General features: G+C 42.9%; 35 protein-coding genes and 8 pseudogenes. 20 read left to right on the top strand and 23 right to left on the bottom strand.

Annotation, left to right across the window (positions count from 1 at the left end):
• From ACYRY3_RS06260 to ACYRY3_RS06250, 3 genes are all read left to right on the top strand, one after another.
• A partial coding sequence (locus ACYRY3_RS06260) for a hypothetical protein (RefSeq protein ID WP_460200847.1) occupies positions 1–210 on the top strand: 210 nt, incomplete at its 5' end.
• A 633-nt stretch (positions 211–843) separates the two neighbouring features.
• A complete protein-coding gene (locus ACYRY3_RS06255; protein ID WP_460200846.1) occupies positions 844–1,611 on the top strand; it encodes an LEVG family PEP-CTERM protein in 768 nt (255 codons plus the stop codon).
• Positions 1,612–2,236: 625 nt separating this feature from the next.
• Entirely contained in the window at positions 2,237–3,016 is a 780-nt protein-coding gene (locus ACYRY3_RS06250; protein WP_460200845.1) for an LEVG family PEP-CTERM protein, read from the top strand.
• Positions 3,017–3,128: 112 nt separating this feature from the next.
• On the opposite strand, the gene ACYRY3_RS06245 is transcribed toward ACYRY3_RS06250, so the two are convergent.
• The 9 genes and pseudogenes from ACYRY3_RS06245 to ACYRY3_RS06205 all read right to left on the bottom strand — a co-directional run bounded on the left by ACYRY3_RS06245 (position 3,129) and on the right by ACYRY3_RS06205 (position 15,604).
• Positions 3,129–3,644, bottom strand: coding sequence for a DUF456 domain-containing protein (locus ACYRY3_RS06245; RefSeq protein ID WP_460200844.1), 516 nt, complete (start codon positions 3,642–3,644; stop codon positions 3,129–3,131).
• Between the two features lie 100 nt (positions 3,645–3,744).
• On the bottom strand, positions 3,745–4,371 hold the full coding sequence (locus ACYRY3_RS06240; RefSeq protein WP_460200843.1) for a cofactor assembly of complex C subunit B: 627 nt from the start codon (positions 4,369–4,371) through the stop codon (positions 3,745–3,747).
• A 121-nt stretch (positions 4,372–4,492) separates the two neighbouring features.
• Entirely contained in the window at positions 4,493–5,239 is a 747-nt protein-coding gene (rpaB, locus tag ACYRY3_RS06235) for a response regulator transcription factor RpaB (RefSeq protein WP_460200842.1), read from the bottom strand.
• A pseudogene (locus ACYRY3_RS06230) lies at positions 5,214–6,539 on the bottom strand (CHASE2 domain-containing protein); the annotation flags it as partial. The pseudogene ACYRY3_RS06230 and the gene rpaB, both read right to left, overlap by 26 nt.
• A gap of 102 nt (positions 6,540–6,641) precedes the next feature.
• On the bottom strand, positions 6,642–7,496 hold the full coding sequence (locus tag ACYRY3_RS06225) for a DUF928 domain-containing protein (protein WP_460200841.1): 855 nt from the start codon (positions 7,494–7,496) through the stop codon (positions 6,642–6,644).
• A 183-nt stretch (positions 7,497–7,679) separates the two neighbouring features.
• Complete coding sequence (locus ACYRY3_RS06220) at positions 7,680–10,229, bottom strand: CHAT domain-containing protein (protein WP_460200850.1); 2,550 nt, start codon at positions 10,227–10,229, stop codon at positions 7,680–7,682.
• 128 nt (positions 10,230–10,357) lie between these two features.
• A complete protein-coding gene (locus ACYRY3_RS06215) occupies positions 10,358–10,489 on the bottom strand; it encodes a hypothetical protein (RefSeq protein WP_460200840.1) in 132 nt (43 codons plus the stop codon).
• A gap of 245 nt (positions 10,490–10,734) precedes the next feature.
• The gene (locus ACYRY3_RS06210; RefSeq protein WP_460200839.1) at positions 10,735–12,021 is read right to left on the bottom strand and encodes an MFS transporter; all 1,287 of its coding nucleotides are present in this window, start codon (positions 12,019–12,021) and stop codon (positions 10,735–10,737) included.
• A gap of 94 nt (positions 12,022–12,115) precedes the next feature.
• Positions 12,116–15,604 (bottom strand): amino acid adenylation domain-containing protein, encoded by a 3,489-nt coding sequence (locus tag ACYRY3_RS06205; RefSeq protein ID WP_460200838.1) that lies wholly within the window; start codon positions 15,602–15,604, stop codon positions 12,116–12,118.
• A 20-nt stretch (positions 15,605–15,624) separates the two neighbouring features.
• On the opposite strand from ACYRY3_RS06205, the pseudogene ACYRY3_RS06200 reads away from it, so the two are divergent.
• From ACYRY3_RS06200 to ACYRY3_RS06190, 3 genes and pseudogenes are all read left to right on the top strand, one after another.
• Positions 15,625–15,783: pseudogene (locus tag ACYRY3_RS06200) on the top strand (30S ribosomal protein S5 alanine N-acetyltransferase); the annotation flags it as partial.
• A 165-nt stretch (positions 15,784–15,948) separates the two neighbouring features.
• Positions 15,949–16,383: a hypothetical protein gene (locus ACYRY3_RS06195; RefSeq protein ID WP_460200837.1), complete on the top strand. Its 435-nt coding sequence runs from the start codon at positions 15,949–15,951 to the stop codon at positions 16,381–16,383.
• Between the two features lie 368 nt (positions 16,384–16,751).
• Positions 16,752–18,209 (top strand): protein adenylyltransferase SelO, encoded by a 1,458-nt coding sequence (locus ACYRY3_RS06190; RefSeq protein WP_460200836.1) that lies wholly within the window; start codon positions 16,752–16,754, stop codon positions 18,207–18,209.
• A gap of 134 nt (positions 18,210–18,343) precedes the next feature.
• On the opposite strand, the gene ACYRY3_RS06185 is transcribed toward ACYRY3_RS06190, so the two are convergent.
• Positions 18,344–19,411 (bottom strand): glycerate kinase, encoded by a 1,068-nt coding sequence (locus tag ACYRY3_RS06185; RefSeq protein WP_460200835.1) that lies wholly within the window; start codon positions 19,409–19,411, stop codon positions 18,344–18,346.
• Between the two features lie 118 nt (positions 19,412–19,529).
• Positions 19,530–19,862 (bottom strand): DUF565 domain-containing protein, encoded by a 333-nt coding sequence (locus ACYRY3_RS06180; RefSeq protein WP_460200834.1) that lies wholly within the window; start codon positions 19,860–19,862, stop codon positions 19,530–19,532.
• Between the two features lie 306 nt (positions 19,863–20,168).
• Between ACYRY3_RS06180 and ACYRY3_RS06175 the strand changes: the two genes are divergently transcribed.
• Positions 20,169–20,783 carry a hypothetical protein gene (locus ACYRY3_RS06175; protein ID WP_460200833.1) on the top strand — a complete coding sequence of 205 codons (615 nt, stop codon included), beginning with the start codon at positions 20,169–20,171 and terminating at the stop codon, positions 20,781–20,783.
• An 86-nt stretch (positions 20,784–20,869) separates the two neighbouring features.
• On the opposite strand, the gene ACYRY3_RS06170 is transcribed toward ACYRY3_RS06175, so the two are convergent.
• The 3 genes from ACYRY3_RS06170 to ACYRY3_RS06160 all read right to left on the bottom strand — a co-directional run bounded on the left by ACYRY3_RS06170 (position 20,870) and on the right by ACYRY3_RS06160 (position 24,576).
• Positions 20,870–21,460, bottom strand: coding sequence for an SRPBCC family protein (locus tag ACYRY3_RS06170; RefSeq protein ID WP_460200832.1), 591 nt, complete (start codon positions 21,458–21,460; stop codon positions 20,870–20,872).
• 10 nt (positions 21,461–21,470) lie between these two features.
• Positions 21,471–23,486, bottom strand: a complete 2,016-nt coding sequence (locus ACYRY3_RS06165; RefSeq protein WP_460200831.1) for a sensor histidine kinase — start codon at positions 23,484–23,486, stop codon at positions 21,471–21,473.
• A 751-nt stretch (positions 23,487–24,237) separates the two neighbouring features.
• Positions 24,238–24,576: a ribbon-helix-helix domain-containing protein gene (locus ACYRY3_RS06160; protein ID WP_460200849.1), complete on the bottom strand. Its 339-nt coding sequence runs from the start codon at positions 24,574–24,576 to the stop codon at positions 24,238–24,240.
• A 91-nt stretch (positions 24,577–24,667) separates the two neighbouring features.
• On the opposite strand from ACYRY3_RS06160, the gene ACYRY3_RS06155 reads away from it, so the two are divergent.
• The 3 genes from ACYRY3_RS06155 (at position 24,668) to ACYRY3_RS06145 (ending at position 25,929) form a co-directional block, all read left to right on the top strand.
• The gene (locus ACYRY3_RS06155) at positions 24,668–24,913 is read left to right on the top strand and encodes a hypothetical protein (RefSeq protein WP_460200830.1); all 246 of its coding nucleotides are present in this window, start codon (positions 24,668–24,670) and stop codon (positions 24,911–24,913) included.
• Between the two features lie 90 nt (positions 24,914–25,003).
• Positions 25,004–25,522, top strand: coding sequence for an HNH endonuclease (locus ACYRY3_RS06150; RefSeq protein ID WP_460200829.1), 519 nt, complete (start codon positions 25,004–25,006; stop codon positions 25,520–25,522).
• A 17-nt stretch (positions 25,523–25,539) separates the two neighbouring features.
• On the top strand, positions 25,540–25,929 hold the full coding sequence (locus ACYRY3_RS06145) for an alr0857 family protein (RefSeq protein WP_460200828.1): 390 nt from the start codon (positions 25,540–25,542) through the stop codon (positions 25,927–25,929).
• 428 nt (positions 25,930–26,357) lie between these two features.
• Here the strand turns inward: ACYRY3_RS06145 and ACYRY3_RS06140 are convergent.
• The 3 genes and pseudogenes from ACYRY3_RS06140 to ACYRY3_RS06130 form a co-directional block, all read right to left on the bottom strand.
• A pseudogene (locus tag ACYRY3_RS06140) lies at positions 26,358–26,979 on the bottom strand (IS1634 family transposase); the annotation flags it as partial.
• Positions 26,980–27,328: 349 nt separating this feature from the next.
• Complete coding sequence (locus tag ACYRY3_RS06135) at positions 27,329–27,568, bottom strand: hypothetical protein (RefSeq protein WP_460200827.1); 240 nt, start codon at positions 27,566–27,568, stop codon at positions 27,329–27,331.
• A 258-nt stretch (positions 27,569–27,826) separates the two neighbouring features.
• Positions 27,827–28,649 (bottom strand): annotated as a pseudogene (locus tag ACYRY3_RS06130) (IS982 family transposase); the annotation flags it as partial.
• On the opposite strand from ACYRY3_RS06130, the gene ACYRY3_RS06125 reads away from it, so the two are divergent.
• From ACYRY3_RS06125 to ACYRY3_RS06105, 5 genes are all read left to right on the top strand, one after another.
• Positions 28,634–29,542 (top strand): hypothetical protein, encoded by a 909-nt coding sequence (locus tag ACYRY3_RS06125; RefSeq protein ID WP_460200826.1) that lies wholly within the window; start codon positions 28,634–28,636, stop codon positions 29,540–29,542. The pseudogene ACYRY3_RS06130 and the gene ACYRY3_RS06125 sit on opposite strands and share 16 nt — an antisense overlap.
• A gap of 192 nt (positions 29,543–29,734) precedes the next feature.
• Positions 29,735–30,892 (top strand): 3'-5' exonuclease, encoded by a 1,158-nt coding sequence (locus ACYRY3_RS06120; RefSeq protein ID WP_460200825.1) that lies wholly within the window; start codon positions 29,735–29,737, stop codon positions 30,890–30,892.
• Positions 30,837–31,037, top strand: a complete 201-nt coding sequence (locus ACYRY3_RS06115) for a DNA polymerase domain-containing protein (RefSeq protein WP_460200824.1) — start codon at positions 30,837–30,839, stop codon at positions 31,035–31,037. Before ACYRY3_RS06120 ends, ACYRY3_RS06115 begins: the two co-directional genes overlap by 56 nt.
• Before the next feature lie 545 nt (positions 31,038–31,582).
• Positions 31,583–33,940, top strand: a complete 2,358-nt coding sequence (locus tag ACYRY3_RS06110; RefSeq protein WP_460200848.1) for a GAF domain-containing hybrid sensor histidine kinase/response regulator — start codon at positions 31,583–31,585, stop codon at positions 33,938–33,940.
• Positions 33,941–33,958: 18 nt separating this feature from the next.
• A complete protein-coding gene (locus ACYRY3_RS06105; protein WP_460200823.1) occupies positions 33,959–36,226 on the top strand; it encodes a hybrid sensor histidine kinase/response regulator in 2,268 nt (755 codons plus the stop codon).
• Here the strand turns inward: ACYRY3_RS06105 and ACYRY3_RS06100 are convergent.
• Together ACYRY3_RS06100 and ACYRY3_RS06095 are read right to left on the bottom strand one after the other, a co-directional pair.
• Positions 36,192–36,404, bottom strand: a pseudogene (locus ACYRY3_RS06100) (ABC transporter permease); the annotation flags it as partial. The gene ACYRY3_RS06105 and the pseudogene ACYRY3_RS06100 sit on opposite strands and share 35 nt — an antisense overlap.
• 103 nt (positions 36,405–36,507) lie before the next feature.
• Complete coding sequence (locus ACYRY3_RS06095) at positions 36,508–37,527, bottom strand: ABC transporter ATP-binding protein (RefSeq protein WP_460200822.1); 1,020 nt, start codon at positions 37,525–37,527, stop codon at positions 36,508–36,510.
• 118 nt (positions 37,528–37,645) lie between these two features.
• On the opposite strand from ACYRY3_RS06095, the gene ACYRY3_RS06090 reads away from it, so the two are divergent.
• A complete protein-coding gene (locus ACYRY3_RS06090) occupies positions 37,646–37,786 on the top strand; it encodes a hypothetical protein (protein ID WP_460200821.1) in 141 nt (46 codons plus the stop codon).
• A gap of 45 nt (positions 37,787–37,831) precedes the next feature.
• Here ACYRY3_RS06090 and ACYRY3_RS06085 read toward each other — a convergent pair whose 3' ends face one another.
• Positions 37,832–39,241 carry an AAA-like domain-containing protein gene (locus ACYRY3_RS06085; protein WP_460200820.1) on the bottom strand — a complete coding sequence of 470 codons (1,410 nt, stop codon included), beginning with the start codon at positions 39,239–39,241 and terminating at the stop codon, positions 37,832–37,834.
• 761 nt (positions 39,242–40,002) lie between these two features.
• Here ACYRY3_RS06085 and ACYRY3_RS06080 point away from each other — a divergent pair.
• A pseudogene (locus ACYRY3_RS06080) lies at positions 40,003–41,256 on the top strand (HAMP domain-containing protein); the annotation flags it as partial.
• On the opposite strand, the pseudogene ACYRY3_RS06075 reads toward ACYRY3_RS06080, so the two are convergent.
• Together ACYRY3_RS06075 and ACYRY3_RS06070 are read right to left on the bottom strand one after the other, a co-directional pair.
• Positions 41,242–42,840, bottom strand: a pseudogene (locus tag ACYRY3_RS06075) (tetratricopeptide repeat protein); the annotation flags it as partial. The pseudogenes ACYRY3_RS06080 and ACYRY3_RS06075 overlap by 15 nt on opposite strands.
• A gap of 93 nt (positions 42,841–42,933) precedes the next feature.
• Positions 42,934–44,265: a P-loop NTPase fold protein gene (locus ACYRY3_RS06070; RefSeq protein WP_460200819.1), complete on the bottom strand. Its 1,332-nt coding sequence runs from the start codon at positions 44,263–44,265 to the stop codon at positions 42,934–42,936.
• A 990-nt stretch (positions 44,266–45,255) separates the two neighbouring features.
• Here ACYRY3_RS06070 and ACYRY3_RS06065 point away from each other — a divergent pair.
• Positions 45,256–46,095 carry a cell division protein FtsQ/DivIB gene (locus ACYRY3_RS06065; RefSeq protein ID WP_460200818.1) on the top strand — a complete coding sequence of 280 codons (840 nt, stop codon included), beginning with the start codon at positions 45,256–45,258 and terminating at the stop codon, positions 46,093–46,095.
• A 200-nt stretch (positions 46,096–46,295) separates the two neighbouring features.
• Here ACYRY3_RS06065 and ACYRY3_RS06060 read toward each other — a convergent pair.
• Positions 46,296–47,150 (bottom strand): annotated as a pseudogene (locus tag ACYRY3_RS06060) (iron uptake porin); the annotation flags it as partial.
• Between the two features lie 474 nt (positions 47,151–47,624).
• Between ACYRY3_RS06060 and glyS the strand changes: the two are divergent.
• Both glyS and murD read left to right on the top strand, forming a co-directional pair.
• On the top strand, positions 47,625–49,796 hold the full coding sequence (glyS, locus tag ACYRY3_RS06055) for a glycine--tRNA ligase subunit beta (RefSeq protein ID WP_460200817.1): 2,172 nt from the start codon (positions 47,625–47,627) through the stop codon (positions 49,794–49,796).
• 84 nt (positions 49,797–49,880) lie between these two features.
• A complete protein-coding gene (murD, locus tag ACYRY3_RS06050; RefSeq protein ID WP_460200816.1) occupies positions 49,881–51,257 on the top strand; it encodes a UDP-N-acetylmuramoyl-L-alanine--D-glutamate ligase in 1,377 nt (458 codons plus the stop codon).
• The last annotated feature ends 77 nt before the right edge of the window (positions 51,258–51,334 follow it).

The following is a 51,334-nucleotide window of genomic DNA, read 5'->3' as shown; positions in this document are numbered from 1 at the left end:
TCTGATTGCATAAGGGTTAATTGGGCATCAATTTTGGGGGAAAAATTTAGTACACTTGAACGCGTTGAAAGGGCTGGGTGGGCACTGCCCACCATTCCCTTATTAAGAAGGTGCAAGATGTCAGGAGAAATTGTAGGTTGGGTTTACCGTGTGCGAAACCCAACAAATGCCGATCGATGTTGGGTTTCGTTCCTCAACCCAACCTCGTAATTGCGTGTTTTTATGCTTAACCTATGCTGTTGGGTTTCGTTCCTCAACCCAACCTCGTAATTGCGTGTTTTTATGCTTAACCTACGCAGTATTGGAAGTTATGTATTGAAATCAAAGATGAGAGAAATTTTTTGAATTAATTGTGTATCAGATATACATTAATCGCTAATTTATTACGTGTATTATACGCGAACTATTTGTTTTATTTTGTTATGAATGTTCAAACTTTAGTCTGCTAATAGCTTATTTTGAGTCAGGGGTTGCTTGGAAAGTGGAATGTAATAGCTGTAATACAATATAGTATAATTTATTACTCTTGTCTAAGTAGTAACTTCGGTTGCTACTTAATTTTATTTGAGTTTCATAAAAATATGAAAAATTAATTATTAAAGTTTCTTGTAGCTCAGTAAAAATAACAAATTTATTCCGTAGATTCTTGTAAAAAAAGAATTATATATTTCATGAGTTTTGCTGAAATTTAATGCAATCATAAACGGCAACATCAAGATTACATCAATTCTGATTTTTAGACTTCTCGAATTTATAAATACTGTCTAAATTAGTGAAAGAAGCGAGATGCAAAACAAATTTTTACAACAACCTTATTAGGCAGAAATAAACTGGGAGTAAGTTATGCAAAGGTTCAACTTTATAGCAAAAACAATTGTAGGAGCAAGTTTGAGTCTAGGTATAGCTGCCGTAATACCAACCGCTCAGGCTGCTTCTCTAATTCCTCAAGAAGAAGGTGAAATTCAACTTACAAATATAGGTTGTGTTGCCAGCAAATGTTTGGACACAACGACTTTTGGTTATAAAGTAACAAGTTTGCCTTATGATTTTGATGGAACATCCCCTCAGTATGGATTAAGCCGTTTATTCGTTGATATGAATGGTACGGAAAACAATTGGGGCTCTGGAATTAAATTCGATGCACAAGATGAAGGAACTAATCCTCTAAAAGGATTCTGGCTTCGTCCTGTCGCTTATCTAGGTGCATCACCAGATTCTCTTCCTACAGGAATGCCAGCCGAACAATCTCGTGCGGAAGTGGGTCGGTTCTTGTTTGAATTTGACAAAGTTATTAATGAAGTCAAACTAGACTTCTTGGATGTTGAAGAAGCTAACTTTAGCGGTATTTTAAAGGTGAATGGAAATCCATTCAATGATTTTATATCAGCTCAAGGTGATGGAAATATCCAATCAAGAACATTGAAGAATGTGAAATCTTTGGTGCTTCAGTTGGGTAAACCTGCCCCTACCGCGAGATTTGGTCAATTTGGCGATGGTGTCAGGCTAACAGTATCAGTACCTGAACCAGGAACAACTGTAAGTTTGGGTGCTTTGGCGGTAGTTGGTTTATTTGGCTTGCATCAACGTAAAAAGTTTTCACAACTAAAGTAGTTTACTGCTGTGCTCACTATTTTCATAGGGTGGGTTTCACCGTATGCTTTGGTGGAACCCACCCTATGTCTTTGGATCGTCTTTTGGCGGGAAGGGAGTAGTTATAAAAATAACCTCACTATTGCAACACAAATATTTGTATCCCAATATTACTTAGTATTTAAATATACATTTTGTTTTTAAGTGTACTAAAACTCAGTACAGATTCTTCAAGCGACCTACTGTAAAACTACAGTAGTAGAAAATTTATTATTTAGTCCTTAATAATAGCTTAAAGCTTTGACAGTCAATGCTATCAAACAGAGCTTAGCTATCCCAGATTTTCACTTGTTATTATATTTTTATTTTTAACTAAAAACTATCACATATGAAATTACCTACGTAATTAATAGTATTTTTAGGATAATTAGCAAAATTATCATTGTATTTACAGTAAAAGTAACCATAGATAATTAGCATTTTTACTGATAAAAACATCATAAAAACTATCTAAATTAAGATCGCATCAAGACTTTTTTTTTAGACTGACATTTCTGGAAAATGCATATAAATTGATGAAGGACACAGTGAGTCAAAAAAATTAAGATTTTTACCCTAATAGGTAAGAGCAAACCAGGAGCAAATTATGCAAAGGTTCAATTTTGTAGCGGCAACAATTCTAGGAACTAGTTTGAGCATAGGTCTAGCTGCTGCCATGCCCGCTGCTCATGCTATGTCTCTCATTCCTCAGCAAGAGGGTGAAATTGACCTGACAAATATGAACTGTATTGTCGAGGCTAAAGACTGTATTCAGACAGAGCCAATGGGCTTTACAGTGACAAGCCAGGCATTTGATTCTCAGTTCGGACTGAGCCGTTTGTTTGTTGATAGAAATGCCACAGAAAATACTTGGGGACCTCAAGGTACAATAAAATTTACCTTTAAAGATGAAGGAACAAACCCAATTTCACAAGAATATTGGTACCGCCCTGTGGCTTATCTGGCTAATGGTACAGTAGTTGAAGATGGTCGCCTAGAAGTTGGTCGCTTCTTGTTTGACCTCCAGAAAGCATACTCAGCTGTAGAACTTAATTTCTATGATGTAGAAGACAATTATTTCTCTGGCGTTTTAGAAGTCAATGGAACCGAGGTTAGTAACCTGCTTCCAGGACAAGGAAAAGAAGATAACAGTTCAACTAAAACTTTAGTATTGAACAATGTAAGCTCTTTTGTTGTTCAAATGGGTAATCCTGGTACTGCTTTCGGTAATAATAGCAGTATCTTTACCACTGGAGATGGCGTGAGGCTATCGGGTCTAGCAGCGAAGACAGCAATACCGGAACCAACAACCACTTTGGGTTTAGGTCTTATGACAGTCGCAGGTTTATTCGGTTTAAGTCGTAAAAAGTTATCAAAGGTAGGTTAGTTCATTATTTTCTACTAACTCACCGACGCTAAACTTATTGATTTCTGTAGGGTGGGCACTGCCCATCCTACTGTTTTAGGTTTTTTGTTGATTTGTTTCCGAGAGTTCTCTATCAACCAAAAACCTGGGACCAAGTTGTGAAAAGGAAAGTGACAACAGCCCCAATTGCCAACACTCCCTGAATCAAGTTGCCAATTACCGTACCTACTACAATTCCAATACCAGCTTTGGTAGCAAGGAGTAAGTCACGTCTGTAAAGGTATTCACCGATAATTGCTCCCACAAGAGGTCCAAATAACATTCCTAATAATGGTCCACCTAAGGGCAAAGCTGGTAATAATCCCAAAAATCCCAGAACTAAACCAACAAACGCTCCAATTTGTCCCCACTTGCTAGCACCCGCTTGTTGTGCTCCTATGTAGCCTGCTAAAAAATCAATTCCTATACTTAAAAGCAAAACTATAATGGTTACAATGAGTGGTATTTTTATGGCTGCAAGGGAACCACTGATAAAGCCCCAAATGATAATTCCAATTAAAATTAAGCTCGCTCCCGGAAGCGCGGGAACTACAGCACCCACAATACCTACAAGCATTAGGGCAATCAGTAACAAATAGATAATTTGCATACAGCTAATTGTTAGTGGTTAGTGGTCAGTGGTCAGTGGTCAGTAGTCAGTGGTTAGTGGTTTTTCTCTTAACTACTAACTACTAACTATTAGCTGCTAACTACTCTTTGAGAGTAACAGCTAACTTATCTGCTATTCCAGCAATCCAGTTTTCATCTTGTTTAGTGTAGCTTCGAGGAGCATTTGCACCCAAGATAAGGGCTCCTTCTTGACCTATAGGTTGACAAATGACACCTTGAGTATTCTCTGGCAAATAATCAAATTCGATTCTTCCAGGATAAACTTTTAAGTCTACCAAATACACTGGTTTTTGCTTTTCTAGCACCCTCTTGAGTATGGCTCCAGGTATCACTTCTGATTTCTTACCCAAAACTCCCCTTCGTAATAAAACTTTACCTTGATAGTAAACGACTAGCGATCGCGTCACCGTATTAGTTAGCAACAAATGGGATGCCCAAGCAAGTTCTGTTTTTATGGTTTCTGGCAAATCTGGGTCTAGAACAAAACCTTGTTCGCCAACGAGTTGCACCGCGTCAGGCATTCGCGGTTGAACCTGCTGCCAAATTAAACCTATCAAAATTAACACTGCACTTAAAATGACACCCAGCACATCAGCACGTGCTTGAGAATCAGTTATTTCAGGTGTTTGTAGACGATTAATAAACAAAAGCACAGCGCCTAGACCACCAACTACAATGGGTAGACGCCGCAAAACATCATTGGTCATTAGTCATTGGTCATCAGTCATTGGTCATTAGTCAAGAGCCCAGGGTCAAGAGTCAAGAGTCATCAATTATTCTCCCCTCACTCAGACACTCCCTCATTCCCTCCCTCCCTCCTTCACTCCTTTATTCCTCTCCTGGTTCGATAATCCTTTGGAATAAATACCCAGTGCCACGTGCTGTCAAAATCAACTCTGGGTTGCTCGGATCGTCTTCCAACTTTGCCCGCAAACGAGAAATATGGACATCCACTACACGGGTGTCCACATGGCGTTCTGGTGTGTATCCCCAAACCTCTTGCAAAATTTCCGAACGGGAAAAAGCTTCTCCAGAACGACTCACTAGTAGTTCGAGCAGGCTAAACTCCATGCCTGTTAAACGAATACGTTCATCGCCTTTGTAGACTTGGCGCTTGTTGGTGTCAATTTTGATATTAGCTACATGGATAACACCAGAACTGGGAATCCCTGAAGCACCAGTTTTGTCTACCCGACGCAAAACTGAGCGAATCCGGGCTTCTAACTCCTTAGGGGAGAAGGGCTTAACTACGTAGTCATCCGCACCCAGTTCTAAACCAGTAATTCTATCAGCCACGTCGCCCAGGGCTGTTAACATAATGATAGGCACATCCGATTCCTTACGTAATTCTTGGCATACACCGTAGCCATCTAGCTTCGGCATCATCACGTCTAGAACTACTAAATCTGGATCGGCTTTGCGAAATGTTTCCAAAGCTTCTTCGCCGTCACCTGCTGTAACTACATCATAACCGATCATAGAAAGGCGGGTTTCTAGAATTCGGCGAATGCTGGCTTCGTCATCTACTACCAGAATTTTTTCTTTATGACAGTAGCTCGCGAGTTCGCTCTTCAACTTTGAACTCCAGGGTTTTGGAATAATCTACTAGTTTACTATTGGCAATTTCTAATTGCCGATTCGCTTCTTCTAACTTCTGCTGTTTATAAGCATTCGTTGTGGCAATGACACTACTGATAAAGGCGGCTAAGGCGGGTGTGACGGGAATCAAAACACCTTGCAAAAACACCCCGTAGCCACCCCCCATGAATGCCCCACTGATGCCTACAGTTGCCCAAAGAATTTTTCCACCCGGTATCTGCTGCCCAGTACGCGTACTGGCTAACCACCAACTACCACCAGAACCGATAACAGACCACAAAATAATCCAGAACGCCGCAGCTATACCAGAAAACCCGTGCAGATTTGCGTTCCCTGTTTTTGCCCCTTGCACGAGTTGATGGGCAATATTGGCATGGATAACAACACCAGGTGTCGGTTTTTGGGCAGAAATCAAGGAGGAACTAAAGGGTGTGCTAAAGAAGTCATTGGTACTGGCCGCAGCTGACCCAATAAAGACCATGCGATCGCGCATTAAATCTGCCGGAATTTTGCCAGCCAACACATCCCGCATAGCAATCTTAAGAAACCCCGCTTCTGAAGCATACCAGTTGAGCAGAATTTGATAGCCGCCTAAATCGGTATCGGAATAACCCGCTTCGTGATTTTGTAGTGGTAGGTGGATTTGATTGCCCAATCGAAACTTTTGCTGCTTTTCGTCAACAGATTCTAACGTTATTTTTTCGGCTTCTAGGTACTTAAGTGCCACAAGGGTAGCTAGCCCCGCCTTGATTTTGCCTTTTTCCTGGGCATCCACTGCTGTAAGTAAGATACGACGCACGTGGCGGTCGCCATCCAACACCAAATCTGCTAATCCTACGCGGTCGAGTTTTTTCAATTCTGGTGGCGGATTGACACGCTCCCCAATAATTTTCTCAACACCAATCAAATTAGCAGTGTTGCGAAAGATTTTTACAAGTTCCTCATGTCCCTTGCCTTCCGGTAAATCCCGATAGAGATCCAAGCCGATGACGCGGGGTTGTTGCGCCCGGATTTTTTCCAGTAATTGTGCTAGTGACCAATCTGGAACTGGCCATTTACCAACTAATTGGATATCGTGTTCATCAACGGTGACAATAACAATCTCCTGTGCTATTGTCTGGTGCGAGCGCAAGCGAACCCATTTATCACGAAGTTTCCACTCAGGCAAATTGAAAAGTCCTAACAACTGCCCAATAGTAACCGTTAGGGCAACACTGGGAGTAATAATAAAAACACTACGAGTCTCTTGAATAAAGGCTTGGAATTTGCGCCACATATAATGCGCCATACATTTATAAGAATTATGTAGGGTGGGCACTGCCCACCATTCTACGTATTTAGGTAATCTATCTGGGGGTAAGATAACCCCTGTTCCCTTTTACTTGCCAGAGACGACGAATGGAGCTTTTGCAACCTCCGTCAAGCTCACTGAGGAAAGAAGCTCTTCCCATTGCTTGGCAAGGATGGGATTGGTGGATTCTTTGGCGTGTAGAGCAGCAAGTTTTGCCACACAGTCATACCAAACTCCGTTTGTACCTAAAGCAACCGCCTGCTGAAGAGCATCTTTCTGTTGCATTGCTGCTGTCAGTTCGGGGCTGGGTTGAATACGCTGAATCCAACCATCGACATAAGGCGTACTCGGACTAAGTTGCCCATCCACTTTCAATGCCAGGAACCATTGGTAATTTTTCCCAACAGCCAAAGCAGGTGCATTTGGTGGCAATTTCACGGCGATTACCCCAGTTTGTCCGGCAACTGGGATAATCATTTGGTGCTGCATCTTGCCAGCTTCATCCTTAAGACTGAACACGGCTTCTTCTGCATTAGAAGCAGGGATATAGACGAGAATCGTAGGACGTTCAGACACTGTTGTGCCATAGAAGTTTTGAGGCAGGAGTGCGATTACCCCTGCCAGACCTTCTGTCCCGACCGTTGAAGGATTTAAGTAGTAAGTGCCAACGCGAGAACCCCCTCCTGTTGCTTGACTGGGAGTACCCTTTCCAGAAGCCGGTGTAAACAAACGACCACGGGAAGCCCCTCCTGTTGCTTGACTGGGAGTGCCCTTTCCAGAAACCGGTGTAAACAAACGACCACGGGAAGCCCCTCCTGTTGCTTGACTTGGAGCGCCGTTGTTGGGGGGTGGTGTAAATGTAATGGCGTGGGCACGAGTCCATCCACTGCTAGCGATGAGAGCAACAACGCTCAACGTACTCGCTAAATATTGACGTTTCACAAAGTTTTACCTCATGAATATCTGTAATATTAAAGACATTTTGACTGTGACAAGAAGCGTGTTAAATTCTTCTAATCACAAGTCTTAAAGGGAACACATTACGACTAATATAAGCATTTTTTGTAAAAAGTGTTATAAATTAGTACACAGCTAATGAGATTGAATTTCAGTAATATCACTTAACTAGTACCAGTTTCCGACCAAAACGAAGGCAGACCAAAAGAAGGGATCGTGGAAATCAGTCTGACGAATCAGGTTTATTTGTGACTGTCGTAGTGCTTCAGCTTTAGTGATTTTGGGTTGTCGCAGCTGGTTATAAAAACTAGTCATTAGTATCTCGGCTGCCTTATCTTTGACGGGCCATAGGGTTGCGATGGTTGAGCGAGCACCGGATTTGACAGCTAAACCTGCTAGTCCAAGGACAGCGCGATCGTCGCCAGCTGCCGTATCACAAGCACTCAATACCAATAACTCGATCGCTTTCGATGGATCGCTACTTCGATTTTTCACAAGAGCCGACAACTCCTGAATATTGAGTCTTCCATCCCAAGTCAGCAAGAAAGTATCTTCAAGTCGGGAGCTAAATTGTCCGTGAGTCGCTAGGTGGATCGCACTGATACGACTAGATTTCAAGCCATCGGCAAGAGCTTTACTGGTAAATGCTTGATTGAGCAAGAGATGGGACGGCACTGCCTTTGATATTTGTTTCACCTCCGATTCCACAGCTGGCAAAGCACTAAAACCTGCGCGAGATTGGCTGATACCAGCTACAACAGCAGTAATATTGTTTTGTTGGGCTCTGGCAGCCATGAGTTGCAATCCTGGTGAAAGTGCAACAGCATATTTCTCAATGAGATATTGCTTCCCGTCATATAAGGCTGCCATTGGAATATTCCGTAACCGACCATCTAAAACAAAGACTAGGGTCTTAGTATTTTTGAAAACTCCATCTACTTCTGCTGGACGAATTAGCCAATCATAAATTTGTTCGGAGAATCGATCCCTGTCTTTGGAGTTTGAAACTGGGTTCAAAGCACTTAACAAATTATTTAGAGTCTGCTCAATTTCAATTTGAGTTTTGTCAGTGACATAATAACGGAGTGGTTGTCCAGCTTGAGAGAAAATGACTGCCAGACGGTCGGGCAGAATGATGGGGTAAATAACCGTTGCAGTGGGGTCTACCCGATCGATTTGCTGAACTTTATCTAAACAAGCTTCTCGGAAAAAGTTATCGAGTTCTGCGATTTGGAGTGATTCAATTAATTCACGGGCTTGTACTAATGCAGCTTGACTCGGTTGCCCATCCAGCAATAAACCGACCAGTTCCCGGTATACAGGCTCTACACTTTGGCGGAAAGAGAACTGGACATCGGGGTTAATCGCAACTAAATCCCCCCGCAGTGCCTTTAAAGCCTTGACTGCTTCAGTATAGGCAGTTATTGCTTGCTGTCGATCGCCTTTTTGCCTGTGCAATTGTCCTACCTGCCAAGCTGATTGAGCAATGATATCTTCAGCTTGAATTTGACGGGCAAGATTGAGGGATTTTTCAGCTAATTCCTGCGCCTCAGACCACTGCTGCGTGCGCCGATAAAGTTGTCCCCATTGATACAGTGCATGGGCTTGTGCCCGAACATTTTGAATTTGCTGGGCGGATTGAACTGTAGCCGCCATCAGTTGAGCTAGTTCTTTGAGTGGTAGGATTTGAGACGTATTTGACTGACGATTGAGGGTGGCAACAAAATTAATAACTGCGTCAAGAGAAGTTTGATTGGTCGGCAGTTCTCTCAGTTGTTGTAGCAGTTGAGGTGCAAGTGGGGTAGCAAGCTCAAGCTTGTCGTAGTCGAGGAAAAGTTTGAAACGAGCTAAACTCGCTAGCAAGCTATCGCCTGGGTTCGTTGCTATTTTTTCTGCCCGTTCAAAATAATCCAATGCCGCCTCCGGGTTTTGCAAGGTAACAGCAGTTTGTCCGAGGTTGAGAAGGATAGAACTTAAGTGGGGTTTGGCTTCAATATGGCGAGCGATCGCTAAACTTTGTTCCAACACCTCTTGACTTTTGCTAAAATCACCAATCAACTGCAGGGTTAAGCCAAGCGATCGCAACCCACTCACTTTAACATCAGAATCCGGTATCCCTTTCAGGTTTTGAGCGATATCCTCTAACTTCTGCCTAGAGCGTCGGTAAAGCCCCAAACGTTGTAACGCTTGTGCCTGGTTAATTTGACTGCCCAAACTTCCCGTGATATCACCTGCCTGCTCGTAAAATTTTTGAGCTTGTTGCCAAATTTCGAGGGCGGTTTCGGCTTTCCCAGTGTGCAGTTGCAAATTCGCCTGAGTATTAAGTACTTGAGCCCAGAGAATTGCATCGGCGGAGGGTTTAGCTGTATTTAACAGTTTTAAGCTTTGCTCAATAGACTGGCGGGCGGTTTCCCACTGGTTCAGTTCTTGTTGCGCCAGTGAAAGATAGCTCAAACTCAGGGCTTCGTTAAGGCGATCGCCCTGGTTCTGGTATTCTTGTACTGCTTTTTGCCAAGCTGTTACGGCTTCTGGAAAGCGCCCAGAACGATAGAAACTCCGTCCTTTTTCTAGCCAGTTGGTGGGCTGGGAAGATAATAGGGTAGGGGTTGTCGGTATTTGCAGCCATGCCCTTGCAGGTGCGATCGTGACTGCTAAGCACAGACTTAATATACTGAGGCTGATATACAGCCAACGGCATTGTTTGATTTGGAAATTCATACCATTTTGAACTTTTGCGTTATAACTGCAGATATACTCTGGTAAAACAGACAATTATCCTCCTACATCTGCATATATCTGCGGTGACAACTTGGATTTTTGATTCTGCTCAAAAATAGAGGTTGCTTTCATCTCTCAGTTTCCACGCTTATATCATGTCCGGGTAAAGACTTATCATTAAGGCAGAGGGGGAGGTACTGTTGTTCATCATTTACGACAACTTTGTAGATAGTTGTGTCTTCAAGGTTATTCCAATTCATAATCACTCCAAAAATTACAAAGAATTTAAGTAGGTTAGTAACAAAAAACGTAACTGGTAAGGGTCGTCCTCAGTCATTTGTCATTAGTAAGGCTTTCAGTGTATTTACATTCTGTAAAATATTCCTGCAAACTGACTCATACTATTTCTCCATAACTAGACTACACATTAAAAAAGGTTAGTAGTTGCGCTTTAGCGCCATAATCATCAACGATGTGTAGTATTAATTCAGAGAATTAGTATTATTTAGTAAGAAATAACATTTGGTAGCTCGGATTCTACCCGTCGCAAGCGTGGAGAAAGATAGCTAGTAACAATTGCTCCAATCAAGAGCATTCCCATGATGATGAATAGCAAACCAATGCCGCGTCCCGGTCCAACACCAATTATCTTTCCAACACTTCCTGCTAGCGGTCCATCAATAGCAAGCAGTGGCTCAAACACATAATCAGCTAAAGGTCCAGCAACTACGTAAGCAAGCAGCAGGGATAAATTAATCAGCATTCGGTTGACAGCGAAGACTCTCGCCTGCACATCAAACGCGATTTTGCTCTGAAAAATGGCTTGCCTGGAACTGACAACTATAGGCAGGCTGAAAAAGTGAAGGAAAATGGCAACAGTACACAGCACAATATCACGACGCAACCCAGCCAGCAGCATACATAACCCACCTAATAGCATAAACCCGAGTACGTTGTGTATGCGACGCTTCCCTCCACCCCAACTGCTGATGAGTGCTGTACCAAGTACCATACCGCTACCACCGATGGATAGCATTGTGCCAAGTGCGGTAGTCGAGGCAAAGGAAAGGAACAGTGGTGTCGATAGCACAACGGCAATTCCCTCAACAAAATGGTAGATACAGTTAAGGATTAATAACCAAAACAACCCAGGGCGAGTTGTGATATAATACCAGCCTACCAAGCTATCTTTCCACACTAAGTTTTTCGGTACTTCGGCTTTTGTTGTCGTTCTAGGTTTGGGTAACCGAATCAGCAAGAGCATCACAAGGCAGAAAACGAAGCTAATTCCGTCAAGTATGAGGACACCTTGAATCTGAATGGTTACTAGCAGAAACCCTCCTAGCACTGGCGAAATTAGCTGTCCAACGGCTAACCCTAGTTGGAACATTCCATTGGCACGAACTAAATGCTGCGGTGGTACAATCTGCGCGATCGCAGCATCATAAGCAGGCCACTGTAAGGCGTTGAAAGCAGAACTAACAGTCGTAGCCACGTAAATATGCCAGATTTCAAGATGCCCAATGAAAAGTAGCAGTGTCATCGAAAGGATGCTCAACCCAGCCCCACAATTGCTCAAAATTATTACCCTGCGTCGGTCTAGGCGATCGCCAAGCGCACCTGCAATCGGGGAGATAATAATATTCGGTAGCATGGTTAGCACAGAAATCAGTGCAAACTGAGTAACTGAGTTGGTATTTTTGTAGACCCATAAACTTAAAGCAAAGCCAGTCAAGCCAGAGCCAAGGAGGGATACCAGTTGTCCAAACCAAAGGATGATAAAGGTTCGCATTTTTCGGTTACTTAATTATCTGCCTGTGCTTGCTCAATACAGCGTTTCAATTGTTCTGCTAGAACTTAGACGTTTGGTGTGCGAAGTTATTTTTTTAGCTCTCTATCTCCTCCAGTTGTGTAAATAACTCATCAAGATCTGTTTGGCTTAAGCCTGCTGCGGGAAAATCAGTTGGAGTATAACCGCCAGCCTCAGGAGCCAAGCAATGATTTATCAGCCCGCGCAAGGCTTGCAAAAACTCTTGAGCAATTTGTTCGATGGTGCTGGAGTGGTGTAAGTTCTGACTGTAGATCCAATCGACCCGCAACTGAGAGTCAAAGATAATGCTATTAATCTCAAGTAAATGGCTGCGATGATTCAGGGGGCTGCGTCCAGGACCAGTTGATTCGCTGGCAAGTTTGAAAATCGCACTGGTCTGCAGCACCGAGTCAAATTGACCCAAATGGTTGAAGACAACCTGGGCTGGTTTTTGGGCAGTAAGTTGGGCAGTGGTTTCGGGGTCATCAAGTAGATAGCGCAACCAGCCATAGCTTATCCCTTGATGAGGGATGCGACGCAGTTGCTCTTTGATAGACTTTAAAGTCTCCCCTGGATGGTCTGAGGTGTGATGCAATACCACGGGAAAGATAGTGGTAAACCATCCGACAGTGCGGGAGATATTAACATTTTCCAATATCTCTTCGCGTCCGTGTCCTTCCAAGTTGAACAGCACGTGCGTTGATTGTGTCCAACGAGCTAACACCTGCGCTAAGGCTGTGAGCAACACGTCGTTAATTTGCGTGTTGTAGGCTTTTGGCACTTCTTGGAGTAATGCACGAGTTTCTTCTGGGGACAAGGACATCGACACTGTACGTGCAGATGCTTCGGTGTTTGCACCACCTAGATAGTCAACTGGGATGTTGGCAACTGGTTGCTGTGATTGCCACAGCCAAAAATCCCACTGGCGTTGCAGGTTTTGCGATCGCACGTACTCCCATTGCAGTTGCGCCCAATCTTTAAACGATGTGGTTTTGGCAGGCAATTGTATCGTCCTACCACTACTGAGTTGGTTGTAGGCTGTCTGCAAATCTTCCAACAAAATCCGCCATGACACCCCATCCACCCCCAAGTGATGGATGGCTATCAACACTCTTGAGTTGAACTCCTTACCCAGATTGAACCATGCCACTCGCATCAATGATCCAGTGGACAAATTTAAACTCGCTTGGAGTTCGGCTGCTTTTGCCTCGATTGCAGCTTGTCGTTGCGCTTGTGACAGTGCGGATAAATCTACGACTGTAAACGGTACAGCCGCCTCAACTCCTGCATTGATTTGTTGCCAACCCGAATCGGTTTTCTCAAAACGCAAGCGCAAGGCATCATGATGCACTAACATTGAATGCACCACCTGCTCTAAAAGATGTGGCTGTATCTGGGGTGGCATTTCCAGCAGTACCGCTTGGTTCCAGTGTGCTGGTGCGACAAAATTCTCCTCGAAAAACCACTGCTGAATCGGTGTGAGTGGTAATGTGCCGCTCACTACACCTTGTTGTGCCTCAATTGCCCCAGTTGTACCTGCCACTGCTGCTAACTCCGCAATGGTTTGATACTCAAACATCTGCTTGGCACTCAGTTGCACCCCAGCGCCACTGGCTTTGGCAATGATTTGAAGACTCAAAATCGAATCCCCACCGAGTTCAAAGAAGTTGTCGTGGATACCCACCTTCTCCAGACCCAGTACTGATGCCCAAATGTTTGCCAGTGTTTCTTCGATTGGTGTTCTCGGTGGGACAAAACCCTCCCGGAGTTCGGGTTGCCAAGATGGTTTGGGTAGTGCTTTGCGGTCTAATTTGCCATTGGGTGTGAGTGGTAGGGCATCAAGCACCACAAACGCACTTGGTGTCATGTATTCTGGCAACTTTTGTTTGAGGAACGCCCGCAACTCGCCCACACTGGGTGCGGGTTGTTGATGTGCTACCAAGTATGCTACCAACCGCGTTGCGCCCACCATCTCTTGTGTGGCGATGACCGCAGTTTGTCGCACGTTTGGATGCTGGCTCAGTACCGCCTCTATTTCTCCCAACTCTATGCGGAAGCCGCGCACCTTCACTTGATGGTCGATGCGCCCGATGTACTCGATGTTACCATCAGCTTTGTAACGAACTAAATCTCCCGTTCTGTAAAGCCGTTGACTCGATTTGTCCGATGCAAAGGGGTTGGGAACGAATTTTTCTGCGGTCAACTCCGGACGGTTGAGGTAGCCCCGTGCTAACCCCTCACCACCGATGTACAACTCTCCCGCCACACCCACTGGTACTGGTTGCATCTGGGCATCAAGTATATACACTTGTGTGTTGGCGATCGCTTTGCCAATTGTAGGTGTCCCAGTTGCGCCTTTTTCTACCAAGGCAAATGTCGAGTAAGTGGTGTCTTCCGACGGTCCGTAGAGATTGAATACCTGTTGGATGGTTTGTTGCTCGTAAATCTTCTGCACGAGTTGATTTTGCAGCGCCTCACCCGCCAAGTTCACCGTTTGCACAGTTGCAGGTATGCCGTTCATTCTCTGTAGTTCGGCGAGCGCACTCGGTACGGTATTGATTAACGTGACTTCATTTGATGCAGGTAGACTGGGTAGATGCAAAGCATTTTGAGCTAAGATCGCCTTACCACCGCAACTCAGGGGTACAAACAACTCGAACACTGAAAGGTCAAAGCAAATCGAGGTAGAAGCCAGAACCCCCCCACACTGTTGTGGCGTAAACACTCCTTGCGCCCAATGTACCAAGGTCACCGGGCTGTGGTGGGAGATTGCCACTCCCTTGGGGTTACCTGTAGAGCCAGAGGTGTAGATGACGTATGCTAAGTTGTCTGGCGTGACTGAGGTGGCACAATTGTTCGGGCTGTGTTGGGCTATTTCTTGCCACTCGGTATCCAACGCTACCACACGCGCTTGGTGTGCGGGCAACTTCGAGAGCAATTGAGCCTGTGTCAGTAGCACCGACACTTGGGAATCCGACAGCATGTAACTCAAGCGCGTACTCGGGTATGTTGGGTCTAAAGGCACGTAAGCTCCACCTGCCTTGAGTATGCCCAGCAATGCCACCACCATGTCTAAAGAACGCTCGACACACACACCCACCAACACTTCCGGTTTTACACCGAGTGAGATTAGGTAGTGCGCCAATTGATTTGCCTTTGCGTTCAGTTCGCTGTAGGTGAGGCGTTGCTCTTGAAATACGACTGCCACTGCATGAGGTGTCTTCAGTACCTGTTGCTCAAACAAAGAGTGCAGACACAACTGTTGGGGATAAACCGCTTGGGTGTTGTTCCACTCTACCAGTATTTGGTTGCGTTCCTTTGCTCCGAGCAGTGGTAGTTCTGATAGCTTTTGCTGTGGATTGGCAACGACTGCTTCTAGTAAAGTTTGATAGTGCTCTACCATCCGCGCAATGGTAGCAGCATCAAATAAGTCAGTGTTGTATTCGATCGCCCCCATTAATCCGGCGCTTGTATTTTCCAGAAACAGAGTCAAATCAAACTTAGCTGTGGAGCTTTCAATTGCCAAGGTCGCCAAGGTTAAATCAGCCAGTTCCAACTCAGGCATCGGCGCATTTTGCAGCACAACACAATCAGCGAAGTGGCAATGTCCTGAAAAGACTGGGGTTTGTTGTAGAAGGTTATGCAAGAGATTATTTATTTATTAATGGTAAATGGCAAGATCATATTCTTACAAGTATGACAAACCACAACTGGCAGGTCAAGTCGCTTCACTCCAACTCGTAATTCACTAAATTTTTCATTACGAATGACGTTCGCGAAGCCCATCCTTTCAAATTACAAATTATTTGGTTACTGGGCTAATATATTGCAAATTCAAAAAGTTAGATTAGAATCTTGACTATTCACAAACCAATAATCTCTACGAAAATCCTACAGTGCTATTTCATTATGAGTCATAAATATACAAAGCGTGTGTCTGTATTTTTTACATCCTTTGTCTTAATCGCCCTCTTATCTGGAATTCCTTCGGCGGCATTTGCTAGACCTCTTCCTTCGTATATTCTAGTACCACTGACAATTCAAGCTTTAGGATATGCTTTACCCCGTATTGAAAAAAGATTGACACCGCAACAGCGTCAAAGGATAGAGGGCTTAAAGGCAGAAGCATTCCAAGAGGTTGAAGCTGTATTCACCCAAGTTCAACGCAGTAAAATGGTTCAAGGTTTGCGATCGCGTCAGAACATCAGTCAAGTCATACAATCTGTGAGGCTAACGCCCAAACAAAAAGCTCGCATACAATCGATTATTCAAGCTTCTCGACAAAAAATTAATGCTATTCTATCTGAGGATTCATCACCAGTAGAGCGCAATTCAAAAATTTGATACATCCTTTGCAAAAGTGTCATTAGTCCTTTGTTCTAGACTAATATAGTAGCTTTGGGTTGACAGCAAAAAGCTAGTTGACCCTTAATTATAGCATAAAGGCAATTGTTTTAAAAACGTCGTCTGATAGCGATTCTCCATAATTATGAGCTTGATTCGACCCCTGTAGTCCCCCTGCCTTTGTTTGGTACTATCAATCTTTTTGACTGGAATAGTTTGTAAAAATCAACACTTGACCCATTGAGCTTTATAATTTTGAGTTGGTGAAGTCTTGCAGAAGATAGTATTGATAAAAGAGTTAAGTTAACTTCGTTTCCGTCCATTGCCGCAATCTGGCAATATTTTACACTAATTTGCATACAAGTCTAATGACTCTAGCTGAAACAGCAAACAACAAGATTTCCGATAATCCTTTTCTCAACCTCGACTACGAACCTGCCCTTGAATCTATAGGCAATGATTATTACGACGAAGTTGTAGCAGCAGAATTTCCCCAACACATACTGCGTTGGCGTAACGATGCACTCCTCTATCGCTTCGGACTAAACCCTCAAGCCGTAACAGACGAGCATTTTATCACAGCCTTTGGCAAATTTGAGGCTAGGAAACCATTGTTGGCACTGCGTTACCACGGCTATCAATTCGGCGAATACAACCCTTTTTTGGGTGATGGTCGGGGGTTTCTCTACGGACAAGTACGCGGTACTGATGGTGAATTGTATGATTTTGGTACCAAAGGTTCCGGTAGAACTCCTTACTCCCGTGGTGGTGATGGTATGCTGACCCTAAAGGGTGGCGTGAGGGAGGTTCTTGCAGCAGAAGCACTGCATCGCATGGGGGTGAGAACCTCGCGATGCTTGAGCATGGTTGAAACAGGTTTATCTCTTTGGCGAGGTGATGAACCCTCTCCCACCCGTTCCTCAGTCATCGTGAGGATGAGCCGATCCCACATTCGATTCGGTACCTTTGAACGATTGCATTATATTCGGCGTCCAGATTTAGCCACGAAACTCTTAGATCATGTTATTAAGCAATATTACCAACATTTGGTAAATGAAAAAGAAAAGTATGCTCTGTTTTTTGCGGATTTAGTCAAAAGAACAGCAGAACTGGTAGGACAGTGGATGGCTGCGGGTTTTTGTCACGCAGTACTTAACACTGACAATATGTCAATTACGGGTGAGAGTTTTGACTATGGTCCTTACGCATTCATCCCCAGTTACGATCCGTATTTTACAGCTGCCTATTTTGACTACTATCGACGCTATTGCTATAGCCATCAACCAGGGATTTGTAAGTGGAATTTAGAAACACTTCAAGAATCATTAAAGGCTGTTATCGACCCACTAGATATGGAATGTGGATTGGCAAGTTTTGATGAGCATTACAATCGTGAATATTGCTCTTTAATGTTGAAAAAACTTGGCTTTGAGGATATAGCACACCCAGAAGCTTCTGAACTTTTGAATTTGACGCTCAAATTTTTAGAGAATAGTAAAGTTGAATATCATCGATTTTTTTATGAGATGGCTCGCACCTTTTCATCCAAATGGCGTGATGAACCTGGGCTGATTATGGTAGATTCAGACCTTGTACCAGGAGCGGGTTCATCAGAGATTTTTGATAATTGGTGCATTTTGTACCATAAGATATTGAACAGCTTGTCTCTAGAACAAATGAATGTCATTGCCCAGACTTTGGTTCACCACAATCCCAAAACTGTCATACTTAGACCAGTAATTGAATCAATTTGGGAACCGATTGTTCAGGAAGATAATTGGCAACCCTTCTACGAGCTTCTTAACCGCATACAGTCAGGAGATTAAATTAACAATACACTTTAGAGGGCGAACAGCCGTATGCCTACCTTGGTCGGCACGCACTTGTGTTCGCCCTTACAACAATCTGTACCTCCTCCGCGTTGCAATCTGCTGTAATTTCTATCGCTTCTAACCTCTCCTTATAAAGGGGAGGAAGTTGGATTTCTTGTTCCCCCTTTGGACAAGAAAAAAATAGTGCGATCGCGATTCATTTCAATGACGAAATCAACTGAGGATGGATATTTAACTAATGGTTCAATAAATAATTTTGGGTGAAGAGAACGCCAAAAATAGTAAACAAACTGCTCGACCTCTTGTTCTGTCATACCCGACTTACCAGCCGCAATCATCTGCCGTTCTGCTTGTTTGCGCCATTCCAGAGAAAGGTGATAGTCTTCGGGATACAGCACAATTAAGCTATCCAATTTTTCCCACAATGGAAGATAACTTTTGAGATGGCTATTCATATCACGAGCAAATGCTCTATCCTCTTCTGTCACAATTGGCGGTGGTGCGGAATTAAATAGAGCGGGATCGATAGGTTTGACCCCAACAAACCAACCTTCAAACAGAACAATATCGACATCTTCCACAATTTCCGGGGAAGTTCGATCGCCAGCACCTGCATGGAGAGATTTATCAAAGCGAGGGACAGCAACTGGGCTTGTAGAATTACAAATTTGCTCAAGCACAGTTAACCCTAGTTCTACATCATGGGTTCCTGGGGGACCGCGCCAAATTAAACGTGGATCTTGTTGTCTTAATTGCAAGCGATCGCTATAACTTTTATACAAGTCATCTAAAGACAAGCTGAGACAGCGGTAGCCTAACTGTTTAATAATCAAGGAAAGCACGCCGCACATAGTCGTTTTACCCGTTCCTTGTCCTCCCAAAATACCTTGTATAAAAGGACGCCCCTTTTGTTGGCGAAATGATGCGAGTTGTATAGCCAACGGAAGCCATAAATGCCACAAGACTTTTAACACAGCTTTGGGTTTCACGTGCTGCTGTGTCTGGCAAAATTTCTCAAAGTCTGGTATAATAGATGGCAGGATATCCGAACGAGTTTCTATTACTTCTCTCACATTTTCCCGTGCGATCCCAAAAGCCTTTGCTCTTTGTGTATCAACTAGCTCTGCGTCTTCTGCCAGCTGCCAAGTTTGCTCGGTGACTTCCCCTATCAAAATCTGGCTCAACCAGTTAGTCATATGAAGTATGAAGTATGAAGGATAAAGTAAACCTTATTAATAAATTGAGACGTTTCTATCAATCTACCTACCTACCTACCTCTTTTTCATCCTTTATCCTTCATCCTTTATCCTTTTATTAAGATCCTAGCTTAAAGGCTTCTAGAAACAGGCTGTATATCAGACCCACTTTGAGGATGTTGAGTGCTTCCACCCAAAGTGCTTGTCGCTCTTGTACGGAACGACCGTAAAATATTCTGCTGCCGATTTCTGTCAAAGCCACTAAAACCGCAGCGACCCCAATGTCCCATTCGGCGGTCTGTCCGGCTGTTGTAGAAATTGCACTTCCCAGAAAAAAACCGAACAACCAACTGATAATCAGTACAGACCAACGCCGCCAAGGGTTGAAAACCCATTGCCTCAAGCGCCCAGAGACATTACTTAATAAGTTGTTAAGACGCGTGTTTTGCATTACTGGAACTTATAGATATCAAGAAATCATCATATATTCCTACATAGGGGATATGCGGCATAGCAACAGGCTTGCTTAAATAGTATTATGGGTTTCTATTTGGTTTTCGGCGAACACAAATATCTATACATTTCTTCATTTTGGGGAGTCACAGGATTGCTGTTGCACTCATAATGTTACATATGATACGTTTCACCCCCAAATTCCAAGAGAACCCATGTTGGGCAACTGTTCTTAGATTGCCCGTGTAACTAGTAAGCGGTTACTTAAGCTGAAACAAATTACTTATTAGTAAATTATATTACTATGAAACCGTCAGTGTCTCCTCACGCTGTTCTGGTCGCGTCTTCATTGGGACTGCTCCTGCTGCCCATGGGATGCCAAACATTGAGCGTATCTTTTGAGCCAACCGGGCTAGAAAAATCTTCGCCATCAGTAGAAAGGACATTAGAGACGCGCAGCCCTGCGTCCTCTTCTGTTTCTACCTCATCCAGTTCGGTACCTCCCTCAAATTTAATAGATAACAGCAGTAAAGAAGCTCTCAGTACCGTTGTGGCATACGATCGCGAGAACAATGGGAAGAAAGCGGCAATTCCCGGAAGTTTGCGGATGAGTAATAAAACCAATCAACCAGTACGTCTAGCCCTACTTTCACGACGTTCCTTGGGGAAAGGAACTTCTTCTCAAGAAGCCAACGACGCCATACCCGCACATTGGGATTTTGCTCCTCAAGAAGGTACTGAAAAAGGGCTGATTCTGGCTTTGCCTAACGGGAATTTGAAACTGGAAAAAGGGGATATTTTAGTTGCTTTTGCACAAGATGGTTCCCGTCGCTATTGGGGACCCTACGTTGTTGGGGAAACTTCCTTCCCTAATTGGAATTCTCAAAGCAAAGAATGGCAACTTGTTCTAAATCAATAGTCATTTGTCCCCCCTGGGGGTATTAACTAAATCATAAAGCAAAAGCAAAAAGCTAAAATTCGATTTTAGCTTTTTACTATTTAATATTAGCTTGATGTTGTCTCTACACGCCGACCGATAGCGGCAAGATTTAGGCGCATATCATTGCTAAGACGGCGTTCAATGAGCCCGACTGGCATAGTGCGCTTGGGCCAAACCTTGACAGTGTAGCACAGTCGAGTTCCCCTACCTTCGCCAAGGACATAAGGCTCTAATTGCCAATTACCTGAAAAGTCTTTGAAATCTCCCTCCACCATGCGGAAATTAATTTCCTTGGGGAAGTACTCCTCAACATCCAGAACAACACGGGCACAAAAGTTAATGTTGAGAAATTTTTGAGAGCCTACTTGTTCTAGACGAATACCTCCGTTTGGGTGCTCTAGCAAACGACTTTTGCTCAGGTTAGGAACGAAGTCAGGTAAGGCTTCATAATCTGTCAGCACTTTCCAAACTTTTTCCACACAATGGGGGATTTGGAGTTGAGCAGTGATTTGCCGGACTCGTTCTGCTATTTTCTCGATTTGAACGTCTACAGCCTGCAAAACAGCTGCAGCATCACTATCCAAGTTTAGTTCTTGGATAGTGTCGTTGCTAATTCCTAAATCAAGTTCTTCTGGGATGTTATGTTCTTCAGTCACTTTCACCAAATTATGATTCGCTATCGTTAGAAAATTGGGACAAAGTTAGAGTAAAGCAAATTTCACTCAGGCTAGAACCCCCAATTGGTGTGCTTTCTACGCCGATCGCACCACCTAAGTGCTGTACCAAAGACTTGACCAACGCAAGCCCCAAGCCAGTACCGGGAGTCCATCTTCCTTTACCCCGACGGAACTTATCGAAGATGTAAGCGGCTTCTTCTTCAGAAATGCCACGTCCAACGTTAGTCACCTTAATAATAACTCGATCGACTTGTTGCTCCACTTCATGGGTTGCTTGCACCCTGACAACGGTGTCAGGTTCCGAGTATTTACAGGTGTTGGTTAACAACTCTTGCAGAAGGCGGTCAAAACTCTCGATTTCTGTTTGTACTGAGAGGGTTTCTTCTGGCAAATCTAAGGCTATACTTAATCCTTTGTCTGTAAGTTTTTTCTCGAAAGATGCAGCTATATCCTGAATTTTTGTATTTAAATCTACAGTTTCTAATTGCGGGCGTTCTTGGTCGTTCTCTAGCTTTTGGAGTGTCAGCAAATCATTAATTAAGTTAATTTCCTTGTTACACTCTTCTTCCAGAATATCTAGATATCTCACCTGACGATCTGGCCCGATTCCAGGTTGGCGCAACATACGCAGTGCCATACGCATATTTGTTAATGGGTAGCGCAGGCGATCGCTCAGATTACTCAAAAATTCATCTTTGAGTTCGTTGAGTTCCCGCAGTTGATCGACGTATTGCCGAGTTCTTTCATGAAGTTTTGCTTGTAGTTCCAAACTACTTTGCAGTTTTGCCGTGCGTTCATCTACCAGCGTTTGTACTTGCCGCAAAGTTTGATTTTGGATTATGGAATTGCTCAATTGGGCACAGACCATTTCCAATATATTAAGTTCTGATGAGTGCCAATTCCGAGATGCTGATTGCTGTAGTGCCATAAATCCTAAGACTTTACCTTGGATCTCTAATGGCATTAATAGCATTGAGGGTAGGTCTTCCAGTGCAAATACTGGGGCAATTCTTGAGGTATCTCTTATATCTGTATTGTCATTAATAATGACTGGTTTTCCGGAATTAGCAAAGGCACGCTGGCATAAACCACAATCAGAAAGATAGAAGGAGTTTTCCGATGTGTCTAATTTAGCCAGGGGACTTTCTTTTTCCCTGCACCATTCACCCACAATGTTAGCTTTTGCCTTGGGGATTTGGTTTTTCGGATTATTTCTGATATATAGTGGATCTGTATATTTTAGCAGAATCAACAGACCGCGCTCGGCACCTAGAGTCTCGGCAGTGGATGCAAGTGCTAACTGGAGCATTTGATTTAATTCCCAGTTGCTACGACTGAGTATTGTCAGTTGCTTAATTAGGTTTTGATGCTGGGCACAAGTTTGCAGGTACTTTTGCTGGTTGGCAATTTGCTGTGCTTGGGTCACCTGAGAAAAGGCTATGGCGCAAGAAGATTCTATAGACTTTAGCAGTTGTTTTTCTGCTTCACTCCATTTATAAGGCTGTGATTTTATGAGGCTAATAACACCATTATTCTTGCCACCAAATCTGGTGGGGATTGCCAAAACAGCTTTTGCAAGCGGCAAGTATTGACATCCAATGACAAGACTTTTTTGAATTGTCGCAATATCTTCAATAGTTAACGGTTCAGAAGCACATTCCATCACTGGTAAGTCCAACTGTTCCATTGCCACAAATACGTCTTCGGAGTGAGGTAATTCTGAGTACCCTTGCGCGTACCAATTAGCACTCATTGTTTCATCTGATGTCTCACTGGGTTCTATAACCAGGCAACAGCAATCCACCTGAAACGCAGCTCCTAGAGCTTGGGCAATTTCTTGCAGCATCATTGTCGGAGCCGAGTTATTAGCAATGATTTGATTAAGTTTTTGCGCCAACTTGAGGGCGGGTTCTTCCTGATGCTGCATCAGCTTTCCATGCGGATATTGATTCTGTCGTGTTACATCATCGGGTCGCTTTGGCGACGATGATAAAGGCTTGTTCATTCCTAGCACACTCTTGGACATTGACCCCATTTTTTTGTACAAAATTTCCTAGCACATCATTTACCCATCGCTCTGCTGCTGCACCCTAACGGACTTCAAATCTTTCTTTCACCTGTTATAGCCCTTTTCTCTATTCAGATGACCAAAACTCCAGTTTCTTAAACGAATTTGTAAATAAGTCAAAAATATGAAAAATATATTAAGATGCCTCAGCAAAATAATTGTTGGCTATGGTGTACCTCGTTAGTTTGCTAACTTGCAATTAGAATATCTCGCTTGTAAGTATATATAAACCGTAATTTCTCTATATTTAGGGCTGAAACTCCTTAAAATACTTCCGCGCTAACACTGAGGTCAAAATTTTAGTTAACGTAATATTTTATTCACACTTTCCCAAGTGAGGACAATGTCTTTGTTCCTGACTATATGAAATGAAAGCTTGGCACTGCAAAGCTTTGTGGAATTTCTTATGGTTACTTTCTACTGAGCCAAACACCTTTTTCCAGTGTTTTTGTCTCAGTCTCAACCCTTTACAGTTTCTTTATTTTTCTGGAAACTAAAATATATCTTTATTCTATTGCTGTTTTAACAAAAACTACAACTTTACGACTCCAAAGAAAATGTTTCGGCAAAATGATATAATTAATTTATAGTTTTTTTTAAAAAAATTAGTTTCTCTTATAAAATTTCAATTCAGCCCAGTTGTGTTCTTGTGAGGCAACAACTGGGCTGGGTTTAATCGAACAAAAGTTTAATCTGCTGCCAAACTTTCGACACTCAGAGGAACCATTTCGCCATTTCTTGTCAGTCCTAATAACATCGGTTGTTTCGCTTGTATCAATTGGCCCGTAAGCACACAGCGTTCTTCTTGTTGTGCTGTGGCTGATATACTTGCCCGAATATCAGCTCGCGAAAATCTGGGCTTCCACTCACCTGATTTCTGCTGGACATAATTCCAAAGGATATCTCGGATTAAAGCTTGATATCCCTGAGTGCCAGCTAGTTCTTTAAGCTTATCTTTGAGTTCCCGCTCCAAACGGATGCTGGTAACTTCCATATCGGTGGTTGGGGTGCGAGCGATTGTATGCATCATTTTTTCTCCTTTTTCTCCTCAAAGTATGGACAGGATAGTAATACAAGTGTAGTATGTTTAAAGGAATGTTCAATAGGTGAAATTTTCTGTGATATCCATTTACCCCATCTCAATCTCTACTTCCTCGCGTGTTTCCAACTGCCGATTTAGTTGGGAATCAGCCGCTGTGGGAGTGGAGTATTTACGTATGGGGAGTAATAGTCACCCAAATAAATGGCAACACACAGAGGGCGATCGTGATTCAAGATATGCCAGCATTGGTGTACTGTATGCAGCACCAAAACTAGACAAAGAAAGCGGGAGGTACAGCTACAAAGCAACTGTACCGATATAAGACCAGAATACACAAGAAGAAAATGGTCAAATTTCCAACCCCCGCTTCCAACACAAAAGAAGTGGGGGTTTGTTAATGAGGAGTCAAGCCGTGACGAGCGCAATGCAACTTCTAGAGCAATCCGTGGTGGTGTTTTCCCAAAATTACTTGCCACTGTGTCGGGTAAATATCAAGCGGGCGATTGTGCTGCTACTGACAGAAAAGGCAGAGCCATTAAACCTTTCCAAACAAAGGAGATGGCAAGTTCATTCTCCAAGCTTGGTACTTTACCTACCAAAACACATTCGCTTAAAAAGTGCCAATATTGAGCGGATGTGGAAGGTTCCCCCCGTGAACCGTCGAGAGGTTTTGCGGCGAGACCACCACAGTTGCCAGTATTGCGGTGGCAATCAACATTTAACGCTGGATCGCGTCCTTCCCCGTTCTAGAGGCGGTCGTCATACTTGGGAAAACGTGGTTGCTGCTTGTGAACGGTGTAACTCCCTCCAAGGAGACCGCACACCCCAAGAGGCTGGCATGCAACTTCGTACTAAGCCGAAAGCACCTGTTTATCCAACTATTTCTTTTGCAGAACAGTTTTGGATGGACGTGCAAGCAAACCTGGAATAACAGGAGAGCCGTAAGGAATGCTGAAATTAACATACACCGAATCGAGCTTTTACATGGAGTGTCTGGCTCAATCGCTGGAAGAGTGGGTGGCGCAGCGAGTTATTCTCGCATTGCGAGTTGGTCAATGTCTGTGCGTTGAACCCAGCACTGCTTCCTTTTTGCTTCCTGTTGATTTACCAGGAGTCGAGGTGCTCAAGGCTCTTGTTGTCCGCGAGGACAGTGAAATCATTGCTCTGTGCTTTTGTGATAGTGAGTATATGGAAATCACTTTGCAAGGTTCTTGGCTATCTGATGGTTCTGAGGATGCAGATGGCGTTTTTGTCACTGCCATGAGCGATCGCTGTGAATTTTTCTTGCACAAACTTTGGCAACAAGCTCAACAAAGGACTTCTGTCATGAGTGAGTAAATCCTTTGTCATTGGTCATTGGACACAGACTTTTACTGGTGGCTGAAGGTTGCCGAACTTTTGAGTGACAATACTGTACGTTCGCTCATTTTTGAAGGGAGAGAGGAATTAATACCCGACTGGGTAAGGGAAAAATCTAATTCGGATCTAATTGTAGGGGTACCATGTAATACTTGGGGGAAGCGTTGGGAGATTAACGATGTATTACACGGGAAAACTTATTTGCCTTTTTCCATGTATTACATGGAAAAGGGGAGTTCACGTAAGAGAGTGCTATATGAACACGGTCTTATTCGTGTAATACATGGAGAAAAGTGCTTTCAAAGCGTCCTTAAAGTGTAATACACGGTGAGACTGATGTCGAAATGGAACATTCAATTAGATAATTGCTTGTCAACAAGTGCTAATTTTACAGAGGGAAGATGTAATTAGGTCGAGCGTAGCACTCCTTCAACCTGATAAAGGGATTCAGGCATTTTCATTAAAGAAAGAATTTGTTTTTGAAGCTCGTTAATTGGGGTGATGAAGATGGTAGAATCAGGCAGAAAGTAGAGAGTTAAATTACAAAAAGCCTTAAGCATTTTCTCAGCAGATGGGCGCGAAGTTTTTCGCTTTGGATTGCCATCATAAAGACCGGATAAGGATTGTTGAGTTTCTATCAGTGCTTGCCTCACCACAAATTCCATCAGGGTAAACACCCGCAACGCCAGGTTTAACAAGAACATTAAGCCAGTGATTCGGTCAGTATGCGTGAAAGTAAATGGGTAGGGCAGGCAAAGAACCCCTTTTAAAACGATGAAAACCACGCTCCAAGAGCCATTCATCCCGATAATACATCACCGCAAGTGGTAAACTTAGCTGGCTAAGAGAGGCATTAGTGACATACAATCGCCATCCTGCCAAAGTTTCTGCCTCCTTAATCGCAGTATCAATCTGCTGGATATGAAGTTGAAGACAAATACCTGTCAGTTCCTCAGTTGGAGAGTTTTTTGATGGTCGTCCCCGTCCAACATAACGAGTTTGTCTAGTGATCTCTTCTGTAATTAACGTGAGTTCGACGGAGCTAAAAACGTAGAAAGCATACTGTATAAAGTATTGAGCGTATGTACTGTATGTTTACTCAGCTATGGTGAAGGGTGAGAGGAATTAATGCCTAACAGGGCAAGGAAAAACCGACGTTGAGGATGAGATTGTGCTGAGATCGTGTAAGACGCTTAGAAGGGGGCAAGGGAAATAACGGTGTAATACACGGCAGGGGCGATAAGCGCTCTTTCAGCTTGCGCCGAAGCGATCGCGCAGTTCCGTGTATGACATTGGAAAGGAATTCACTCGCTGTGGTGTTACATGAAGACAGGTGATGCCGTGTAATACAGGTTACAGCAGCACAATTAAGTTGGCTCTACGGTGTAATACACGGTAGGGGCTTCAACATGACTGTGATTCGGTGTATGACACCGTAAGTTGAACGCGCTGATAGGTGAAGGGTAGAATGTAACTTTGGAGCAATGCGATGAGCGTTTCTATGGAGCCAATGAGTGAGCGATGCGGAAGCCGCCGCTGCGCGATCGCTTCGGTGCAAGCTGAAAGAGCGCTTATCGCCACCACTTGAAAAGCCAGTCCGAAAAAATATTTCTGACACTGCGTATTACGAATTGGGGCATGTTTACGATCGATAGCTACCATGTATTACACGACGGTAACACCTGATTTCCCCGATTCCATGTAATACACGCTCCCCTCGGCTTCTTTCACCAAGTATTACACCGTGATGTTTTAGCCCACATTCCGCCCCCTCAACTGTCACACCGGCAAAAATAGTACATAAGAACTATAGAAGAAGTATGATGTCTGAAGAATATTGAGAATATATGGTAAATGTGATCTGAGTTCGACGGGTCTAAAAAATAGCAGGAGGTAGTGCAGGCAAATCTTTCGGATAAATATTAATAGATGGTTTTTTCGGTAAATAGCAGTATGCCGCGCTCACCAGCCATTAAATTAACCAGAAAGTTAAATGGACTCCGATGACGGGAGTGTTCTATTTGACACACATTTTTCAGATAGTCATTAACCGACTCAATTACCGCACGTTTGCGTAAAAGAATTTTGTCAATCAGTTTGACCAAACGATTTTTCATTTTCTTCTTAGACTTTGTGATTAGTTGTAAACCTCGCTCATACAATTCCTCAAATAATTTTTGTGAAATATACCCTCTGTCTCCAAAAAGCTTACCAATTAAATCTTTAGTTAGATCTGGAACTGGTTGACGGTCGTCAACATTCGCAGGAGTTAGCTTAAATGCAAGTAGTTCCCCACGGTCATTAATAATCAAATGAAGTTTAAATCCAAAGTGCCAGCCAACAGAATTTTTTCCCCATGTTACTAATCCTTTAAAAACCTGATGAGAATGGGCGCGGCAGTTATGACAAACATCAATTGGGGTCGAGTCGATGAAACTAATTCCTGTAATTTCTCCTGTCAACGTATGTAAAAAACAAGACAATAGCATTAAGCACCAAGGCATGAGTTCCACAAATCTGGTATAACTGACCAAGTTTGGAAATGCCGAGCGCCAGCCTGGTAGCACGTGTAATGTATAAAATTCCTTAAAAGTCTTATAACCACTACCATGAAATGCGATGACTATTGTCATCACCTCTGATAAGTGCATCCTGGATTGAGAACGACGTTCCCCTTTAGTGGATGGTAACTGCGGCACAGAATGCCCAGTCTTGGCAAACACTCCTCAAAACCATCGAAAACCCTCCCCGCTATGTTGTCTTCATCTTCTGCACAACTGAGATACACAAAGTTCCAGAAACAATTGTATCTCGCTGTCAAAAGTTCGATTTTAGGAGGGTCAAACAAGAAACACTTGTCCAGTATCTCTCAGAAGTTGCCCAAAAAGAAAATATCAACATTAACGCCTCTGCTATTCAGGCAATTGTCAAATCTTGCGGCGGCTTCCTTCGTGACTGTCTTGTGTTGCTCGACCAATTGACTAACTTGGGAGTCGATGAAATTACGCCGAATTGGGTTTGGGAATTAGCAGGCGTTGTTCCCGAACACGACCTACTTACCCTAACCGAACATCTTGCCAAAGGGGAATTCACAAATAGCCTCCAAATCTTACACAACTTAATCGAGTGTGGCAAAAACCCGTTCGTCATCTACTCCAGCTTGACTGACTTTCTCAAAAATCTGCTAGTTGCTAAAATCAATCCCGCTAGTAACTGCATGACTCAACTTGAAGAAGACACTTGGAAAGAACTGGTGACGATTGCTCAAATGTGGGAATCAACCCAAATTCAATCAAGCATTGCTCTATTGATGTCACGACAAAACCTGATGCGCGACTCTGAAGCAGCTCAACTTTGGTTGGAAGCAACCTTGATTGAATTGAGCAATCTCAAGAAAACAAAACAACCCTGGTCCCGGTGGCGTACTATTCAAGATGCACTAAATTGGGGACAGGAACAACTTCCACACCTATCCCAATCTGAACTTGAACAGCATTGGAACAGTCTGACTCCCGTTCAAGGGAAGAAAGCAGGAGCATGGGTAGAACTAGTATACAAATTGCAATTGGAATCTCAATTCCAAACAGCCTAACTTAGAAAAGAGGGTAGGGGGGCGTTACTCCTTTCTCACTCAAAGATTACCTATTTAAATAGAACCGTAAAGACACGTATAGCCCTGCGGGCATAGCCTGCGGCATCGCGAAGCGGGCAGACGTTGGAGGCATAGAGCGCAAAGAAAGAGGAAAAGAAAATCGGTAGTCATATAGCGGGAAGGAGTAGTCAAATGAGTTACAACCACAGAGACTTTGTCAGAAAATCTGGTAATCAAATCATCGTTAATGAAGAAAAACTTGACATATTCTGGGAAGATACTACCGCAATACCTGAGTGGAAACCGACAACAAATATTGTCCCATACTCTCATCTCAAAACTCTCGTCATCGATGTAGAAACAGCAGGGATAAACCCACGAGAAAACCGCATTTACGCTATCGGCTGTATGAGCGAGACAGGAAAGATTGCCATATTTATGGATGAAGCTGAAAGCCAAATCCTCGTCTCGTTTCTCAAACATTTAGAGGCAAGCAAACCAGATGTAATTTATACTTATAATGGAACAGAATTTGACCTACCTTTTATCATCAGCCGTTGCAAGTTACATGGCATTGCTCATCCATTTACAATTGCATCAAAAAAGCACACAATCCGAACTGCTCAAGTACATGGCGAGCCATTGGAAATTCAAGAAGTCTTTATACGCAACTGTCAACACGTAGATATCTATATCTGCGTTCTCAGATGGGATTTTGTTGCCAAGGAACTTACCAACGGAAGGTCGCTCAAACAAGTGGTTCTGGAAATGGGATTGCGTTCTCAACCGCGATTAATCCTCCCCTACGACGAAATTCTCTCCTGTTGGAAAGTCGGTTCTAGTAGCAGGGAATGGCAGAAAATCAAGGAGTACCTCATCTACGACTTGGAAGATACCCAACTTATTGCCAATAGGTTAGTACCTTCATACTACTACGAAGCATTGATTGTGCCAGGGATGAACCTCCAGCAATTAGCCCTCACTGGTAACGGTACGAAGTGGACTCGAATATTCGAGTATTACTATCCCGGACACAAACCCAAACCCGATCGCAAGTACAAATTCCAAGGAGGGATAGCCTACTCTATTCCAGGGTTATACAAAAAGGTTGGATACATCGATATCAGTTCCATGTATCCTAGAACCATATTATCGAAAGGAATTGTTTCTCGCAAGGACACAAAGCGAATCGGGTTAAGCATTCTGCAATATTTAGTCAATGAGAAATCAAGACTCGAACGACTTGCTGAAGCGTGGAGATATCGTTGCCAAACAGAGAAGAGAATCTGTCAAAGTGCTAGCCAATTCCCAATTTGGTTTCTTTGGGACATCTCAACTGACCTTCAATGACATGGAAGCAGCAGCCCTGGTGACAGCTTATGGTAGACGTATCCTACAGTTCATGATTGAAGTCATTAACAACAGCGGTGCAACTCCTATAGAAGTTGACACAGATGGAGTCTTCTTCACTCATCCGAACCCAGAAGAAGTATAAGTAGAACGAGGTGAAAAAACCAAACTATGTAAAGAGGCATAGCCCTACCTACGATCGGGATTAGCTTTTTGGGCTTTGATTTTTGCAATAAGGTGATGGTGCAAGATATGAGGGAAGTCGAATTTTAAGAATGGGTTACTTACTAGATACCCGTGTAATTAGCGATTTTGTTAAGGGAGAAGAAGAACTAAATTCCAGCCAATAAGCTGGTGCTTTTGAATATGAGAATTCTCCTGACTTTTCAGGATATGTGAAAAAGTTTACAAACAATCAAACGTTTAAACCAAAAATTCAAAGTCTCTCTCCTTATAGGAGAGAGATTTAGAGAGAGGTTTTTCAACTACCGTACTTTATGACTGTGAGCAGTTACTTTAAATGAGCTTACTAAAAATTACGTAATTTGAAGTTGAATTAAGTCATTAGTACATGGGCAATAAACTTGAAAGAAATTAAATGTTATTGCCACACGTCAAACAGGAGGATAACTTGTGATTGATGAGGTGAAGACGGCTAACCCGGAAGATTGCCTCGTGGGCGGTGGGGAGATGGGTGCGCTGATGCGATCGCTTGATTGGTCAAAAACCCTTGTGGGTCCGGTCAATAGTTGGCCCCAGAGCTTGCGTACCGCTGTTAGTATCCTCCTAGCCTCGCGCTTTCCGATGCTGATTCATTGGGGTCCGGAATTAGTTCAATTCTACAACGACGGATTCCGTCCCATCCTCGGTGACCTCAAGCACCCTGGAGCATTGGGACAGCCAGCCTATCCTTGGTGGACGGAAATCTGGGACGTTCTCACTCCCATGTTCGAGCGGGTCTTGGCAGGTGAAGGCACCTGGTATGAAAATCAGTTAATCCTCCCGAACCGCAACGGGTATATCGAGGAGACATACTTCACCTTCTCCCACAGCCCCATCCGTGACGAGTCGGGTCGTGTAGTCGGCATTTTCCAGGCGGTTACCGAAACGACAGAACGAGTCATAGATGAACGACGCCTGCGGACGCTTCACGATTTGGTAACCAACACCGCAACAGCGCAACTGACGGAAGAAGCTTGTCGAATTGCCACAGAGACTTTAAGCCAGAACGCCGCCGATATTCCCTTTGCTCTACTTTACCTATTAAATGAGGATAGGACACAAGCACATTTAGCAGGAACAACCGGTCTCGAACCAGGTACACCAGCCAGCCCTCTGACGATTGACCTTAATACTCAAGAGAAACCGGGAATTTGGTCTTTAGCAAGAGTAGCAACTACCGGACAAATCGAACAAGCGGACAATTTAGTGGCTGAATTTGGTTCCTTACCCGGTGGTCTTTGGCCGGAGTCCCCCTCTACGGCGCTTGTTCTGCCAGTGGCACAGCCTGGAGTGACACTGCCTGCAGGTGTTTTAGTCGTTGGTATTAGCCCCCGCCGTGCGTTAAACGACACCTATCGCAGATTTTTAAGCTTAGTTGCAGGTCAGATAGCAACAGCGATCGCCAACACCCGCGCCTTAGAGATGGAACGCAAACGGGCTGAAGCGTTAGCGGAACTTGACCGAGCCAAAAGCCAGTTTTTGGCTAACATGAGCCACGAACTTCGCACTCCACTTAATGGGATTTTGGGTTACGCTCAAATCCTGAAAAAAGGCAAAACACTCACAGACCATCAAAAGAACGGTCTGAGCGTTATTTATCAATGCGGCGAACACCTGCTCCACTTGATTAATGATGTTTTAGACATCTCAAAAATTGAAGCTAGGAAAATGGAACTTTATGTCAAAAATTTTCATTTTCCTGAATTTCTAGAAGCCATTGCTGAAATTTGCCGCATTCGTGCCGAACAAAAAGGTATAGAGTTGATTTACGAAACTCTAACCCCTATACCCAAAGCCATACGAGCAGATGAAAAGCGGTTGCGGCAAATTTTAATTAACTTACTTGGAAATGCAGTTAAATTTACAGAACAAGGTTATGTGACTTTCAAAGTTGGCTATCATCAAGAAAGGTTTCGATTTCAAGTAGAAGATACAGGAATTGGCATTGCTCCAGAAAAATTAGAAGAAATATTTTTACCATTTCAACAAGTAGGTGAGAAGAGCCGCGAGACTGAAGGAACGGGATTAGGACTGACAATTAGCCGTCAATTAGTTGAGTTAATGGGTGGCGAATTGAAGGTAGAAAGTGCATTAGGAAAAGGAAGTGTTTTTTGGTTGGATTTAGATTTAACTGAAGTTGAATGGACTGATGTTGCTTATATTGCGGAAAACAATATCATTGGTTACAAAGGCTTAAAGCGAAAAGTTTTGGTGGTAGATGATAAGTGGGCAAACCGTTCCGTGTTGGTCAATATGCTAGAGCCTTTAGGGTTTGAAGTTTTAGAAGCTAATGACGGATTGGACGGTTTAAACAAAGCCTGTCAGTTTAAGCCAGATGTCATTTGTATGGATTTAGTGATGCCCGTAATGGATGGCTTTGAAGCTACCCGTCGCCTCAGGATGATGCCAGAGTTGGAAGGGGTGGTAGTAATTGCCATCTCAGCCAGCGTTTTTGATTTCGACCACCAACAAAGTCGCGAAGTTGGTTGCGACAGTTTTCTCCCCAAGCCAGTCCGCGAAGCAGATCTTCTAGAAAAACTACAAGCTCACTTGGGACTGGAATGGGTTTATGAAGAGAACTCCTATGGGCATACCGCGACTGTACCCCTAACCACTCAAGACCCTTTTGTGGTTCCACCTGCACGGGAAGTTGCGGCTTTACTCGATCTAGCAATGAGGGGAGACCTTAAAGGCATTATTCAGGAAACCACAAGACTTGAGGAGTTGAATCAGCAATGGGTACCGTTTGCCATGCACCTGCGTCAACTGGCGAAAGGTTTTAAAGGAAAACAAATTCGGGAATTTTTAAAAAATCTTAAGGCTTAAAAATATTAAGAGGTTTAAATGAATTTTAATAATACTGAAAAAGGTGTCATCTTAATCGTCGATGACACCCCTAGTAATTTACAGATGTTGTTCGATTTTTTAGAAGATTCTGGTTTTAAAGTTGTGGTGGCGGAAGATGGTGAAAGTGCGCTTGAGATGGCAGAATATGCTCCTCCAGACTTGATTTTGTTAGATGTACTTATGCCGGAAATGGACGGTTTTGAAACTTGCCGTCGCTTGAAAACCAATCAAACCACTCAAGATATTCCTGTTATTTTCTTGACTGCAATAACTGATAAGGTGGATAAGGTCAAAGGATTAAAACTTGGGGCAGTAGATTACATCACTAAGCCCTTAGAGCATGAAGAAGTTTTAGCTCGTGTCAATATCCATTTGCGCCTGCAAAACCTTACGAAAAGACTTACGGAGCAAAATCAGCTTCTGGAGGTGGAGATTTTTGAGCGCCAGCGGATAGAGGATGAACTCCGACGCCAAACAGATGAATTAACCGAGTGGAAAAATCGCCATGAAGCACTCATTCAAGCGAGCGGTCAGATACTCTATGACTGGAACCCTCATACTCATGAGATTACCTATGGGGGCAACTTAGAACAGATATTAGGTTATACCCTACAGACAATGTCAGGAAATTTAAACCGCTGGCAAGAACTCGTTCATCCTGAAGATAAAAACCTATTTAATCAAGAAATTAACCAAGTTTTATCCACAAAAAAGCCATTTTATCTAGAATATCGCGTCCGTCGCAAAGATGGCAATTACATCACTGTTGAGGATAAAGGGTACTTTTTTTTAGACAGTGCAGGCAATATTGCTCGTATGGTTGGTTTTATTATTGATATTAGCGAGCGTAAGCAAGCAGAAGAGGAGCGCGAGCAAGCAGCACAGAAAATTCGCGAACAAGCGAAGCTGCTTGATATTACGACAGATGCGATTCTCGTGCGAGACTTAGATAATCAAATCCAATTGTTGGACAACCCAATCCGATTTTGGAACAAAGGGGCTGAACGTGTGTATGGTTGGAAAGCAACAGAAGCACTCGGCAAGAATGCTAATGAGCTTTTATACAACAACAAAACCATCTCTCAACTCCAAGATATTCAAATAAGTTTGATTGAGTCTGGTTCATGGCAAGGTGAGTTACACCAACTGACTAAGGAAGGTAAGGAAATTATTGTTGCAAGCCGTTGGACTTTAGTCCGCGATAAAGATGGGCAACCAGTATCTATTCTTACGGTTAACACTGATATTACCGAGAAAAAACAACTTGAAACACAGTTTCTCCGAGTTCAGCGCCTAGAGAGTATCGGTACTTTGGCAAGCGGTATTGCTCATGACCTCAACAATACCCTGACACCAATGCTTCTGAGCGTGCAACTTTTGGAAAGAAAACTTTTGGATGAACAAAGCCAGCAGTGGCTTTCGATTGTTAAAACAAATATACAACGTGGGGCAAATTTGGTAAAACAAGTCCTGTCATTTGCACGCGGTGTTGACGGTGAGCGTACATCCTTACAGGTAGAGGAGATTATCTCAGAAATTGAGCATATTATTAAACAAACATTTCCCAAATTCATTGAAGTTCGCACCAATGTCACAGGACACAACCTTTGGGCGATCGCAAGCAATGCAACTCAACTGCACCAAGTCCTGATGAATCTTTGCATTAATGCTCGTGATGCTATGCCTAATGGTGGTATCCTCGAAATTTCCGCCAAAAATATTTGGATTGATTCTCATTATGCCCGAATGAATATTGAGGCTAAGGAGGGTTTATACGTTGTCATTACAGTATCCGATACAGGATGTGGGATGGAAAAAGAAGTCCTTGAGCGAATTTTTGAACCATTTTTTACAACAAAAGAAGTAGGCAAAGGTACAGGTCTTGGTCTTTCTACTGTCATGGGCATTGTGAAAAGTCACGGTGGTTTTGTCAACGTTGTTAGTGAGGTCGGAAAGGGAACGGAGTTTCAGGTATACTTAAGAGCGACGCTAACAAATCACACAGATGGTTGCTTCAAACATTATGAAGAATTATCGGTTGGGTTGGGACAGATGATTCTCTTTGTTGATGACGAAGATTCTATTTGTGAGGTGACTAAAACTATGCTGGAAACCTATGGATATAAGGTTTTAATTGCTAAGGATGGAATTGAGGCAGTGGCGCTGTATGCCCAATATCAAAAAGACATTAGTGTTGTGTTAATTGATATGATGATGCCGTCTATGGATGGCCAAACAGTACCAACCACATCACTGGCTGAATAATTCCTGCAACCAAGGTTGAGGGACGCCGCTGTAACTGGATAAATAAGCGACGAGTTAAAGCTAGCGTTTCTTGCACAAATTCAGCAACCACACCGGCAGAAGTCTCAGTGTAAGGCTGGGGCGATACAACTTGCTGCCAATTGATATCTGATTTTGGAGGTAAAACAGTACCACTCATAATGATTTTGGATTTGTTAGTAGTTAATGGTTAGTCGTTAGTGGTTGGTGGTTAGTGGTGGAAAGCGAACAACTCATCACTAACCAACAATCACTAACTCAATTCATCTCATATTTTGTTTCTTCTCAGCTTTTGGATCGCGACTCGCCACAGCTGCGAGTTCCGCATCCATCAGGGTTCTTCCTGTCGCTGCTAGGTAGACATCATCTAAACTGGGTCGGGACTGGGCTAGACCAAAAATCGGTAACCCAGAGGAATTTAGAGATTGCTGAATCCTAATTAATGCATCTTGCTGTGGTGTGACAACTAGGTTTAAAGAGTTCCCTTGAGCGCTATTGATAATCACTTCTTGAACAAAAGGCAGGGATTTCAGTAAATCTTTGGCTTTCTGTGCTTCCTCAATTGGTGAAAACTCGCGGATTCTTAAAGTGATGCGATCTCCTCCCACTTTATCTTTTAACTCTGAAGGTGTTCCAGTCGCAATCACCACACCACGGTCAATAATTGCCACCCTATCGGCTAACGCGTCAATTTCTTCTAAATAATGGCTGGTAATCACTACCGTTGTTCCTGCTTGGCGTAACTTTCGCAGGAAATCCCAAACTACGAAACGGCTTTCAATATCCAGCCCTACTGTTGGCTCATCCAAAACCAAAACATCTGGTGCATGGAGTAATCCAGCTGCCAAATCCAGGCGTTTGCGTAACCCCCCCGAGTAAGTACCGGTCTTTTTATTGGCGTATTCTTGCAACCCCAGTAAATCCAGTACCGTATCCACTCGTTGCTTTGCCACTGAACCAGGGAGGTGATAAAGTGCTGCTTGTAGTTGCAGGAGTTCTCTTCCTGTCAGTACCTTATCTAATGCAACTTCTTGAGCAACATAGCCCAATCGCTTCCTTGCGAGTTTGGGATTATCCAATACAGAGATACCAGAAACTTCAATTTTCCCAGCATCTGGTGTGGTGAGAGTACACAAAGAACGCAAGGTGGTTGTTTTCCCCGCACCATTAGGACCGAGCAAACCAAAAATCTCGCCCGGTTCTACCTTAAAGGAAACATCCTTCACAGCGACGACCGTGCCGTAGCTTTTTTTTAAATTTTCAATTAAAACGGCAGGAGCCATGACAGCTTGTCCTAACTATACAATTCTCAACAATTACTATCTTTATTGTAGTTGAGTGCTGTTAGAGTAAGCGAAGACACTATTTTTCTTAAAAAGTTTTTGTGTTACTATAAATATAATGGAAAAAGCTTGCCCAGATATTGCCACAAAACTTTGGCGATCGCGTGCTAATATTGAGTTGCTAGTCGGGCAATCTCTCGAATGGAAACTTCGACTAGCTATGAGTAGCTTTGTATCGGTCTTATGTAACGGAACCTAGCCGAGAAAAACATTTTTACTCACCCATTGCATGGGGAAACAATTGTTAACAAATCATAGATATTTGTTTTTGAAAGTAAGCACGGTAGAGTTCGCAACGCGGTACAATGCGATCGCCTTCATAGCGAATCAAGCCCAGGCTTTCGAGCTTGTAAGTTTCAACGGGGTCGAGAGAAATGCTTTGTGCCATTATAACTTTAGTATATGCCTCGACTAAACTGGGTTGTTCTTGGATACTCATCCAATGTCTACACAAATGATAGCGGTAGATGCCGCCATTGCTAAGAGCCTCTTCTATCAGTTCATCTAACGTGATTCCTTGACAACACAGATAATATAAAGCGATGCGAATCAGTGCTGGATGTCCTCCCACAAGGGACATCAATTTAGTAACCTCATCACCAGAAGACCAGTCGAGCTTGTGCCGTTGTCCTAATTCCTCTACCTGCTTGCGAGTAAATTCGTTGAGGCGCAATGGCAATCCAATATTGAAGGGAGAACGGTTGATATCCAAGGACACATACGCTTCTGTAGAGTAAACTGCCACTAACCTGAATTTTTGCCAATCAGTATCTCGTCGTGCTTCTTCGCACCAAGATCGCAACAAAGAAAAAAACTCACTAGAGAGTTGAGGATATTCAAAAAAGCGGTCAACCTGCTCTAATGCAAGAACTATCGGACTTTTGAGTTGCTTGAGCAAGTAGTTTTTCAAATAGAAACTACAACTCAACTTACTGCCCATTTCCTCATCCCAGTGAGCATCCAGATTGGGCTCAATACCCAATTCTTTTGCCACTTGCCAGCAAAAACAACGGAAAAACTGGTTTAAATCACTCAAGTAAAACGAATCCATTTGATCGCAGTCTAGTTTTACTGTGTAATATCCCTCCTGTTGTGCTTTAGCTAATACCCGCAGCACTAGAGAACTTTTACCCATTTGTCTCGGTGCGTGAATCCGAATTGCACAACCAGGTTGAGTTATTTCTTGATAGACTATTTTCTCAATCGGTGGACGTTCAATATAGAGTGGAGAATTGAGGGGAACCGGACCATCAGGGTATGACCAATTACACTCACAATTGTCATACTTTTCCTTAGCTTTAGAGTTAGTTATTAATGAGAATGGATCTATTTCTTTTTCGTTAAAAGTTGGCGAGCAAGATTCGATAGTTTCATCCGCATCTGATTCACCCCCAATCGTGTAATCTTCTGACTGTAACTCCAAAGCAAAAGCACTAAAGCACAGTTTGAGCGTTCTTTGGTCTACAGTTGCATTCAAAGACCATAACCGACTTAGTGTTTTGGTAGAAATCTTTATACGAGTGCTAAGTTCTTCTAAGGTGAGGCGACGACCATTGTTTCTTGCTTCCCAAGCCAAAATTGCTGCTTGCAAGCGCCGTAGTCCTGCATTAGTCAGTAATACTCCCCGCTTTCTTCTCACTCTAGATTGTTTCATAACGCCTAGTACATTACTAACTCCTTTTATCATAATCAGCGTTCGCTGTCTGTAGCTTATTTTTTGGCTATTTATTTTAGTACTTAAGAATTACTCTACTCTCAATACCAGATAGAAAAAGGAGTAGGAAAAATAGTAAAAGTCATTGAGCTTCAAGAAATAGGAAAAGTATCAAAAGTAGGATAATCGGGTAAAGATTCGTTATCAGAAAAATTATTTTCTCAAAACATTGCTGACAGTAAGAATGACGTTTTCTCAGGTACGTTTGCTTAGAGCTTAACGTCTTTGCAAGAGAAGGCATATTTATTTGCATTCGCCTGCAGTTTCTTAACTCTTTCAATACCAAATCTCTATCTCAGGGTAGCTGCCAAAAGAAGCGTTTTAGACAGTCAAATTAAGTAGTAAAAAATCACATATTGCCAAGTATTACACCAGTATTGGCATTTCAATCTCCTATAATGTATAAAGCGTATAAAGGTTTCATCAGTCAAAGCCGATAAACTTACTAGTAATATTTAATACATTCAAAAACAGTACATGAACGGTCACCTTTTTCATACCCCAGATAGATTTCAATAAGATATCTTTATCAGGGTGTTTGAAATTCGTTATAGTCTAAACGATCCCTCCTTCATAGCTAGCTAGCGAATTGCAAAGTATCTTCTTGCGTCCTGGATGCCACCTTTAAGAGGAATGCAGTTACGTACTGGAAGCAAGCAGTAGCGAACATAACTTAGTATAATTTTTCATCGCTCAGTATTATGTCCACCGAACAGTTAACGAAAGATAGCGAAAATTTAGACCTAAAACAGCTATTGAAAACATTGGCAGCCGTGAAAAAAGGTGATTTCTCTGCCCGGATGCCAATAGATCAGACAGGCATCGCCGGAAAAGTTGCTGATGCTCTTAACGAAATTATTGAACAAAACGAGCGACTGACAGCAGAACTACAGCGCATCAGTAATGTTGTAGGCAAAGAAGGTAAAATCACAGAACGTGCCTCTCTTGGTAATGTACGGGGTTCTTGGTCTGCCTGTGTGGATTCGGTGAACACACTTATTACAGATTTAGTCCAGCCAACAGCAGAGACAGCGCGTGTTATCCGGGCTGTGGCTAATGGTGACTTATCCCAAACTATTGCACCAGAAATTGAAGGTAGACCTCTAAAAGGGGAGTTCCTCCAAACTGCCCAAATGGTAAACACAATGGTGGGGCAGTTAAACTCCTTTGCGTCTGAAGTCACGCGAGTTGCGCGTGAAGTGGGCACTGAAGGAAAATTAGGCGTGCAAGCAGAAGTTCCGGGTGTAGCAGGAACTTGGAAGGATTTGACGGATAGCGTAAACTTGATGGCAGGAAATTTGACCGCGCAAGTCCGTAATATTGCGGAAGTAACGACAGCGGTGGCAAATGGTGACCTGTCCAAGAAAATCACTGTAGATGTGAAAGGCGAGATTCTGGAGTTGAAGAACACTATCAACACGATGGTGGACCAATTAAACTCCTTTGCATCTGAGGTGACGCGGGTTGCTCGTGAAGTGGGTATTGAAGGGAAACTGGGGGTTCAAGCGGAAGTTAAAGGTGTAGCAGGAACTTGGAAAGACTTAACCGAGTCGGTCAATATGATGGCAGGAAATTTGACCGCGCAAGTACGTAATATTGCGGAAGTGACAACAGCGGTGGCAAATGGTGACCTCTCCAAGAAAATCACCGTAGATGTTAAAGGTGAAATTTTGGAGTTGAAAAACACGGTCAATATCATGGTAGACCAGCTTAACTCCTTTGCATCTGAGGTAACTCGGGTAGCCCGTGAGGTGGGTGCTGAAGGGAAACTGGGGGGTCAAGCTGAAGTGAGGGGCGTTGCAGGTACGTGGAAGGATTTGACGGATAGCGTGAACTTCATGGCAGGAAGTTTAACCGCCCAAGTACGGAACATTGCCGAAGTAACAACGGCGGTGGCAAATGGCGACCTTTCTAAGAAAATCACTGTGGATGTGAAAGGCGAGATTTTTGACATCTTGCTGTCTTCCAGAAGCCCCTATTTCCTGAGCCACTTCTTCAGGAAAAGATTGTATGTCACGAGAGCTATGAACGGGGTTGATTCTGTAGCGTTGCGGCTGTAATTGACTGGCTCCTATAAAAGCACGAAAGCCATATTGATGTTCTATTTGTATTTTTTCTTGTTTCAGCTTAAAAGCGGCTAGGTAGTCACGACTTTTAAAGAAGTAAAAAGAATGCAATTCCTCTACTATCTCCAAATACAGTAAAGGATCGTACTGTAACTCACAGACAACTTTTGCCCATTCTAAATTATTGACAGCTTCTTCCCACTCACCCAAATGCTGTTGTGCGCGTCCGAGTAAAAGAAGATACCAGCTCTCCTGTTGCCGCGAAACATCTGGTTGATTCTCAGCAATGTTTAGTGCGTCATGTGCCAATTCATAAGCTTGAAGCCAGTTAACTTTAAAAGCAGCTACAGTCGCTAAATAGCCATAATCTTGAGCAACTTGTGCCTTTGTACCATATGTTTTATGTAGTTCTAGGGATTTTTGCGCTAGTGTTTCCAAGTCTTCCCAAGCTTGCAAGCGCTGTAGCATCTCACACGCTGGCAAAATAAACTTAGCTACTAAATCTTCTCTTTGTACTGTCTCTAATATCTCTAAACATTTCTGAAACCACAAAAGAGCATCTTGCCAATATTTTTTGCTAGCAGAGGGGCGTAAGTCCGCCATACGGAGATAACATAGCCCGACGTGAAATATTACTATTGCATACCTGAAAAGATGCGGGGATGAGGGAGTGGTTCTCTTTGCCCACTTGTCTACTTTGTCCTCCTGGTTGTGTTGAATGGCTTGTTGCCAAAGGGTTAAACTTTGATGATAATGGCGTAAAGCATTATCAATTTCATCTTTAGCATATTGGTCTCGCCCCAAAACAAATTCGAGACCTGCTTCCAAATCCGGCTCTAAGGTAACATCATAAACGCGAAGCAAATCATGACGGGCTGATTCAATTTCCTGACGATGTTGTGATTTGGGTGCTAGGTCAAGGGCAGCATTGGGTAAAAATTTTTCCACTCCAGCTTCTAAAACTTTGGCAAATAAAGATTCTGTTTCTTGCCGCACTAGATTTATTAAATCTTTTTTTGCCATTTCAAATTTTATCGTGGTTGCAGCCCAACTTTTAAAATCAGGTGCTAACCTCGAAAGCAACATTGCTAATTCATCTGTTAGCCACAACACCACAGGAAAGGGAAAATTGTCCGCATAAATATCCCGTGCTTGGTTAAAGCTAGTGAGTAAGTCTTCTATTGCAATCACTGACTCTAGACCAAAAACCATTAAAGCTGATGGATAAGAGTTGATTTTAATATCAGAATTCTCTGAAGCAATGATTGTGAATATAGCGCTGTGTAAAGCAGTAGTTGATGGAGAAAGAAAAACTTCTTGAACGTATTCATCTTTGTTTAGAGAGCGAAAAGCCATTACTATTTGCTCTTGAAGTTGTCGATAGTTACATCGGACTAAAATCAGTGCGAATTGACCTTGAGATAGTGCGATCGCTCGTATCAGTCTTTGCAGGGAATTTTGATTTTCAGTCATGCGTCATTAGTCATGAGTCATTAGTCATTAGTCATTAGTCATAAGTCATTTACAAATTGGACTTTGGACAAATGACCAATGACCAAGGACAAATTACCTATTTTTCTGCCAAGTTAGGACTTTTTCTGTTTCTGCCAATGCAGGGCTAATACCAAACCAGCGTCCCTTTGGATCGCGGTATTCAAAAACAAACATACTCCGAAGCAATCTCTGGTAATCTGACTCACCTTTCAGGGTTTGCTGCTGTATAACTTCGTATAACAGTTCCCATTCTTCATCATCTATGGCAAGTAACAGATCGTCGCGGTAATCTTTGATAACTGCTTCCAAACAGTCCTCAGAAAAAGGTGGATCTTGCCTTTGCAAGCAACTGTAAAGCAATCCCAGTAAGTTACGAATGTGACCGCCACTGACTCGGCATAAACGATTCAGTGTTTTTGGGTCATCAAATAACTCTGTCATTAATTCCAGCCTTGTATCTGGTGCGACTTCGGGAAAAGCCCTTGCTAACACAAGCTGTCTTAGCAGAGACATTCCTGGTTCGGAGTCACTGCCATCTCGTTGTCGCACCAGTACCATTGGTAAAACCTTCGGAGCAAGACCACCTCCAAGGCGATTTTTGAGTGTTTGGTACTCATTAGAAAAAATTAACGATAGGGGAATTGTGTAAACAACGTGGCATTTCAGTCGGCGGAGTTGTTCGCCACGGTCAATAAACAGGTACTCTGGTTGCGATCGCCCTGATGCTACCGGACGCATATCAACTCGATCTAAATTGTCGATAATCACAACGAGTCCTTTTTGACCCCGCAGCTTTAATTGTTCAATAGCCTTGTCCAATACCTCTTCGTTAATTGCTTGCAAAATACTGTTGGTGCGTGGTTCCAGATATTGTCTTAACTGATTCCGCAATTGTGGGCTATCTTTAGTTTTGGCACTGATTTTGGCAATACCCAACGACAGTTCTGCTTGCGCCGACATTTCTATGGGGGTTTGTAAAAAATCCCCTATCTCTTTAAACAAATTGGAAAAGTAACTTGGTCTTACTTTGATGCCTATCGTTTCTAAACTAGAACTCACCTGACGAGCTACACTCAGCAAGATATCACTCACATCCAGATCCGCCATGTCTAGGTCTTGACTGGATTCAAAATAAACTACGTGAAATCCAGCCAGTTCTAGCTCTGCCTTAAGCCGCTGCAACTCTGTTGACTTACCACAGCCAATGTGACCTGTAAATAACTGGCAGGTCGGTTCATCTGGAGAAATACGGATGATTGTTCGTTGTAACTCCTCTACAATTTTACAACCGCGTACAGCAGAGAAATCAATGTAGTATTGCCGATCGGATGCGTTACCCATGACTAAGGTCTTGCTGGGGTTACAGGCTTTGAAAAAGCGTGACAAATTTAGTGTTGTTTTCATGTAGATGCAGATGTGTTTATATACACAATAAATAATCACTACCCAGTTGTTCGGGCACAAACTTGTGTACAAGCTATACCTTGCACGCAACAGTCATGCTGTTTTGTTAGCAAAGCTTATAAATTTGGAGTTCTGGTCTCCAAGAGGTATTCACTGCTTGCGCGAAACTACCCGTACTATGCTAGAGATTTTATTGTCCCTGATACGTTAAGTCTATGTATCTTTTTTACAGCGACTGTTAAAGTTTTGACAATGCCTAGCTCCTAGTTCACCTTTAGGAAAGTTGTGTCACCTCAAAAGTGCAACTGCCAGAAAACACTACCAGATATTACGAATCTCTACTTTTACAACTGCTGCCGTTGCTGATTTGCTAAGACTATTGTTCGATAAAAGCCCAGAACTAGTTAAGATGTACTATTTTTATTTTTTCGATCATTTCATTACTATTTTTTTCATTTTTTGTCAAGTATCGTATTAGGGATTAAGGTATGATTAAATTATGACATTAAGTAGTAGTAAACTGCACACCACTGATGTGTCCTAAATACTACCCATTTTTATAAAAAGAGACTACATTAACTGCTTGTGACTGAAAAAATGCAGAGGGTAGAAGAAAAGATTGTAAAATTTCATACAATTTGTAGTCTTCTGTGCTATCTGCTTATACGATTTAAAGTCCCTATCCCTGGTGTCATCAGAAATGCATACAAATATTAAATTATTTGTCAATAATAAGTTTGTAGCTTTTTTTAGTCAAAAATGGTTGCCACCATGAAGTAAAAAGACTACATTCATAAACATCTCTTGCTACAAACTATTAATGACGAAAGAATTACGCTTCGCTACAATCCTGATAGAAATACTTTAAATTTTATAAAATCTGAAAAAGTCGTATGGATAGCAGGTCTACGTAGCTCATAGCGTTTACTAAAATTACACAATGGTACGAGCGCAACAACGACTTGGGCTCTTTAGTGTGGAAGGGTTGTAATGGCTGGTATAATATCAGTTTCCCGCGCAGATTTGGAAGGACGTCGTAAAAAATTACGTCAGCAGCGGCAGATAAAATTTCTTCAGGCTATTTGGCGAACCTTTGCTGTAAGTTCGCTAGCCAGTGGTTTGCTGTGGGTGGCAATCCAACCAATTTGGGTGTTAAAAACTCCTCAAGACATAGTTATCTCAGGCAATCACCTACTTCCTGACGAAGCCGTTCAGTCACTGCTCGTACTGTCCTATCCTCAGTCTCTATGGCGGATAGAACCTTACAGGCTAGCTGAAGCTTTGAAACGGGAACCGACGATTGCACAAGCTACTGTGAGCCGTCGCCTGTTTCCACCAGGATTAGTAGTCCAAATTGACGAACGAGAACCCGTAGCACTCGCGGAGCACATGGTACGTCAAAATGAATCTAGCAACAAAAAAGTATCTGTAGGGTTACTTGATGCTAATGGTGTTTGGATGCCCTTGTCTAAGTATAGGTCACTCAATCCAAATGTAGAATTACCAAGCCTCAAGGTGATTGGTTCCCCAGAACAATACCGCCCCTATTGGACTCAACTATATCAAGCTATTACCCAAAGTTCGATGACAGTAATGGAAATTGATTTCCAAGATCCAACAAATTTAATCTTAAAAACAGAATTGGGAAACGTACATTTTGGGGCACCAAACTTCCAACTTCTGGAAAAACTCAAGGTCTTGGCACAAATGCGCCATCTACCAGCACAACTTAATTCCAGTCAAATAGAGTACGTTGATTTAAAAAATCCCGAACGTCCATTAGTACAAATGAACCAAAAAAAATCCCAGTCTAACACTCCGAACCCTTAAAAAATTTGCTGTGTTTGATGTATAAAACACACTTAATTCATGGGGAAGTTTTATGCTGATGAATATAGGATTTTTGTGATTCCAGCAACCCGTGTAAGAATCAGCGTAAATTTCTCATTAAAATGGGAGGAATAGTCCTATAAGCTTCCGCTTTGGAAGTTAAGGGCACGTTGTTTTTACCCTAACATCTCATGATGGAAACCAGTAATCAGTAAGTCTTTGCCTGTAAAGCTGGTGTTGAGGTTTAACCGCACTCTATTTACCAAAATAATATTGGGATCGTCGTTGTCAGGAGCCCCTCCCGTAGCACCAACACCTGCAATAATTGCCTCACCACTGAGTTTGGTAGTTGTAGAAAACTGATTTGCTTCTAGTTCCGCCGTGCGAGCTTCTAGAGCATCTACTCGACCTCGCAGCGTTGCCAGTTCCTGAGCAAATTCTTCTTGCAGTCTCTGCAAAGTGTTTAAATCTTCTTTCCTGACTAAATCAGCTGTTGATGTAGCAATCAGTTCATTGACTCGATCCAAGCAAGCATTCAAACCAGCAGCAAATTCATAGCGGGTCAAAGCCCGATTGCCCCGATAGGTACCGTTTGGATAACCGGCAATACAACCATATCGCTCAACTAGAGATTGCAGTGCTTGAAAAGCCCAGTCAGTGGGCTGGACATCAGACAACTGCGATACAGATGTTACTTGTGCTACTGCCTCTGATGCCTGAAATTGATTTGAAGATTTTGAGTCAGTTTCTATCGAAAAATTCGGCTCGGTGGTTAGCTGAAAATCCCAGTTTTCCTGATTTTGATTGACAATAGGTAAATTCTGTTGTTGAGATCTGATGAATTCTGCCTGAGCGATATTAGGTATGATACTTTCATCAAATTCCCATGTTTTATGAGTGCTACTACTATTAAAATTTGCTAATTCTTCCAGATGATTTAGCACCAGCTTGTCATTTGCGATCCTATAATTAGGTGTGGCTTGTGCAATAGGTAATTTCGCAAATAAACACAGGAAAGTTGCTCCACCAGCGGAAGCTAGTAGATATCGTTTCATAACACATCCTCACACTATGTACAAGCAATTTAACTGTTGTTTTTCAACAGCGTTCAAGTAAACCTAAGGCAAATTTTACACTGAATATTGACCCATTTGTTCTATCTCTCTTAAAAATAAGCCGTCTTAATGAACTTATTGAACATTGTAAGAATGAGTTAAAATAAGTATTATTTTCTAGTAAATACCATTTACAGTTATACTTAACGGCAAGTACTATTTAGATTTTTTATAGCTAATATATCAAAAACGACTGTGTGACTGTGTAGCGATTTGCAATTCAATGTTTACGCTGCTGCCGATGTCATCTCAGGAGTAGCTACCTTGGTCTCAAGCGTCGGGGGTGTATGGCATCGCAGTCAAACGTTTGCTTATAAAAATATCTCTTCGTCGTAACGCAAGAATAGCAGGCAAGGTAAACTTGTGAAATTGGCTCTTCTTAATAAGCCTCGCTTTCCTGAAACACGTTGTCCTATGGCTAATTTTTTATTAGAAGTTGGAACTGAAGAACTACCTGCAAGCTTCCTGAGTGATGCCATCACTCAATGGAGATGCCGCATCCCCCAAACATTGGAAAACAACAGTCTCGCGTCGCAGGGGGTGGAAGTCTACGGAACTCCCCGCCGCATCGCTTGTCTTATTAAAGGTTTACCGTCTCAACAACCAGACAGAGAAGAGGAAATCAAAGGTCCACCCGCACAAGCTGCCTTTAAAGATGGACAACCAACCCCAGCCGCCCAAGGCTTTGCTAAAAAGCAGGGTGTAGAAATCAATGCGCTGCAAGTTCGCACGACTGATAAAGGGGATTTTGTCTTTGTGCAAAAGGTTATCCCCGGTCGTGCGATCGCCGATATTTTAACAGAACTTGTACAAGAGTGGATTTGGGGTTTAGAGGGTAAACGATTAATGCGCTGGGGCGATGGAGATCAAAAGTTTTCTCGACCCATTCGCTGGTTAGTCGCTTTGTTAGATGATGCGATTTTGCCTGTTGAGTTGGACAATGGTTCCTATAAGGTAAAAAGCGATCGCATTTCACAGGGTCATCGTGTTTTGCATCCACAGCCCTTTCCTATTCCCCAAGCTACTGACTATGTCGCCGCTGCGCGTTCAGGATACGTTATAGTCGATACCGAAGAACGGAAAAATACGATTGTTTCTCAGGTACAAGCGTCAGCACAAAAGTTAGATGGCTATGTAGAAATTTATCCAGATTTGTTAGAGGAAGTTACAAATCTTGTCGAATTTCCAACAGCCGTTGTTGGCAAGTTTGAATCTGAGTTTTTAAACTTACCAACTGAGGTGATTACTACTGTTATGGTAAGTCACCAACGTTATTTTCCCGTCTTTAAAACAACGGAAAAAAAAGAATTATTGCCCTACTTTATTACTGTCTCTAACGGAGATCCCCAGAAATCAGAAATCATTGCTGTTGGGAATGAAAGAGTGATTCGGGCTCGTTTGTATGATGGTCGTTTTTTCTACAATTCAGATTTGGAAAAGCCATTGGAAAGCTTTTTACCTCTGTTGGAAAAAGTGACTTTCCAAGAGGATTTAGGTTCTTTACGAGCAAAAGTAGACCGTATAGGCAAAATAACAGAGCTAATTGTTGAGCAACTTACATCCAATAAAATATCACCGCTAGAAAAAGCTATAATTGCAACACCAGCAATTCGCTCGGCTCTACTGTGTAAAGCCGATCTTGTAACCCAAATGGTCTATGAATTTCCTGAATTACAGGGAATTATGGGGCAAAAGTATGCGGCGGCAAGTGGAGAACCAGAAGAAGTATCAAAGGCAATTTTTGAACACTATTTGCCTAGGGGTGCAAATGATATTTTGCCCGAAACACTAACAGGTCAAATTATCGGTTTGGCAGACAGGCTGGATACTCTAGTTAGTATCTTTGGGCTGGGGATGATTCCTACAGGCTCTTCCGATCCCTTTGCTTTGCGACGAGCGGCAAATGCTATTCTTAACATTACATGGGCAGCAAATTTGCCAATTAATTTGCAACAACTGCTAGAGGAAATTGCCACAGATTTTGTCAAGGAACATAAAAAAGATAAACAGCAATTGGTGGCAACTTTGGAAGATTTCTTTTTGCAACGTATTAGGACGCTGCTACAAGAAGAAAAACAAACTGATTATGACCTGGTGAATGCTGTTTTAGGGGAAAACGATCCAGAATACGCCCAAAGGGCATTGAAGGATTTATTGGATGTCCGCGATCGCGGTTTATTCCTCCAGCAAACCCGTCAAGATGGAACGTTAGACAAGATTTACGAAACAGTCAACCGTTCCACTCGTTTGGCAACACAGGGAGATTTGGATACACAACAGTTTGACCCAACAACAGTAGTCCGTACAGAACTCTTCCAAAAGCCTTCAGAAGAAGCTTTCTACAATGGCATTGTGGCTTTAGTACCCCAAACACAAGCAGCTAAAGAGTCGCGGAATTACAGACAGTTAGTAACGGCGTTAGAGAAAATTGCCCCAACTGTTAGTAAGTTTTTTGACGGATCGGAAAGCGTATTGGTGATGGATCCCGATCCAGATATCAAGCGCAATCGCTTAAATTTACTGGGATTGCTCCGCAACCATGCGCGTGTTTTGGCGGACTTTGGTGCTATAGTCAAAAACCTGTAGCACTACTTAGAGAAAAAAGTTGTGTCAAGATTGCTAATAAACGTTACGATATGATTGCTTAACCAGGGATCTCTGCCACAGTCTATGCCACAAGCTCATGTAATTGGATTAGGAAAGTCCGGTATCGCTGCGGCGAGATTGTTGAAACGGGATGGTTGGGAGGTGGAGCTAGGCGAGCGCAATATCTCCCCTGACCTCCTAAAGCAACAACAGGAGCTTGCCGCCGAACAAATCACTGTTAAGCTGGGGTATTCCCTGGAACTCAATTCTTCAGATTTACCCCAACTAATTGTTGTCAGTCCCGGTGTGCCTTGGGATATACCCGTATTAGTTAAGGCACGAGAAATGGGGATAGAAACCATTGGAGAAATGGAACTTGCTTGGCGGCATTTGTCTTTAATTCCCTGGGTTGGTATCACCGGTACAAACGGCAAAACTACGACAACTGCCTTGATTGCTGCAATTTTTCAACAAGCAGGGTTGAATGCGCCTGCCTGCGGTAACATTGGTTACGCAGCTTGTGAAGTCGCCCTGTCTCTACCCGACTCCTCACTTGATTGGGTCATTGCGGAACTAAGCAGTTATCAAATAGAATCATCACCTTCAGTTGCACCTCGCATTGGAATTTGGACAACTTTTACGCCAGATCACCTAAGCCGTCACAAGACTTTAGAAAATTACTACAACATCAAAGCGCATTTGCTGCGTCACTCCGAATTGGAAGTGTTTAACGGTGACGATCCGTACTTGAGACAAGTAGGTGAGAAAGACTGGCTAAATGCTTATTGGACGAGTGTCAAGGGCAAAGATGGTTTACTCTCATCCAAAGGCTACTACATTAAAGATGGTTGGGTTGTAGAAACGGGATGTGAGGGTTCTTCATCAGACGAACACATTGTAGAAGCGTCTAGTTTACGAATGGTGGGAGAACACAACCTCCAAAATCTTTTGATGTCAGTAGCTGCAGCGAGGTTGGCGGGAATAGATAAGGATGCCATTTCTCAAGCTATCCGTGAGTTTCCTGGCGTTTCCCATCGTCTCGAACATATTTGCACCTGGGAAGGGATTGATTTTATCAACGACAGTAAAGCGACTAACTATGATGCTGCCGAAGTTGGTTTAGCATCGGTGAAAAGCCCCCTCGTTTTAATTGCAGGTGGAGAAGCCAAAGCTGGTGATGATACAGGGTTTCTGGCAAAAATTAAATCCAAAGCAGCCTCTGTATTATTGATTGGCAGTGCCGCACCAGCGTTTGCCAAACGCATGCAACAGGAGGGATATAGCAGCTACGAAATTGTAGAAACTATGGAGAGGGCAGTGCCCAGGTCAGCAGAATTGGCAAAACAGTATCAAGCGACGGTGGTCTTATTATCTCCTGCTTGTGCTAGTTTTGACCAGTATGCCAATTTTGAACAACGGGGTGACCATTTTAGGCAGTTGTGTTTGGACTTGGTAGAATAACCCAATACGGTTTAGTTAAAATTGATGTATAGGAATATACCTGTATGGAGACGCGCCATGGCGCGTCTCTACTATCC

This window comes from Scytonema sp. NUACC21 (genome assembly GCF_054684315.1).
The sequence above is the reverse complement of the archived record's forward strand: the minus strand, read 5'-3'. Positions and strand labels throughout refer to the sequence as shown.

Coding starts and splice junctions, on each gene's coding strand:
- ACYRY3_RS06255 (WP_460200846.1), top strand. CDS start 844: ATGCAAAGGTTCAACTTTATAGCAAAAACAATTGTAGGAGCAAGTTTG.
- ACYRY3_RS06250 (WP_460200845.1), top strand. CDS start 2,237: ATGCAAAGGTTCAATTTTGTAGCGGCAACAATTCTAGGAACTAGTTTG.
- ACYRY3_RS06245 (WP_460200844.1), bottom strand. CDS start 3,644: ATGCAAATTATCTATTTGTTACTGATTGCCCTAATGCTTGTAGGTATT.
- ACYRY3_RS06240 (WP_460200843.1), bottom strand. CDS start 4,371: ATGACCAATGATGTTTTGCGGCGTCTACCCATTGTAGTTGGTGGTCTA.
- ACYRY3_RS06220 (WP_460200850.1), bottom strand. CDS start 10,229: ATGAATTTCCAAATCAAACAATGCCGTTGGCTGTATATCAGCCTCAGT.
- ACYRY3_RS06215 (WP_460200840.1), bottom strand. CDS start 10,489: ATGAATTGGAATAACCTTGAAGACACAACTATCTACAAAGTTGTCGTA.
- ACYRY3_RS06210 (WP_460200839.1), bottom strand. CDS start 12,021: ATGCGAACCTTTATCATCCTTTGGTTTGGACAACTGGTATCCCTCCTT.
- ACYRY3_RS06205 (WP_460200838.1), bottom strand. CDS start 15,604: ATGCCTGAGTTGGAACTGGCTGATTTAACCTTGGCGACCTTGGCAATT.
- ACYRY3_RS06195 (WP_460200837.1), top strand. CDS start 15,949: ATGAGTCATAAATATACAAAGCGTGTGTCTGTATTTTTTACATCCTTT.
- ACYRY3_RS06190 (WP_460200836.1), top strand. CDS start 16,752: ATGACTCTAGCTGAAACAGCAAACAACAAGATTTCCGATAATCCTTTT.
- ACYRY3_RS06185 (WP_460200835.1), bottom strand. CDS start 19,411: ATGACTAACTGGTTGAGCCAGATTTTGATAGGGGAAGTCACCGAGCAA.
- ACYRY3_RS06180 (WP_460200834.1), bottom strand. CDS start 19,862: ATGCAAAACACGCGTCTTAACAACTTATTAAGTAATGTCTCTGGGCGC.
- ACYRY3_RS06175 (WP_460200833.1), top strand. CDS start 20,169: ATGAAACCGTCAGTGTCTCCTCACGCTGTTCTGGTCGCGTCTTCATTG.
- ACYRY3_RS06165 (WP_460200831.1), bottom strand. CDS start 23,486: ATGAACAAGCCTTTATCATCGTCGCCAAAGCGACCCGATGATGTAACA.
- ACYRY3_RS06160 (WP_460200849.1), bottom strand. CDS start 24,576: ATGCATACAATCGCTCGCACCCCAACCACCGATATGGAAGTTACCAGC.
- ACYRY3_RS06145 (WP_460200828.1), top strand. CDS start 25,540: ATGCTGAAATTAACATACACCGAATCGAGCTTTTACATGGAGTGTCTG.
- ACYRY3_RS06125 (WP_460200826.1), top strand. CDS start 28,634: ATGGTAACTGCGGCACAGAATGCCCAGTCTTGGCAAACACTCCTCAAA.
- ACYRY3_RS06120 (WP_460200825.1), top strand. CDS start 29,735: ATGAGTTACAACCACAGAGACTTTGTCAGAAAATCTGGTAATCAAATC.
- ACYRY3_RS06110 (WP_460200848.1), top strand. CDS start 31,583: ATGGGTGCGCTGATGCGATCGCTTGATTGGTCAAAAACCCTTGTGGGT.
- ACYRY3_RS06105 (WP_460200823.1), top strand. CDS start 33,959: ATGAATTTTAATAATACTGAAAAAGGTGTCATCTTAATCGTCGATGAC.
- ACYRY3_RS06095 (WP_460200822.1), bottom strand. CDS start 37,527: ATGGCTCCTGCCGTTTTAATTGAAAATTTAAAAAAAAGCTACGGCACG.
- ACYRY3_RS06090 (WP_460200821.1), top strand. CDS start 37,646: ATGGAAAAAGCTTGCCCAGATATTGCCACAAAACTTTGGCGATCGCGT.
- ACYRY3_RS06085 (WP_460200820.1), bottom strand. CDS start 39,241: ATGAAACAATCTAGAGTGAGAAGAAAGCGGGGAGTATTACTGACTAAT.
- ACYRY3_RS06070 (WP_460200819.1), bottom strand. CDS start 44,265: ATGAAAACAACACTAAATTTGTCACGCTTTTTCAAAGCCTGTAACCCC.
- ACYRY3_RS06065 (WP_460200818.1), top strand. CDS start 45,256: ATGGCTGGTATAATATCAGTTTCCCGCGCAGATTTGGAAGGACGTCGT.
- glyS (WP_460200817.1), top strand. CDS start 47,625: ATGGCTAATTTTTTATTAGAAGTTGGAACTGAAGAACTACCTGCAAGC.
- murD (WP_460200816.1), top strand. CDS start 49,881: ATGCCACAAGCTCATGTAATTGGATTAGGAAAGTCCGGTATCGCTGCG.